At 56.0% G+C, this 53,075-nt stretch carries 46 protein-coding genes and 3 tRNA genes (1 of these 49 running past the window's edge); 13 read left to right on the top strand and 36 right to left on the bottom strand.

Features of this window, described 5'->3' with window-relative positions:
- Positions 1-244: 244 nt before the first annotated feature.
- The 12 genes from lysS to ffh form a co-directional block, all read right to left on the bottom strand.
- Positions 245-1,747, bottom strand: coding sequence for a lysine--tRNA ligase (lysS, locus tag HCU74_RS05760; RefSeq protein WP_168449463.1), 1,503 nt, complete (start codon positions 1,745-1,747; stop codon positions 245-247).
- Between the two features lie 75 nt (positions 1,748-1,822).
- Positions 1,823-2,921 (bottom strand): peptide chain release factor 2 gene (prfB, locus tag HCU74_RS05755; RefSeq protein WP_168449462.1). Its coding sequence is split into 2 segments (ribosomal slippage): positions 1,823-2,845 and positions 2,847-2,921, totalling 1,098 coding nucleotides; the frame shifts between segments, so codons are not numbered across the junction.
- Between the two features lie 79 nt (positions 2,922-3,000).
- Positions 3,001-4,722 carry a single-stranded-DNA-specific exonuclease RecJ gene (gene recJ / locus HCU74_RS05750; protein WP_345889657.1) on the bottom strand — a complete coding sequence of 574 codons (1,722 nt, stop codon included), beginning with the start codon at positions 4,720-4,722 and terminating at the stop codon, positions 3,001-3,003.
- Positions 4,723-4,725: 3 nt separating this feature from the next.
- The gene (thrC, locus tag HCU74_RS05745) at positions 4,726-6,123 is read right to left on the bottom strand and encodes a threonine synthase (RefSeq protein ID WP_168449461.1); all 1,398 of its coding nucleotides are present in this window, start codon (positions 6,121-6,123) and stop codon (positions 4,726-4,728) included.
- A 111-nt stretch (positions 6,124-6,234) separates the two neighbouring features.
- Positions 6,235-7,542, bottom strand: coding sequence for a homoserine dehydrogenase (locus tag HCU74_RS05740; RefSeq protein WP_168449460.1), 1,308 nt, complete (start codon positions 7,540-7,542; stop codon positions 6,235-6,237).
- 162 nt (positions 7,543-7,704) lie between these two features.
- Positions 7,705-8,469, bottom strand: a complete 765-nt coding sequence (locus HCU74_RS05735) for a DsbC family protein (RefSeq protein WP_168449459.1) — start codon at positions 8,467-8,469, stop codon at positions 7,705-7,707.
- Positions 8,470-8,539: 70 nt separating this feature from the next.
- Positions 8,540-9,448: a site-specific tyrosine recombinase XerD gene (xerD, locus tag HCU74_RS05730; protein ID WP_168449458.1), complete on the bottom strand. Its 909-nt coding sequence runs from the start codon at positions 9,446-9,448 to the stop codon at positions 8,540-8,542.
- A 137-nt stretch (positions 9,449-9,585) separates the two neighbouring features.
- The gene (gene rplS / locus HCU74_RS05725; RefSeq protein WP_168449457.1) at positions 9,586-9,948 is read right to left on the bottom strand and encodes a 50S ribosomal protein L19; all 363 of its coding nucleotides are present in this window, start codon (positions 9,946-9,948) and stop codon (positions 9,586-9,588) included.
- 47 nt (positions 9,949-9,995) lie between these two features.
- A complete protein-coding gene (trmD, locus tag HCU74_RS05720) occupies positions 9,996-10,736 on the bottom strand; it encodes a tRNA (guanosine(37)-N1)-methyltransferase TrmD (protein WP_168449456.1) in 741 nt (246 codons plus the stop codon).
- Positions 10,737-10,801: 65 nt separating this feature from the next.
- Complete coding sequence (rimM, locus tag HCU74_RS05715) at positions 10,802-11,335, bottom strand: ribosome maturation factor RimM (RefSeq protein WP_168449455.1); 534 nt, start codon at positions 11,333-11,335, stop codon at positions 10,802-10,804.
- Between the two features lie 6 nt (positions 11,336-11,341).
- Positions 11,342-11,590: a 30S ribosomal protein S16 gene (gene rpsP / locus HCU74_RS05710; RefSeq protein WP_168449454.1), complete on the bottom strand. Its 249-nt coding sequence runs from the start codon at positions 11,588-11,590 to the stop codon at positions 11,342-11,344.
- Between the two features lie 313 nt (positions 11,591-11,903).
- Positions 11,904-13,277, bottom strand: a complete 1,374-nt coding sequence (gene ffh / locus HCU74_RS05705; RefSeq protein WP_168449453.1) for a signal recognition particle protein — start codon at positions 13,275-13,277, stop codon at positions 11,904-11,906.
- A gap of 185 nt (positions 13,278-13,462) precedes the next feature.
- On the opposite strand from ffh, the gene HCU74_RS05700 reads away from it, so the two are divergent.
- Entirely contained in the window at positions 13,463-14,269 is an 807-nt protein-coding gene (locus tag HCU74_RS05700; protein ID WP_168449452.1) for a cytochrome C assembly family protein, read from the top strand.
- Between the two features lie 106 nt (positions 14,270-14,375).
- Complete coding sequence (locus HCU74_RS05695) at positions 14,376-15,656, top strand: HlyC/CorC family transporter (protein ID WP_168449451.1); 1,281 nt, start codon at positions 14,376-14,378, stop codon at positions 15,654-15,656.
- Between the two features lie 25 nt (positions 15,657-15,681).
- Here the strand turns inward: HCU74_RS05695 and HCU74_RS05690 are convergent, their stop codons facing one another.
- From HCU74_RS05690 to queA, 5 genes are all read right to left on the bottom strand, one after another.
- Positions 15,682-15,873: a DUF1289 domain-containing protein gene (locus HCU74_RS05690; RefSeq protein ID WP_168449450.1), complete on the bottom strand. Its 192-nt coding sequence runs from the start codon at positions 15,871-15,873 to the stop codon at positions 15,682-15,684.
- On the bottom strand, positions 15,870-16,394 hold the full coding sequence (locus HCU74_RS05685) for a gamma carbonic anhydrase family protein (protein ID WP_168449449.1): 525 nt from the start codon (positions 16,392-16,394) through the stop codon (positions 15,870-15,872). The genes HCU74_RS05690 and HCU74_RS05685 overlap by 4 nt, the downstream gene beginning before the upstream one ends.
- A 24-nt stretch (positions 16,395-16,418) precedes the next feature.
- Positions 16,419-16,736 (bottom strand): YqfO family protein, encoded by a 318-nt coding sequence (locus tag HCU74_RS05680; protein ID WP_168449448.1) that lies wholly within the window; start codon positions 16,734-16,736, stop codon positions 16,419-16,421.
- Positions 16,729-17,838, bottom strand: a complete 1,110-nt coding sequence (gene tgt / locus HCU74_RS05675) for a tRNA guanosine(34) transglycosylase Tgt (protein WP_168450031.1) — start codon at positions 17,836-17,838, stop codon at positions 16,729-16,731. Before tgt ends, HCU74_RS05680 begins: the two co-directional genes overlap by 8 nt.
- 83 nt (positions 17,839-17,921) lie before the next feature.
- The gene (queA, locus tag HCU74_RS05670) at positions 17,922-18,965 is read right to left on the bottom strand and encodes a tRNA preQ1(34) S-adenosylmethionine ribosyltransferase-isomerase QueA (protein WP_168449447.1); all 1,044 of its coding nucleotides are present in this window, start codon (positions 18,963-18,965) and stop codon (positions 17,922-17,924) included.
- Between the two features lie 153 nt (positions 18,966-19,118).
- Here queA and HCU74_RS05665 point away from each other — a divergent pair.
- The 3 genes from HCU74_RS05665 (at position 19,119) to HCU74_RS05655 (ending at position 22,317) form a co-directional block, all read left to right on the top strand.
- A tRNA-Leu gene (locus HCU74_RS05665) sits at positions 19,119-19,205 on the top strand.
- A gap of 419 nt (positions 19,206-19,624) precedes the next feature.
- Positions 19,625-21,694, top strand: a complete 2,070-nt coding sequence (locus HCU74_RS05660; RefSeq protein ID WP_168449446.1) for a TonB-dependent receptor — start codon at positions 19,625-19,627, stop codon at positions 21,692-21,694.
- Positions 21,695-22,032: 338 nt separating this feature from the next.
- Positions 22,033-22,317, top strand: a complete 285-nt coding sequence (locus HCU74_RS05655; protein WP_168449445.1) for a hypothetical protein — start codon at positions 22,033-22,035, stop codon at positions 22,315-22,317.
- Positions 22,318-22,361: 44 nt separating this feature from the next.
- Here HCU74_RS05655 and HCU74_RS05650 read toward each other — a convergent pair whose 3' ends face one another.
- Both HCU74_RS05650 and HCU74_RS05645 read right to left on the bottom strand, forming a co-directional pair.
- Complete coding sequence (locus HCU74_RS05650; protein WP_168450030.1) at positions 22,362-23,369, bottom strand: tryptophan--tRNA ligase; 1,008 nt, start codon at positions 23,367-23,369, stop codon at positions 22,362-22,364.
- A 79-nt stretch (positions 23,370-23,448) separates the two neighbouring features.
- A complete protein-coding gene (locus HCU74_RS05645) occupies positions 23,449-24,564 on the bottom strand; it encodes a tRNA-queuosine alpha-mannosyltransferase domain-containing protein (RefSeq protein WP_210425130.1) in 1,116 nt (371 codons plus the stop codon).
- 112 nt (positions 24,565-24,676) lie between these two features.
- On the opposite strand from HCU74_RS05645, the gene HCU74_RS05640 reads away from it, so the two are divergent.
- The gene (locus HCU74_RS05640; RefSeq protein ID WP_168449444.1) at positions 24,677-25,465 is read left to right on the top strand and encodes an enoyl-CoA hydratase/isomerase family protein; all 789 of its coding nucleotides are present in this window, start codon (positions 24,677-24,679) and stop codon (positions 25,463-25,465) included.
- A gap of 574 nt (positions 25,466-26,039) precedes the next feature.
- On the opposite strand, the gene HCU74_RS05635 is transcribed toward HCU74_RS05640, so the two are convergent.
- The 4 genes from HCU74_RS05635 to tsaB form a co-directional block, all read right to left on the bottom strand.
- The gene (locus HCU74_RS05635) at positions 26,040-27,320 is read right to left on the bottom strand and encodes a M18 family aminopeptidase (protein WP_168449443.1); all 1,281 of its coding nucleotides are present in this window, start codon (positions 27,318-27,320) and stop codon (positions 26,040-26,042) included.
- Positions 27,321-27,445: 125 nt separating this feature from the next.
- Positions 27,446-28,324, bottom strand: coding sequence for an NAD(P)-dependent oxidoreductase (locus HCU74_RS05630; protein ID WP_168449442.1), 879 nt, complete (start codon positions 28,322-28,324; stop codon positions 27,446-27,448).
- Between the two features lie 31 nt (positions 28,325-28,355).
- Complete coding sequence (locus HCU74_RS05625; RefSeq protein ID WP_168449441.1) at positions 28,356-29,156, bottom strand: undecaprenyl-diphosphate phosphatase; 801 nt, start codon at positions 29,154-29,156, stop codon at positions 28,356-28,358.
- Positions 29,157-29,171: 15 nt separating this feature from the next.
- Positions 29,172-29,861, bottom strand: coding sequence for a tRNA (adenosine(37)-N6)-threonylcarbamoyltransferase complex dimerization subunit type 1 TsaB (gene tsaB / locus HCU74_RS05620; protein WP_168449440.1), 690 nt, complete (start codon positions 29,859-29,861; stop codon positions 29,172-29,174).
- Between the two features lie 124 nt (positions 29,862-29,985).
- Between tsaB and mobA the strand changes: the two genes are divergently transcribed.
- A complete protein-coding gene (gene mobA, locus HCU74_RS05615; RefSeq protein WP_168449439.1) occupies positions 29,986-30,573 on the top strand; it encodes a molybdenum cofactor guanylyltransferase MobA in 588 nt (195 codons plus the stop codon).
- 109 nt (positions 30,574-30,682) lie between these two features.
- On the opposite strand, the gene HCU74_RS05610 is transcribed toward mobA, so the two are convergent.
- Positions 30,683-30,759: transfer RNA gene (locus tag HCU74_RS05610), tRNA-Val, on the bottom strand.
- Between the two features lie 87 nt (positions 30,760-30,846).
- On the bottom strand, positions 30,847-32,880 hold the full coding sequence (gene uvrB / locus HCU74_RS05605; RefSeq protein ID WP_168449438.1) for an excinuclease ABC subunit UvrB: 2,034 nt from the start codon (positions 32,878-32,880) through the stop codon (positions 30,847-30,849).
- Positions 32,881-33,110: 230 nt separating this feature from the next.
- Here uvrB and HCU74_RS05600 point away from each other — a divergent pair.
- Positions 33,111-33,186 (top strand) — tRNA-Asn (locus tag HCU74_RS05600).
- A gap of 353 nt (positions 33,187-33,539) precedes the next feature.
- Here the strand turns inward: HCU74_RS05600 and HCU74_RS05595 are convergent.
- The 10 genes from HCU74_RS05595 to HCU74_RS05550 all read right to left on the bottom strand — a co-directional run bounded on the left by HCU74_RS05595 (position 33,540) and on the right by HCU74_RS05550 (position 45,424).
- The gene (locus HCU74_RS05595; protein WP_168449437.1) at positions 33,540-36,695 is read right to left on the bottom strand and encodes a type I restriction endonuclease subunit R; all 3,156 of its coding nucleotides are present in this window, start codon (positions 36,693-36,695) and stop codon (positions 33,540-33,542) included.
- Positions 36,696-37,082 (bottom strand): hypothetical protein, encoded by a 387-nt coding sequence (locus HCU74_RS05590; protein WP_168449436.1) that lies wholly within the window; start codon positions 37,080-37,082, stop codon positions 36,696-36,698.
- Between the two features lie 29 nt (positions 37,083-37,111).
- A complete protein-coding gene (locus HCU74_RS05585) occupies positions 37,112-38,413 on the bottom strand; it encodes a restriction endonuclease subunit S (RefSeq protein WP_168449435.1) in 1,302 nt (433 codons plus the stop codon).
- The gene (locus HCU74_RS05580; protein WP_168449434.1) at positions 38,413-40,392 is read right to left on the bottom strand and encodes a type I restriction-modification system subunit M; all 1,980 of its coding nucleotides are present in this window, start codon (positions 40,390-40,392) and stop codon (positions 38,413-38,415) included. The genes HCU74_RS05585 and HCU74_RS05580 overlap by 1 nt, the downstream gene beginning before the upstream one ends.
- 64 nt (positions 40,393-40,456) lie before the next feature.
- Positions 40,457-40,759 carry a hypothetical protein gene (locus tag HCU74_RS05575; protein WP_168449433.1) on the bottom strand — a complete coding sequence of 101 codons (303 nt, stop codon included), beginning with the start codon at positions 40,757-40,759 and terminating at the stop codon, positions 40,457-40,459.
- Positions 40,760-41,096: 337 nt separating this feature from the next.
- Complete coding sequence (locus tag HCU74_RS05570) at positions 41,097-41,510, bottom strand: hypothetical protein (protein ID WP_168449432.1); 414 nt, start codon at positions 41,508-41,510, stop codon at positions 41,097-41,099.
- 48 nt (positions 41,511-41,558) lie between these two features.
- Positions 41,559-41,885: a hypothetical protein gene (locus tag HCU74_RS05565; protein ID WP_168449431.1), complete on the bottom strand. Its 327-nt coding sequence runs from the start codon at positions 41,883-41,885 to the stop codon at positions 41,559-41,561.
- A gap of 412 nt (positions 41,886-42,297) precedes the next feature.
- Complete coding sequence (locus HCU74_RS05560; protein ID WP_168449430.1) at positions 42,298-43,029, bottom strand: hypothetical protein; 732 nt, start codon at positions 43,027-43,029, stop codon at positions 42,298-42,300.
- Positions 43,030-43,045: 16 nt separating this feature from the next.
- Positions 43,046-44,356, bottom strand: coding sequence for a tyrosine-type recombinase/integrase (locus tag HCU74_RS05555; protein ID WP_168449429.1), 1,311 nt, complete (start codon positions 44,354-44,356; stop codon positions 43,046-43,048).
- Between the two features lie 282 nt (positions 44,357-44,638).
- On the bottom strand, positions 44,639-45,424 hold the full coding sequence (locus HCU74_RS05550; RefSeq protein WP_168449428.1) for a hypothetical protein: 786 nt from the start codon (positions 45,422-45,424) through the stop codon (positions 44,639-44,641).
- A 501-nt stretch (positions 45,425-45,925) separates the two neighbouring features.
- On the opposite strand from HCU74_RS05550, the gene HCU74_RS05545 reads away from it, so the two are divergent.
- Entirely contained in the window at positions 45,926-46,699 is a 774-nt protein-coding gene (locus HCU74_RS05545; protein WP_168449427.1) for an SDR family NAD(P)-dependent oxidoreductase, read from the top strand.
- Positions 46,700-46,722: 23 nt separating this feature from the next.
- Here the strand turns inward: HCU74_RS05545 and HCU74_RS05540 are convergent, their stop codons facing one another.
- Complete coding sequence (locus tag HCU74_RS05540) at positions 46,723-47,556, bottom strand: helix-turn-helix domain-containing protein (RefSeq protein WP_168449426.1); 834 nt, start codon at positions 47,554-47,556, stop codon at positions 46,723-46,725.
- Positions 47,557-47,811: 255 nt separating this feature from the next.
- On the opposite strand from HCU74_RS05540, the gene HCU74_RS05535 reads away from it, so the two are divergent.
- The 4 genes in view from HCU74_RS05535 to HCU74_RS05520 are tightly spaced (at most 11 nt apart) and all read left to right on the top strand, a layout consistent with a single transcriptional unit that may run on beyond the window.
- Positions 47,812-50,211, top strand: coding sequence for a TonB-dependent receptor (locus HCU74_RS05535; protein ID WP_168449425.1), 2,400 nt, complete (start codon positions 47,812-47,814; stop codon positions 50,209-50,211).
- An 11-nt stretch (positions 50,212-50,222) separates the two neighbouring features.
- The gene (locus tag HCU74_RS05530) at positions 50,223-51,032 is read left to right on the top strand and encodes an acetoacetate decarboxylase family protein (RefSeq protein ID WP_246864473.1); all 810 of its coding nucleotides are present in this window, start codon (positions 50,223-50,225) and stop codon (positions 51,030-51,032) included.
- The gene (locus tag HCU74_RS05525) at positions 51,029-52,105 is read left to right on the top strand and encodes a 3-hydroxyacyl-CoA dehydrogenase NAD-binding domain-containing protein (protein WP_168449424.1); all 1,077 of its coding nucleotides are present in this window, start codon (positions 51,029-51,031) and stop codon (positions 52,103-52,105) included. The genes HCU74_RS05530 and HCU74_RS05525 overlap by 4 nt, the downstream gene beginning before the upstream one ends.
- Positions 52,102-53,075, top strand: partial view of an MFS transporter gene (locus tag HCU74_RS05520; protein WP_168449423.1) — the 5' portion only. Its footprint extends 427 nt past the window's final position; the window shows 974 of its 1,401 coding nt (coding positions 1-974); it begins with the start codon at positions 52,102-52,104; its stop codon lies beyond the right edge, outside the window. The genes HCU74_RS05525 and HCU74_RS05520 overlap by 4 nt, the downstream gene beginning before the upstream one ends.

Here is a 53,075-nt window from a genome sequence, read left to right as displayed (position 1 = left end):
GCGAGACGCGAGACGCGAGACGCGAGACGCGAGACGCGAGACGCGAGACGCGAGACGCGAGACGCGAGACGCGAGACGCGAGACGCGAGACGCGAGACGCGAGACGCGAGACGCGAGACGCGAGACAGTGTTTTGCCTCCTGGACCTTTCAGTCAAACAGAATCTATAGAATTACGATAAATTCCGCATCCGCTCGGGCCGCCTTTTCCTTAGCGTCTTGCGTCTTGCATCTCGCGTCTAGCCCTTAGCCTTCAGGACGCATATGGGGAAACAGCAACACATCGCGAATGGACGGCGAGTCGGTGAAGAGCATCACCAGACGGTCGATACCAATACCCTCTCCCGCTGTCGGGGGCAGGCCGTATTCCAGGGCGGCGATGTAATCGGCGTCGTAGTGCATGGCCTCATCGTCACCGGCGTCTTTCTCTGCCACCTGAGCCATAAAGCGCTCGGCCTGGTCTTCGGCATCGTTAAGCTCGGAGAAGCCATTGGCCAGTTCGCGACCGCCGACAAAGAATTCAAAGCGGTCGGTCACAAAGGGGTTGTTGTCGCTGCGACGGGCCAGCGGCGATACCTCTGTGGGGTACTCGGTGATAAACGTCGGCTGGTCGAGTTTGTGTTCGACGGTTTCCTCAAAGATTTCGATCTGGATCTTGCCAAGGCCCCAGCTGTCTTTCACCTGCACGCCCAGTTTTTTGGCGATAGCAGTAGCCTGCTCAATATCGCTCAGCTGTTCGGCGGTAATATCGCTGTTGTACTTCAGCACCGAGTCGAAGACCGACAAGCGGGTAAACGGCTTGCCAAAGTCGTATTCACTGCCCTGGTATTGCAAGGTCGTGGTGCCGAGGACTTCCTGTGCCACATGGCGCAGCATGTTTTCGGTCAGGTCCATCAGGTCCTTGTAATCGGCATAGGCCTGGTAGAATTCGATCATAGTGAATTCGGGGTTGTGCCGGGTCGACAGACCCTCGTTGCGGAAATTGCGGTTTATTTCAAACACCCGCTCCATTCCACCGACCACCAGACGCTTGAGGTACAGCTCCGGCGCGATACGCAGGTACATATCCATATCCAGCGCGTTGTGGTGAGTCACGAAGGGACGCGCACTGGCGCCGCCGGGAATCACCTGCATCATCGGGGTTTCGACTTCCACAAAGTCCTTTTGCTGGAGGAAGTTGCGGATTGAGCTAATCATCTTCGAGCGGATCGCAAAAGTCTTGCGCGACTGCTCGTTCATAATCAGATCAACGTAGCGCTGGCGGTAACGCATTTCCTGATCTTGCAGGCCGTGGAATTTATCCGGCAACGGGCGCAGGGATTTGGTCAGCAGACCACCCTCTTTCATATACACGTACAGGTCGCCCTTGCCAGACTTGTGCACCGGGCCCTTGGCAAAAATGATGTCGCCGATGTCCCAGGTTTTGATTTCTTCGGTCAATTCCGCAGGCAATTGCTTCTTGTCGATATAGGTCTGAATGCGACCGGTCATGTCCTGCAACACCATAAATGGCCCACGTTTGGCCATGATGCGACCGGCAACACTCGCCTGACGATCCAATGTCTCAAGGCTTTCCTTGTCCTGCTCCCCCAGCTCCTCCTGCAACTGCTGCGCATAGGCATCGCGACGAAAGTCATTGGGGAAAGGGTTGCGCTTGTCACGAATGGCCGCGAGCTTGGCACGGCGCTCCGCGATCAGACGATTCTCTTCCTGTACGGCTTCCTGTGGGTCGTTGTGTTGTTCTGACATGGTTAAATCCTTGAGGCGGATGCTGCAACAGGCGGCATCGGGTAATTCAATTCAGTGGCCCGGCGAGGCGCCAACTTACAGACCAAATTTCAGGCTGGCTTCGATAAACATATCCAGGTCGCCGTCGAGCACCGCGCCGCAATTGCTGGTTTGCACATTGGTACGCAGGTCTTTGATGCGCTGATCGTCCAACACATAGGAGCGAATCTGGCTGCCCCAGCCAATATCCGACTTGCTGTCTTCCAGTGCCTGGGCGGCGCTGTTGCGCTTTTGCATTTCCAGCTCGTAGAGGCGCGCCTTCAGCATTTTCCAGGCGTTGTCGCGGTTCTGGTGCTGGGAGCGTTCGCTCTGACACTGCACCACAGTGTTGGTGGGCACGTGGGTCAAACGCACAGCGGAGTCGGTTTTGTTGACGTGCTGACCACCGGCACCGCTGGCCCGGTAGGTATCGGTACGCACATCCGAGGGGTCGATATCAATTTCAATATCGTCGTCGATTTCCGGTGACACGAAGATCGAGCAAAACGAGGTGTGGCGACGATTGCCTGAATCGAATGGCGACTTGCGTACCAGACGGTGCACACCGGTTTCCGTGCGCAACCAACCGAAGGCATATTCACCCTGCACATGGATAGTCGCGCTTTTAATACCCGCCACCTCCCCTTCCGAGGCTTCTACCAGCTCAGCCTTGAAGCCCTTGTCTTCACACCAGCGCAGGTACATGCGCAGCACCATATTGGCCCAATCCTGGGCTTCGGTACCGCCAGAGCCAGACTGAATATCCACGTAGCAGTTGTTGGCGTCCATTTCACCGGAAAACATGCGGCGAAACTCCAGCTTGGCCAAGGTTTCCTCGAGACGGGCAATTTCCTCTTCTACCGCTGCCAAGGTCTCTTCGTCGTCTTCTTCAGCGGCCATTTCCAGCAGTTCGGCGTTATCCGCAAGGCCCGCATCCATTTCGTCGATGGTGGCGACCACCGCTTCAAGGCTGGCCCGTTCACGGCCCAGCTCCTGTGCGCGGGCGGGGTCTTCCCACACAGTGGGGTCGCCCAGTTCCAGCTCAACCTCGGTTAGACGCTCTTTCTTGTTAGCGTAGTCAAAGATACCCCCTAAGCGTGTCGGTACGCTCAGTCATGCTTTTCAGGGCGTTGCGCAAAGGGTTGATTTCTAACATGGGTTTCGCTTCCAGACCACAGGGGGAAAAGGCGGGCATTTTACCTGATGCCGCCCCCCGCGGAAAGCGGCGACAGTCCTCACAATGGCCGGATGTGGTCCACCAGCAGTTGCAGGGACAGGCGCTCGCGCCAGAGATTGGTATCGAGTTTGTACACCAGTTCAACCTCGGTAACCGCCGGCGCAGGCCACTGGGCGACATCGACATTAAAGGCGATGGCGTCGATCAGGTGGCTGTCTTGGCCGATGGGGCTGAGCACCATTTTCAGGTGGCGCTCGCCGACAATGCGTTGCTGCTGCAGGCGAAAACGGCCGTGGAACAGCGGTTCCGGAAAGGCCTGTCCCCAGGGCCCGGCATTGCGCAGTAATTCGGCATTGTCCAGAGACAGCGCCTCGGCGTCCAACTCGCCGTCGCTGAGCACGACGGCTTCCAGCTGGTCTTCACTCAACTGTTCGCTGACCGCACTAACAAAAGCCTCTGTAAAGGCGTCAAAATCTGCCTTGGCCAGGCTCAGCCCCGCCGCCATCGCATGACCACCAAATTTACTGAGCATTTTGGGATGGCGCTTGGCAACAATATCGAGAGTGTCGCGCATATGCAGGCCGGGAATCGACCGCGCGGAACCTTTGATTTCGTCGTTGTCGGCTTCGGCGAAAGCGATGACCGGGCGGTGAAACTGATCCTTGATACGTGAGGCCAGGATCCCAACCACCCCCTGGTGCCAGCTGGCCTCAAACAGGCACAGCGCAGCGGGAACCCGGCTGCGATCGATATGTAAATGGGACAGCGCACGCATGGCGTCGTCCTTCATACTCTGCTCTATCGCCCTGCGCTCGCGGTTGAGATCATCCAGTTCCGCCGCCATTGCCAGTGCCGTGGCCGGATTGTCCTCCAGCAGGCAGCGTATACCAACGGTCATATCATCCAGGCGACCGGCAGCGTTTAAGCGCGGCCCCACCGCAAAGCCGAGGTCGCTGGCCACAAGGCGGGAGGGCTCCCGCCCGGCGACCTTCAACAGGGCACTGATACCCGGCCGACACTGGCCCGCACGGATTCGCCGCAGGCCCTGCTCTACCAGAATACGGTTGGCATGACTCAGTGGCACCACATCGGCCACGGTGCCCAGGGCAACCAGATCCAACAAGCTGGCCAAATTAACCGCGCCACCAGGCAGTTGCAGCGCCCGCAAGCGGGCGCGCAGCGCCAGCAGCACGTAAAACATCACCCCTACACCGGCCAGAGATTTGTCCGGAAAGGGGCACTGGGGCTGATTGGGATTAACGATCGCCGCAGCGGCAGGAAGGGTATCGCCGGGCAGGTGGTGGTCGGTGACCAACACCGGTATGCCGAAGTTCGCCGCGGCCGCCACCCCGTCGATACTGGAAATGCCATTATCGACGGTAATAATCAAATCGGGCTGGCGTTCGGCGGCAACCGCGACAATTTCAGTGCTTAAACCGTAACCGTACTCGAAGCGATTAGGCACCAGAAAATCGACGTGTTGTGCCCCCAAAGCGCGCAGACCAAGCATCGCCACACTGGTGCTGGTCGCACCGTCGCAATCAAAATCGCCCACAATCAGCAGGCGCTTGCCCTGCACAATGGCATCGCTCAACAGTTCAGCGGCCTGCTCCAGCCCCTTCATTTCCGGCGCTGGCAACGCGGCCAAACCCAGCTCCAGCTCGGCCTCGCTGGCAATATTGCGCGCTCGGTAAAGCTGCGACAGCAGCGGCGGCACGGCGCTGAAGGCCGCCGCATCCTGCGCGGCCTCTCGTACAACTATGCGGGGAAACTCCGCCACCAATCAGGCGCGAGTGTTAGCGCGAATAAAGCTCTGAACAGCGGATATATCGTTGTCCAATACTTCGTAACGCTCATCCAGATCAAACAGGTCGGCCATATGGTGCGGCAGTGGCGGCGCCGAGGGATAACCTGCCTTCATCACCGCTTCGGGGAATTTGGCCGGGTGGGCCGTGGCCAGCGTTACCATAGGGATATCGCGGTTCTGCCAGCACTGACGGGCCGCCTCTACACCAATCGCCGAATGGGGGTCGAGCAGGTATTCGCTGTCTTCATATACCTTGGCAATGGTGGCCACAGTGGCATCGTCATCAACGCTGTAACTGCTGAACAACTCCCGTACCCGGTCAAAGGCGGCAGCGGGAATCGACGTCGTTTCAGTGTTCATTCGCGTCATCAAATCATCGATTGCCGCACCATCGCGATCGAAGCAATCGAACAACATCCGCTCGAAGTTACTGGACACTACTATGTCCATGCTAGGCGACAGGGTGTGCTGCAACTCGTGTTTTTCAAATTGGTTGTTGCTGATGAAACGATGCAGAATATCGTTGCGGTTGGTCGCCACCACCAGTTGCTCAATGGGCAGACCCATTTGCTTGGCCAGGTAGCCCGCATAGATATCACCGAAGTTGCCGGTGGGCACCGAGAAACTGACCTTGCGGTCCGGCGCGCCCAAGGCATAGGCCGCATAGAAGTAGTAAACAATCTGGGCCATGATCCGCGCCCAGTTAATCGAGTTTACCGCTACCAGCTGACGTCCTTCGGGCAAAAAGCCCTGATCGGCAAAGCTCGCCTTGACCATCGCCTGGCAGTGGTCGAAATGCCCCTTCAGCGCAATATTGTGAATATTCTCACCCTGCACCGTGGTCATCTGACGGCGCTGAACCTCGGACACCCGCTGGTAGGGATGCAGAATAAAGATATCGACGTTCTTGCAGCGCTTAACACCCTGAATAGCCGCTGATCCGGTATCACCGGAGGTGGCACCCATCACGACCACTTTCTGCTGGCGCTTTTCCAGCACGTAGTCCAACAAACGACCCAGCATTTGCAGGGCGAAATCCTTGAAGGCCAATGTCGGCCCCTGGAATAGCTCCAGCAGCCACTCGTTGTGACCCAATTGCACCAGCGGCGCGATGGCCGGGTGACGGAAGTCGGTGTAGCTGTCGTCGATAATGGCCTTCAGGTCGGCATCGGGGATTGAACCCGCAACGAAAGGCTGAACAATCTCAAAGGCCAGCTCGGTGTAGGACAGTGAAGACCACGCCGCGATCTGCTCCTTCGAGTAGCTCGGCAGGCTTTCCGGAACATAGAGCCCGCCGTCCGGTGCCAGACCGGTCAGCAGAACATCTTCAAAATTCAGTGCGGGCGCCTTGCCCCGGGTGCTTATGTATTTCACGTATTCGTTCTCTTCAATTCTTGATCAACGCAGATGGCCGGGCGGAACACCGGGTGCCCGGAGCCTTGCCGGCTTACTGCAATTTAGCCAGCGCCGCCGGTCAGGATTGCTTTATCCCGCCAGGCTTTCAACGCGAATGCGCGTTACTTCACCAACGATCCCTTCCAGCCCTTCGATACGACTCACCGCCGCGGAAAGGCGTCCTTCAATAGTGCGATTGGTGAGGATAATCATCGGCACCAGATTCGCACCCTCGGGCGGCTCTTTCTGGATCAGTGCCTCGATGCTGATGCCATCATCGCTGAGGATTTGTGCCACCCGTGACAGAACACCGGGCTTATCCAGCGCTGACATGCGGAGGTAGTAGGCGGTTTCCACTTCGGAAATCGGCAGTACCGGATGACTGCTCAACGACCCGCTATGGAAGGACAGATAGGGCACTCGATGCTCCGGCTGCGCCGTCAAGGTCCGCGCCACGTCGACCACATCGGCCACAACCGCCGATGCGGTGGGCTCACTGCCGGCACCTGCGCCGTAGTAAAGCGTTGGACCGACCGCATCCGACTGCACCAGCACAGCATTCATCACGCCATTTACATTGGCGATCAGGCGTTTTTCCGGGATCAACGTGGGGTGTACCCGCAGCTCGATACCCTGCTCGGTATCGCGCGCAATCCCCAGGTGTTTGATACGATAACCCAGCTGTTCAGCATAGGTGACGTCTTCCTGGGCAATACGGCTGATGCCTTCGGTGTAGACCTTGTCGAATTGCAGGGGGATACCGAAGGCCAGCGAGGCCAGAATGACCAGCTTGTGAGCGGCATCGATGCCTTCCACGTCGAAGGTCGGGTCGGCCTCTGCGTATCCCAGTGCCTGAGCCTCGGCCAGCACGTCATTGAAGTCGCGGCCCTTCTCGCGCATTTCGCTGAGAATAAAGTTGCCGGTGCCGTTGATGATGCCCGCCAGCCATTGAATTTTGTTACCTGCCAGACCTTCACGCAGGGCTTTGATAATGGGGATACCGCCAGCAACCGCCGCCTCGAAGGCGACCGTTACGCCCTGCTCCGCCGCCGCCGCAAAAATTTCGTTGCCGTGCTCTGCGATCAAAGCCTTGTTGGCGGTAACCACGTGCTTGCCATTGGCGATGGCCTTGAGCACCAGCTCTTTGGCCACGGTGGTGCCACCGATCAATTCGACGACAATGTCGATGTCGGGGTTTTCTGCTACCGCAAACACATCACGGCTCACCGGTGTGTTGCCGATATCACAATTGGGATTATCGCGACGGGCGCCGATCTGACTCACAGTAATCTCTGCACCGACACGCGCTGCAATTTCAGCCGCGTTGCGGGTCAATACGGCATAGGTGCCGCTACCTACTGTTCCCAGACCACATATTCCTACTCTGACCGGATTCACCGCCGCTCCTCATTTTAGCCAATACACAAGACCGCTCCGTTCGAGACCGGAGCCAATGGGGCATTTTATGCTATCAGAGGGGGGTAAGGCCATGCTGCGGCCAAAAGAAGCTCGCCGCTGGTGTGGATTTATTTCAGCGGCGAGGGAGCAACGACGGGCGACTTACTGCAAAACGATGGCCGTCAGCTCATCGGCGGGCTTGTAACCGGGAATCAGGAAACCATCTTCGGTGATAATCGCCGGCGTTCCGGTCACACCCAGCTTGCCACCCAGTTTGTACTGCTCGGCGACCGGATTAGCACATTCTCTGGGCTTGATCTCCTGGCGGGATTTCAGCGCCGTCATCGCAGCTTTGCGATCGTCGGCACACCAGGCGGAAACCATCTTTTTGGAGGTTGCCGCATGCAGCCCCTGACGCGGATAGGCAAGATAACGCACCTCAATGCCGTTAGCGTTGAGCTGGGGCACCTCGGCGTGCAGCTTCTGGCAATAGCCGCAATCCACGTCAGTGAACACGTAAATGGCACCCTTGGCTTTACCCTTCGGACTAAAAATAATCATATCTTCGCGTTTTTGCGCGGCCAGCAAGGCTTCGCGCATAGGCTGCATCCGTTTCACCGCCACATTTTCAATGCCGCTTTCACCCATTTCATACAGGTCGCCAACAATAAAAAATTGACCGTTGGCACTGGAGTAAAGTGTCGGACCGTTCTCCATTTCGACTCGGTAAACACCGGACATTTCACTGGGCACCACCTCTTCGATGATTAAATCGGGGCGACTCTTCTGAAAGGCCTTGCGAATAGCGGTATCGGCCGCCTTATCGACAAAGGTTTCAGCCGAGGCGGACAGGGGCGCAGTCAGGGCGACACAGACTGCGAGTCCGCGCAGGGCGGCATGTAACACGGTACTAACAGGGATATTCAACGAACTTCTCCATTCTCATCGGGGCAAACGGCGGGGGACATAATGTATGAACGCAATCTTCCGCTCAAGTTCATCCCCGCGGATGATGCCGACTGTGCAAGGTTTTCATGCGCTCGCGCGCTACATGGGTATAAATCTGGGTCGTGCTCAGATCGCTATGCCCCAGCAATAATTGCACAACACGCAGATCAGCTCCATGATTAATCAGATGTGTTGCAAAGGCATGGCGCAATGTGTGCGGTGAAATCGTGTTTTGAATCCCTGCACGGGTCACGTAGATTTTAATTCGATACCAGAAGGTCTGACGGGTCATGACACGCCCCCGGCGACTGGGAAACACCACATCGGACTCGCCATCGGCCAACAGTGCCGGGCGCGCCTCACGCAGATAGCGTTGCAAGTAATGCAGAGCTTCTTCGCCAATGGGCACCAGTCGCTCTTTATTGCCCTTGCCAGTCACCCTCACCACGCCCTGGGACAGGGCAATTTGCACGAAGCGCAGACTGACAAGTTCGGTAATACGCAAGCCGGCCGCATAGAGCATCTCCAGCATCGCGCGATCGCGCAGCTCCAGTGGGTCGTCAAGATCAGGCGCCGCCAACAGCGCCTCAACATCGCTTTCGCTCAGGGATTTGGGCAGTGGACGACCCTGCACAGGTGAATCGACATTGGCCACAGGGTCATCACTCAGACGCCCCTCGCGAAGCTGATAGCGATAAAACCCCCGCAAGCAGGACAGCTGGCGGGCCATGCTGCGGGCCGACTTTCCGGACTCCCGCTGTGCACCGAGGAATTCCATCACATCCGCCTGGGTCACCGTCAACACATTGCGCTGTCGCGCCGCCAGCCAGGCCGACCACTGACTCAAATCCCGGCGGTAAGACTCCAGGCTGTTCGCACTCAGCCCTCGCTCCAACCACAGGGAGTCAATATAACGGTCTATAACCGGGCGATCTTCGTCGCTGGCGTGCAGCGCCATGATGTCTGTCCAAAGCAAAAAAAACAGTGTAGCCCGCAACACCGCCCGCGACCAAACTGCCCTGGCAGAACGCAAAAAAGGCAGCCTGAGCTGCCTTTTTGAAATGCTGCGGCCGATTACCGACCGACCAAAGAGCCTTAGCCCTTGGTTGACAGCTTCTCTTTGATACGCGCTGAACGACCGCTGCGCTCACGCAGGTAGTACAGTTTAGCCTGACGAACGTCGCCGCGACGCTTGACCTGAATGCTGTCAATAAGCGTGCTGTATGCCTGGAAAGTACGCTCTACGCCAACACCGTGGGAAATCTTGCGCACAGTGAAAGAAGAGTTCAGACCGCGGTTGCGCTTGGCAATCACGACGCCTTCGAAAGCCTGAAGACGCTCACGCGTTCCTTCTTTAACTTTAACCTGAACGACAACGGTGTCACCGGGGCTGAATTCCGGCAGCTCTTTGGCGGTCTGCTCCGCTTCCAGTTCGGCGATAATTTTGTTGGTGCTCATGGCGTGCTCCTAGATTTAGTGTTGGTAGCTTCACAGCTAGCTGTCTGTTAAGTGTTGCGCTCGCGAATATATTCCGCCAGCAGTGTCTTTTCTTCGTCACCCAGTTCCCGCTGTTCCAGCAGATCCGGGCGCCGCTGCCAGGTTCGACCCAGTGCCTGCTTCAGGCGCCAGCGTCGTATTGCCTCGTGATTGCCGCTGAGCAGTACCTCGGGAACCTGCTCACCGCCATACACCTCTGGTCGAGTGTAGTGCGGGCAATCCAGCAGCCCCTCCGCAAAGGAGTCCTGCTCCGCCGACTGTTTGTGCCCGAGAACGCCGGGCAGCAATCGACTAATTCCGTCAATCATCACCATCGCAGCCAGCTCACCGCCGCTGATGACATAATCTCCAATCGACCATTCTTCGTCGATTTCCCGTTGAATCAGGCGTTCATCAACACCCTCATAACGGCCCGCCAACAACACCAGCGACTCATTCTGCGCCAGTTCAGCCAGTCCCGCTTGCGTAAGCGGCCGGCCCTGTGGTGACAGATATACCGTCCTGGCTTTACCGGGCAGCCCGCGTCGGGCTTCGGCAATTGCCTGGGACAGGGGTTCGGCCATCATCACCATGCCAGGACCACCGCCGTAGGGCCGATCATCCACTGTTTGGTGACGATCACTGGTGTACTGCCGCGGGTTGATGCACTGCAAACCCAGTAAACCCTTTTGAACTGCTCGCCCGGTAACGCCGTAATCGCTTACCGCCGCGAACATTTCAGGAAACAGCGTCACTATTGCTATATCCATGACACCGCCTCAATACTTGTCTTCGTAAAGCCAGCAATCCTGCTGGACTGCCGCTTCAATCCGCCCTAGAACTCCGGGTCCCAATCGACGGTCATTTTGCCATTCGGCACATCTATCTTCCGCACAAACTGATCCGGCACATAGGGAATCAGTCGCTCTCGGCTGTCGATACTGCCCTCACAAGCCTTAAGTACCAACACATCGTTAGCACCGGTTTCCATCAGATGATCCACCTGACCGAGCAACTGTTCCGGACTATCGTGCTGATATACCTTCAGGCCAATCAGCTCGTGCCAGTAGTACTCGCCTTCGTCCAGCGCTGGCAAGGTCTCAGCGACAATTCCCAGCTCCAGACCGCAGTATTCCCGGGCCAACTCACGATCATCGACGCCCTGCAGGTGAGCAACAATGCCCTTGCCGTGCATACGACTCTCGTCTATTTCGATTGGCTGCCAGCGCCCCTTCTTGCGAATAACGAAGCCGGAGTAATCGAAAAAATTACTTATCGGGTCGGTAAAAGCATGTACTTTCACCCACCCTTTCACCCCGTAGACGGTGGTGATTTTGCCAATCACCACAAAATCAGCCGAGGTAGACACCTGCGCTTACTCTGCTGCGGGCGCTTCTTTAACCAGCTTGGCAACACGATCAGACAAACGTGCGCCCTGGGCTACCCAATGCTCAACACGGGCAGTGTCAATGCGAAGGCGCTCTTCGTTACCACGGGCAACGGGGTTAAAGAAACCAACGCGCTCGATAAAACGACCGTCACGTGAAGTGCGGCTGTCTGTAACTGTCAGGTGGTAAAATGGGCGCTTCTTAGAGCCGCCACGTGCCAAACGAATAGTGACCATTCTTGTTCCAGTTCCTAGCTTTTGGGCAGATTGTTGCCAACCCGCTGCGAAAATTCGAGCCTGTTTATCGACCCGGAGCCGTAAAGGCGCGGAATTATAAGGGAAAGTAGCGCTGGATGAAACTGTTTTTTCGGTCGATTCACCACTGATCGAAGCAACCCGGCACTGAGTGTATATCGCCAGATGCGGGAGAGGCTGGACGGGGGACGGGAGACGCAAATGACGCCTTTGCAAGCACCTCGTCAAGCGGCCCGCTCAAACCAACGCCAGTGGACTGCTTTTGCGCCCCCATACACCACCTCCCGTCCCTACGTCACATTCCGGGGAAACGCCCACCACCGGGAGGCATCATTCCTCCCATGCCGCGCATCATGTTCTGCATCCCGCCCTTCTGACCCATTTTCTTCATCATCTTGGCCATTTGCTTGTGCTGTTTCAGCAGACGGTTGAGATCCTGAATCTGGGTGCCGGAACCGGCGACGATACGCTTTTTACGCGAGCCGTTAAGCAGGTCGGGATTGCGGCGCTCGGCGGGGGTCATGGAATTGATAATGGCTTCCATCCGGGTAAACATCTTGGTGTCCAGCTGGCTTTGCGCCGCCTGAGCCATATTGCCCATCCCCGGCAATTTGTCGAGCATACCGGTGATGCCACCCATGTTTTGCATTTGTTGCAGCTGATCACGCAGATCTTCCAGATCGAATTTCTTGCCTTTTTTCAGCTTCTTGGCGAGTTTTTCTGCCTTGGACTTGTCGAGTTTGGCTTCCGCCTCGTCGATCAACGACAGAATATCCCCCATTCCCAGAATACGAGAGGCCACCCGGTCGGGGTAGAAGGGGTCGAGAGCGTCGGTTTTTTCACCCACCCCAAGGAATTTAATCGGCTTGCCGGTGATATGGCGCACCGACAGAGCCGCACCACCACGGCTGTCGGCATCGGCCTTAGTCAGTATGACCCCGGTCAGCGGCAGCGCCTCGCCAAAGGCCTTGGCGGTGTTTGCCGCGTCCTGCCCGGTCATGGCATCGACCACAAACAGGGTTTCCACCGGCGTGATGGCCGCGTGCAAGCCCTTGATCTCCTCCATCATATCGGTATCGATATGCAGGCGACCCGCGGTATCGACGATGACGACGTCATAGAAGCGCAATTTGGCTTCTGCAATGGCCGCCCGACCGATGTCGATGGGGTTTTGCTCTGTGGTGCTGGGAAAGAAATGCACACCAACGTCGTTAGCCAGAGTTTCCAGCTGTTTGATGGCCGCGGGCCGGTATATATCAGCACTGACCACCAACACTTTCTTTTTTTCTTTTTCTTTCAGGTATTTAGCCAGCTTCCCCACGGAAGTGGTCTTACCCGCACCCTGCAGGCCTGCCATCAGGATTACCGCTGGCGGCTGGGTGGAAAAATTCAGCACTTCATTCTTGTCGCCCATGATATGTTCCAGCTCCTGCTGGACTATCTTGACGAACATTTGCCCCGGGCTCAGGCTTTTGCTTACCTCCTGCCCCACCGCGCGCTGGCGCACGGCCTCGACAAAGTCCTTGACTACTGGCAGTGCAACATCGGCTTCCAGCAGTGCCATACGCACATCGCGCATGGCATCCTTGATATTGTCGTCGCTGAGCCGTGCCTGCCCGGTAACATGGCGCAGGGTTTGCGATAAACGTTCGGTAAGGTTTTCAAACATACTTTTCGCTCTATATTTCCGGAATTTCGGCTCGTTTTCATCGCCGTATCGACAGGCTGCGGCGAAGACGCTTACAATCAGCCTCACAAAAACGCGCGCGTTGGGCAGTTTCAAAGAGGGCGAAGTATACCCGAGTCGGGAGCCAAGCCCAACGCGAAGAAAAGGAATCCGGCAAAGCCGTTTGCATGAATACAGCCAGCAGTCTTATAGCCATCGCTCTTTACTTGCTCGCAACCCTCTTGCAGGTTCGGCGATTACAGTCAGACAGTCCGTCTGGCAGCCAGCATTTAAGCCGCGGCAGCATGGCCAGCGGCCTGTTCGCCGTGGTTAGTCACGGCGTTGCCGCCGTCACCGCCATCGCCACCCCCCAAGGGGCCGATCTGGGACTGGCTCAGGTGCTGTCCCTGCTCAGTGGGCTGATCTGTCTTATTATCCTGCTCACCAGCTTCCGCCGCCCCCTGCATAATCTGTTGCTGGCGATGTTCCCCCTCGCGGCGCTCACCCTGCTGATCGAAGTAATCCTACCCGGCAACCCAGACAAGGGTGAGCAGTATTCGATCGGCATGTACAGCCATATTTTGCTGTCGATTCTCGCCTACAGCACCATCACTGTGGCGGCGGTACAGGCGATTGTTCTGGCCGGACAGGACCGCATGCTGCGCCAGCATCAACTGCGCGGCCTGCCGAGCTTGCTGCCGCCACTGCAAACCATGGAAGCCATGCTGTTTGAGCTGATCACCGCCGGCGTGCTCCTGCTGACCCTCGCCATTTTGACCGGCGCCCTGTACGTCGAAAACCTGCTCGCCCAGCACCTTCTGCACAAGACAGTGTTCTCGGTTATTGCCTGGATACTGCTGAGCACTCTGCTGTGTGGCCGTGTCGCCCTGGGCTGGCGCGGCCGCACCGCCATACGCTGGACGCTGTGGGCCTTTGCCAGCCTGCTACTGGGCTATATAGGCACCAAAATTGCGCTACTACTGATCAGTCCGTGACAGAAAATGCCACAGGATATTACCGATTGACCGCGCTTTTGCTTGTGCCGCTGGCTATTTTTCTTCAAGATTGGCGCAATCTTTCTTCTCTGGAGTTTAGGGCTTTTTGAACGAAGCACCGCTGGGTCTGTTATTTGGAATATTGGCCGCACTAATCCTGTTATCCGGCTTTTTTTCCGGCTCTGAAACCGGGATGATGTCACTGAACCGCTACCGCCTGCGTCACAAGGCCAAAAGCGGGCATCGGGGTGCCAAGCGCGCAGCGCGCTTGCTCGAGCAACCCGACAGCCTCATCAGCACCATTCTTATCGGCAACAACCTGATTAATAATCTGGCCGCTGCCCTGGCGACGGTTATGGCGATTCGCCTCTATGGCGACAACGCCGTCGTACCCGCCTCTATTCTGCTGACACTGGTGTTTTTGATTTTTGCGGAGATCATCCCTAAAACCATTGCCGCCTATAAATCAGAAACCGTTGCCTACGCCGTCAGCCACGCCCTGCTGCCCCTGCGCAAACTGCTGTTTCCGGTGATCTGGCTGGTCAGCCATATCACCCATCTGGTGTTGCGGATTACCGGCGTAGAGCGCAATGACAGCGGCGAGCATATCGGCCTGGAAGAATTGCGCACCATTGTCGGTGACGCCGGTCATCTGATCCCCAAGCACCACCGGGGGATGTTGCTGAATATCCTCGATTTGGAAACCATCACCGTCGATGACATTATGATTCCGCGCAACGAGGTCTTCGGCATCGACATTGACGCTGACACCTCAACCATTATCGAAAAACTGCGGGACGCCGAATTCACCCGGATTCCGGTATTCCAAAGCGATATCGACAATATTGTTGGCATTCTGCACCAGCGCGACATTATCAACAGCGTCGATGACCACGGTCGAGTACAGCGGGACAAGCTGCTACAGGCCCTGCGTTCTCCTTACTTCATCCCGGAAGGCACGCCACTGCACACGCAACTGTTCAACTTCCAGAAGAAAAAGCGCCGCATGGGCATTGTGGTGGATGAATACGGCGTTATGCAGGGCATCGTGACCCTGGAAGACCTGCTCGAAGAGATCGTCGGCGAGTTCACCTCCAACCTGAGCACCGACACCGATGACATTACCCACCAGAGCGACGGCAGCTTCGTGATCGACGGCACCACAACGGTTCGGGACATCAACAAGACACTGAAGTGGGACCTGCCCACCGACGGCCCCAAGACCCTGAATGGCCTGCTACTGGAGCACCTGGAGTCCTTCCCGGAAGCTATGGTCGGGGTCAGCATCGACCGCTACCGCTTTGAAATTCTGGAGATGAAGGGCAATCTGATTCAGTTGGTCAGAGCCTACTCCCGCACACCCAGCAAACGCCAGCGCCAGTCGTAAACACCCGGTTGCAGACGGTGGCCGATCAGCCGTAGTAAGCCTTGCAGCGCTGATGGGCCAGCAGGATGACCTCGCGCCGCTGGGCATTGCTCATTGCCGACCAGTCACTGATTTCCCGCAAGTTGCGGTAGCAGCCGGTACACACATCGTTGTTATCCAGCGCACACACCGAAATACAGGGAGAGCTGACCGGCTTTTCCTGTTCTACCGCACTCATAGCTGGGGCTTCAACGCCGCACGAAAGTGCGCCGCATTCTCCACATAGTGATGTGCTGACCCGATAAGAGCCTCCTGCTCCTCGGCACTTAGCTGGCGGCGCACCTTGGCTGGACTACCCAGCACCATCGAGCCGTCAGGAATTTCCATGCCCTCGGTCACCAGTGCATTGGCACCGATCAGACAGCCCTTGCCGATTTTCGCGCCGTTGAGCACCACCGCATTGATGCCGATCAGTGAGCCCTCACCGATCGTACAGCCGTGGAGCATCACCTTATGACCAATGGTGACATCGGGGCCAACCGTCAGGGGAAAACCGGGGTCACTGTGCAGAATCGAGCCATCCTGAATATTGCTGCCCTCGCCGATGGTGATCAGCTCGTTGTCGCCGCGAATCACCACATTGAACCAGATATTGGCACGGGCCTTCAGCAGCACATTGCCGATGACCGTGGCGTTGTCGGCCACGAAATGCCCGTCGCCTTCCTGTTGAACCTTTCGTTCACCCAGTTGATATAGCATATTCACACCTTGCGTTGACGGCCCCTACAGACCTGTTGTCACAGTTTGAAGAATATCAAATGCCGGTTCTTCATAGGGGTGCGCCCGCCGCAGCGCGTGCACCACATTTTTTATCGCTGCTTCCTCACACAGCATTTCAACCCGATACTCCGGCACGACCTCTACCCTGTCTTGCGCACCAATAAAAGGGGAGCTGCCCTCCAGCGGCCGAAATTGACCATAGCCCAGCGTCTGCCAACAACAGTGGTCATAGTGGCCCTGCCGCCCGGCCCCGGCGGCAAATACCGCCTCCTTCACCGTTTCCAGGTGAGAGGCCGGCACAAAGAACACCAGTTTATACATCTGACTTGCCACCCTGAGTTGCATAGAACTCTTCGGCAAAGGCCGCCAAACGGCCCTGTTCGATCGCCTGACGAATCGCCGCCATATGATTCTGATAGTAGCGCAGGTTGTGGATGGTATTCAGCTGGGCGCCGAGAATTTCGCGACACTTGTCCAGGTGGTGCAGGTAGGCCCGGGAAAAATTCTGACAGGTATAGCAGTCGCAGTTGGCGTCCAGTGGCTGATTACTATGGCGATGCACGGCGTTGCGGATTTTGATTACACCCGTGGAGGTAAACAGATGACCATTACGTGCATTCCGGGTGGGCATGACACAATCGAACATATCGACGCCGCGCATCACCGCCTCCAGGATATCACCGGGCTTCCCCACCCCCATCAAATAGCGGGGACGCTCCTCCGGCAGATCATGGGCAAGGCCGTCCAGTACCTTGAGCATCTCATCCTTCGGTTCACCCACTGACAGACCGCCAATCGCATAGCCGTCAAAGCCGATTTCCCGCAAACCGTCCAGGGACTCCTGGCGCAGATTGGGGTACATCCCCCCCTGAATGATGCCGAACAGCGCGGCGTCGGAATCACCGTGGGCGGCCTTGCTGCGGGCTGCCCAGCGCAGTGACAACTCCATCGACTTGCGCGCCTCCTGCTCACCGGCGGGATAGGGGGTACACTCGTCGAAGATCATCACAATGTCCGCACCCAGATCGCGCTGCACCTCCATCGAACGCTCGGGGTCCATATACACCTTACTGCCATCGACCGGCGACTGAAAGGACACCCCTTCTTCACTGATCTTGCGCAGTTTGCCCAGGCTCCACACCTGAAAGCCGCCTGAGTCTGTCAAAATAGGCCCCTGCCAGCCGATAAAATCGTGCAGGTCACCATGGGCCTTGACCACTTCGGTGCCGGGGCGCAGCATCAAATGAAAGGTATTGCCAAGAATGATCTGCGCACCAATACCGACAATATCCCGCGGCAACATGCCCTTCACTGTGCCGTAAGTGCCCACCGGCATAAACGCCGGGGTTTCCACCACCCCGCGGGGGAATTGCAGCTGCCCCCGTCGCGCGAGGCCATCCTGCCCCGAGCGGGAAAAGCTCATCCGGCAGGTGCGGCCAGCATTCGCGGCATTGGCGTGATCAGCCGGAGACTCAGACATAACAATTCACTCCTGAAAAGCAGCGGCTAACCCGCCGCAGGAAAGACTAACATGGCATCGCCATAGCTGAAAAAGCGGTAGCGCTGCGCCACCGCCTCATTGTAGGCATTCAACACCTGCTCCCGCCCAGCCATCGCGCTGACCAGCATAATCAATGTCGATTCGGGCAGGTGGAAATTGGTGAACAACACATCGACACTTTTGAACTGGTAACCGGGGTAAATAAATATCTGACTGTCGCCCTGAAATTCCGCGATTTCCCCCGAGGCAGAAGCACTTTCCAGGCTGCGTACACTGGTGGTACCCACCGCGACAACACGCCCTCCCCTGGCACGGGTAGTACGCACTTTCTCCGCCACCTCAGCGGAGACTTCAATATACTCCGAGTGCATTTCGTGGTCGCGAATATCATCCGCGCGCACCGGCTGGAAAGTACCCGCCCCAACATGGAGGGTGACAAAGGCGCGCTCCACCCCTTTGCGCTCACAGGCCGCGAGAAACTCCTCGGTGAAATGCAGACCCGCCGTTGGCGCCGCCACGGCACCGTCGCGCTGGGCGTACACGGTTTGATAACGCTCCTTGTCTGCCTGCTCGTCGGCGCGATCAATATAGGGAGGCAAGGGCATATGGCCAAACTGCTCCAGTCGTTCCAGCACGCTGGTATCAAAGGTCAGCTCAAACAGCGCCCCGCGACGGCCCTGCACCTGAACGCTGGCATCACTCACCGCAGCCTCCTCCGTAGCACTCAACCACAGTTTGGCCCCAGCCTTGGGAGATTTGCTCGCACGGATATGAGCAAGCACATTGCGCTCATCCAGCACCCGCTCAATCAGAATTTCAATGCGACCACCGCTTTCCTTGGCGCCGAATAAACGCGCCGGAATCACTCGCGTGTCATTGAACACCAGGAGATCGCCGGGCTGTAAATACTCCAGCAGATCGGTAAATTGCCGGTGGGCAACACCGCCCTCGGCGTCCAGCACCAGCAAGCGGCTGCCATCGCGCTGCTCTGCGGGATAGCGCGCTATTAATTCATCGGGCAAATCGAAATGGAAATCGCGGCGTTGCATGATCGGCTACTGGCTGGTCAAAATGGGAGCGCGCAAGATTAACGGAAAATGACAAACGACTCCACCGCCACCCGAGCGAGGCACATATTCCTAAAATAATCCGTCGGACAATTGACCCGCCATGCGAGGCTGTTATAATCCCGCCTCGCTTATGCCAGAGTGGTGAAATTGGTAGACACAGGGGATTCAAAATCCCCCGCCCTTAAAAGCGTGCCGGTTCGAGTCCGGCCTCTGGTACCATCTCTTTCGACGTTACCTCGTCACTATTCCTTCCTGAATCTTCACAATGCTCAGCCGCCGAAAGGCCGGAGGAGAAGCGAAACGTTCGACCGGAAGCATCGCTTTTGGAACAGGCGGCAAGAATCCGACGGGGTCTGTCCCCGTTTCTCTGGGGACAGACCCCTATTATCGAGCTCGCGCCCCCGCAGCTGACTCCCAGACCCAATATCTCACCCATTACGTAGAGGGCATCGTCCAGCTATCTGCGGTAGGATGACCGGCCCTGGCACGCACGCTCAAAGATTTACGTTTTTGCACGTGGCTTGCACCGGCTGGAACGCGTAGTATTTTGGCACCTTTACCAACACTGCCTGCGGTGTTGAAGTGACGACAACAGAGTCCGTTTTATACACTCGCGACATTATAAAGAGACTGGAACCATGAAAAATCTGGGGAGGCAATTCGGCGCTATCGCTCTGGCGGTGGTAGCGGGGCAAGTTACGGCCGAAGACAGCGATACGGGCTCGCCCGCACTGGAGACGGTGTCGGTAACCGCCAGCCGAATCGCCCGCGACCACGCCGACCTCGGTTTGTCCTTGAGCATTATTCCCGGTGAGGAAATCGAAGAGGTCTCGCACACCCACATCAGTGAGCTGCTCAGCCGCGTCCCCGGGGTGTGGATCAGCCGCGGCAACGGACAGGAGCACCTCACCGCCATTCGCTCGGGAGTATTGACCGGCGCGGGAAGTTGCGGTGCGTTTTATATGGCGGAAGATGGCATCCCCCTGCGCGCACCCGGCTTTTGCAACGTCAATCAGTTATTCGACGCCAACACTGAACAGGCGGGTCGTATAGAGGTGATTCGCGGCGCCGGTACTGCAGTGCACGGTTCCAATGCCCTGAACGGCGTTGTCAATGTGATCAGCGCCGCGCCGTCTGAACAGGCGGAAACCCGCATTGCCGCCGAGGCAGGCGCCAATGATTACAGCCGCCTAAAACTCACCACCAGCAATACCCTCGGCGCTCACGGCTTCCGCATCAGTGCCCATGGCGAGCACGATGGTGGCTATAAGGACGACTCCGGCTACGACCAGCAAAAACTGTCTTTGCGCCACGACTATGCCGGCAGCGTGTGGACAGTGCAATCACTGCTCAGTGGTGCCCACCTCGAGCAGGAAACCGCAGGCTATGTGTTGGGCGAAGACGCTTATAAAGACTCCACACGCAAGCGCGAAAATCCCAACCCGGAAGCCTATCGCAACAGCGATAGCGTGCGCGCCTATAGCCGCTTTAGCCGCGACGGCACCCAGGACAGCCATTTCGTGGTGACGCCTTACCTCCGCTATACCGACATGGCATTTTTGCAGCACTTCCTCCGCGGGACTCCCACGGAGGAAAATGGCGAGCGCAGTGTCGGGGTGCAGTCCGCCTTCTACCAACAAAACAGCGACGCCTTAACCCTGCACAACGGCTTCGATATGGAGCTGACCCAAGCCTACTTGAAGGAAACCCAAAGCAACCCCGATCTCGGCGTATTCCCCACTGGCAAGCACTATGACTACGAAGTGGATGCCAAGTACTTTGCCTGGTTTGTTGGCGCAGACTACCAAATCAACCGTAAAACCAGCTTCAGTTTTGGTGCCCGCTACGACATCCAGTTTTACGACTACGACAACAGAATGATTAGCGGCAACACACGGGACGACGGCACACCGTGCACAACCGGCACCCCGGCCACCGCTACGCCCTGCCGCTACGCCCGCCCCGAAGATGGTTCTGCACGATTCAGAAACTGGTCATTCCAGACCGGGTTGCAGAGGCAGATGAATGAACATCACGCCCTGAACCTCAAACTGGCCCACGGCTTCCGTGCCCCCCAGGCCAGCGAGCTGTATCGGCTGCAATCCCAGCAGCTGAGCTCCGATGTTGAAGAGGAGGCGATGAACTCCGCGGAGCTAGGTTTAGTGGGTGAATGGCGTCGGTTCAGCTACGACGCGGCCCTCTATTGGTTGCACAAGGACGACGTGATTATTCAGGACAGCCAGCGTCGCTATATCAACGGCAGCCAGACTATCAGCCGCGGTGCTGAACTGGCCATTGTCTGGTCGCTCCACGAAAAACTGCTATGGCGTATGCAGGGTAGCTACGCCAAGCATCAGTTCGGTAACGACGCCGTAAGCAACGAGGGCAATGAATTGGACACCGCCCCCCGCCTGCTCGCCGCAACACAACTGGAATGGCGCCCCTTCAGCGCCACCAAACTGGTGCTTGAGGCCAGCCATCAAGACGAGTATTACCTGGAGGCAAGCAACAGCTTCACCTACCCGGGCCACACTCTGGTGAATCTTCGCTGGCATCAGGACTATGGCGACCAGGTTTACAGCGTTGTTCGTGTGCACAATGCCGCAGACATCGACTACGCCGACCGGGCCGACTACGCCTTTGGCAACTACCGCTACTTTATTGGTACGCCGCGCAGCATACTTGTCGAGCTGGGCGTCAAGTTTTAGCTTTATTACAGAGTACACAGGCGGGGCCAAGGCCCGGCCTGTTACTCTCAGCCGCCAGAGCCGCCACGCACCTCCTTCTGCCCAACCACCTGCACTGCCGCCTCTCACTCTTCAGCAGAAACGCCGCTGAGGCAGCTCGTTTTATCCCAACAAGACGACGGCGGCAAGCGCGCAACTCCACCTGGCACAGCGCAAAACAGTAGGTATAAATACGTAGATAAAGGGACTTTTCAGCGATATTGCGTGACCGCCATCGCGTTTGCAGACAACGGCGGTTTTGCCGCTAACTTTTTTCGTTATAGTTATTCCAAGCCAACGGGACATGCGGGGCAACTATAATGAAAATCGTCACCCTCATCATCGGATTACTGACCACCGTTACCTCTTTGAGCAGCTTTGCGCAATCCGGCAATGACTTTTCCGGCACAGCGCTGGCAGCGCCCCACCAAACCGTTCTGGGCCACGGCATTGATCTCCGCCTGCCTGTCGCCGAGAACGACCATCTGGCGACCCCTTCAACACTGAAAGCAGGCGCGACCACCTTAAGACTGCAACTGGGCAAACAACGCCGTTTGAATATCACATTGGATGTCAGCGGCCTGTCGCTGAGCGCGAACTTCTAACTATTCGCCGTCACCAATATGCAGCGAAACACACCTTTGACTAGTTAACCAAATTTCGCCAAGCCCACCGCAGAACGTACCTTGGCCAGCATGGGTGCCGCATGGGCACGAGCCTTCTCCGCTCCCTTTTTCAGCTCGGCATCCAGATAAGCGCCGTCTTCGAGAATTTCGTTATAACGCGTGCGCGCCTCGGCCACTTCGCTGTTTATCAGTTCAAACAATGCCTTCTTGGCTTCGCCCCAGGCAATACCCTGTTCAAACTGCGACCGCATATCGGCGGTTTGCTCGGGAGTGGCAAAGGCCGTCCAGATCTGGAATACCGTTGAGGTATCCGGGTCCTTCGGCTCGCCCGGCTCCAACAGATTGGTTTTGATTTTGTTGATATGTTTTTTGAGCTGTTTTTCACCCAGAAACAGCGGAATCGTGTTGCCATAGCTCTTGCTCATCTTGCGGCCGTCAAGACCATTGAGCAGTGCAATATTCTCATCAACCACCGCCTCTGGCAGGCTGAAAGTATCACCGTAGATATGATTGAAGCGCTGAGCCATATCCCGCGCCATCTCAATATGCTGAATCTGATCACGCCCCACCGGCACACGCTGGGCGTTGAACATCAGGATGTCCGCCGCCATCAGTACCGGGTAGGAAAAAAGTCCCATTGTCACGCCAAAATCGGCATCTTCAGACTTCTCCTCGTTGTCCTGCACCGCCGCCTTGTAAGCGTGGGAGCGATTCATCAGTCCCTTCGCGCAGATACAGTTGAGCACCCAGGTCAGCTCGGTGATTTCCGGCACATCTGACTGGCGATAAAAGGTGCAGCGATCGGTATCCAGCCCCAGGGCCAGCCAGGTGGCGGCAATTTCCCGCGCGGACTGATGTACCGCAGCAGGGTCCTGACACTTGATTAAGGCGTGGTAGTCCGCCAGAAAGAAAAAACTGTCCTGGTCATTGGAAAGGCTCTCGGCGATTGCCGGACGAATGGCACCGACGTAGTTGCCCAGGTGGGGGGTGCCGGTGGTAGTGATGCCCGTAAGCACGCGGGGTTTTGCCAAAGTGTCCGTCACGGTAATGTCCTGTCCAGCGGGTATTCAAGGGCGCTTATGATACTGACTCACCCCGAGGCTGTCACCGTTACTGTCGCGCCTCGGCAAGTCGCCGCGAAAACATCTCGCTGTACCGGGGTGCCAGCGACGACCACGCCAGTTTACCAATGTCGGGAACAACCAGTTCACCTTGCCGCTTCAGCCGTATCAAACGCTGCACCTCGGCAGCAACTGCCCGACCTTCACCCTCGATATCGCTGCCCTTATCAGCGTAAAAGTAGTCACCGCTAAACCACTCGGGATAACATAAACGCCTCGGCACCAGAGGGCGACAGCCCGCCGCCACCGCCTCCAGCACCGCCAACCCCTGAAAATCATGTATTGCGGTAGACAGCACTACATCCGCACTGGCAAGCAGATTTCTGTAGTCATCACCACTTTCGACAAACCCCCAATGGCGGAGCGCAAGACAGGCACTGCCTGCCAGCACCCTTTCAATCTCCGCAAATTCTCGAGGTTGTTGACGAAACTGCTGGCCAACAATACTCAGGTCAAGCTCCACCCCCGCCGCATCGCAAGCCGACACTATAGCCAACAGGCGCTCCGGGCCTTTGTCGTATTCCCAGCGGTGATTCCACACTATGTGCAGCCGCCCGCTACTGCTCCGCGGCTCCGGTGCCGGCCATAAGTCGATGCCCACCGGCAGCAAACTCGACGAGGAGAAGCATCGCATCACCGCTTCCACCGGGCAAAAATCCGGCATCTTCTTCAGCAGCTTTTCAGCGCCCGCAAGAAAGGTTGTGCGATTGTATTCACTGTTGAACACCAGCTGGTCCGCGGCCAACGCGCTGTATACCGACAGCATCTGCGGTTCCACACTGTCAAACTGGCGACCGCTGTCGGGATAGGCGAACTGGTTTTCGTGGAAGTACAACACCGTGGGTAAAGCGCACAGGGCCGGGCACAGGCCCCGCAAAGCCGATAGGTCCGTCATCGATGTTGCCAACAGCAGGTCGTAATCCGCCTCAAGGGTCGCTTTTTCCATCAGTGCCCAACTCAGGCTGTTGCCACGTACACGCCAGCGAAAATAGCGCGGCGGCAAGGTGAGCAGCGTCCAGTCGTGCTCAGGCAAGGCCCTTATCAGGCCCTCGGCCCACAGAGCGTGGCTGGCCGCATGATAGGCCGACAACAGCAAAATACGCACACACCCTCCGTTTACACGACCTGGCTCGGCAGCCCCCTGCATTGACCCCGGCACAGGCCTGCTCTACTCTCTCGACCACCAAAAACAACGTATTGAACAGGCCCGGGGACTCATGAGTCAATTTGAAAGTATCAGTTTTGAAAAAAGTAACGGCATCGCCACTATCACCCTGAATCGTCCGGATGCGGCACACAGCGTTGACCTGCAAATGGCTCAGGAGCTGATGAAAGCCGCCATTATCTGTGATACCGACAAGGACATTCGCGCGGTAGTGCTCACCGCCAGCGGAAAAATGTTCTGCGCCGGCGGCGATGTCGCCAGTTTCCACAGCGCGGGCGCCGGCATTGACGTGCTGCTCAAGGAAATCACCGGCAACCTCCACGCCGCCAACAGCCGCTTTGCGCGCATGCGGGCACCGTTGATCGTCGCAGTGAACGGCACCTGCGCCGGCGCCGGATTCAGCCTGGCCATCAGCGGCGATGTTGTGCTGTGTTCCGACAAGGCCAAGTTCACCTCTGCTTATACCGCGCTGGGCGTCAGCCCGGATGGCAGCTCCACGCACCTACTACCCAAGTTAGTTGGCTTGCGCCGCGCCCAGGAGCTGTATTACACCAACCGCGTGCTCAGCGCCCAGGAAGCGCTGGACTGGGGACTGGTAACGCGAGTCGTACCCGCCGATGAATTGACCGTGGAAGCTGAAAAACTGGCCGCCCAGATGGCCGCTGGCCCCACCGAGGCCTATGGTCGGACCAAGGAATTGCTGCTGACCACCTACTCCAACAGCCTTGAAACCCAGCTGGAACTGGAAAGCCGCGGCATCGCCTACTGCGGAGCGACCCGCGACGGGCAAGAGGGAATTAGCGCCTTCGCCGAAAAACGCAAGCCCACCTTCAAGGGCTGAGAAAGGGTTCGCGGGCAGGGCCCGCTCCCACAGGGGATGAACACAAATGTGGGAGTGGGGCCTGTCCGCGAGCTGTTAGGCCGCTCATCCAACCCGTGGTGTTTTCGCGAGGAAGCCTCGCTCCCACAGAGAGTGAACACTGGTGTGGGAGCGGGCCCCGCCCGTGAGCTGTTAGGCCACTCATCCAACCCGCAGTGTTTTCGCGAGGAAGCCTCGCTCCCACAAAGGGTGAACACTGGTGTGGGAGCGGGCCCTGCCCGCGAGCTGTTAGGCCACTCATCCAACCCGTGGTGTTTTCGCGAGGAAGACTCACTCCGACAGAGGGTGAACACTGGTGTGGGAGCGGACCCTGTCCGCGAGCTGTTAGGCTACTCATCCAGCCCGCGGTGTTTTCGCGAGGAAGCCTCGCTCCCACAGAGGGTGAACACTGGTGTGGGAGCGGGCCCTGCTCGCGAGCTGTTAGGCTACTCATCCAGCCCGCGGTGTTTTCGCGAGGAAGCCTCGCTCCCACAAAGGGTGAGCACTGGTGTGGGAGCGGGCCCTGCCCGCGAACGGTTCAGCCAACTCCGCCCAGCTAATCCCGCCGATAAAATACCGACAGCACACGACTCAAGCCGTAGGCGTCGTCACGACCGGCCAATTCGCGAATGGAGTGCATGGCAAAGGTCGGCACGCCGACATCCAGCGTGGGGACACCCAGCGCCGATGCGGTAATCGGGCCGATGGTGCTGCCACAGGCCATATCACTGCGCACCACGAAACTTTGCACCGGCTGCCCTGCCCGAGCGCACAGATCGCGAAACATAGCACTGGTTTCGCTGTTGGTGGCATAGCGTTGGTTCACGTTGATTTTGATCACCGCACCTTGATTCAACAGGGGGCCGTGATTGGCATCGTGGCGGTCGCTGAAATTCGGGTGGACGCCGTGAGCGTTGTCTGCGGAGATCATCAACGAGCGGGAGATTGCCCGCTGCCAGGTAGTTTCACTCCCCGCTATTCGGCGTAGCACGGACTCCAGCATTGGCCCCTGGGCGCCACTGGAGGACATGCTTCCCACTTCCTCGTGATCGTTGCACACCAGCACGGAGTGCTCGTCAGCGGGCGCCTCCAACAACGCCTGCAGACCAATATAACAGGACAGTAGATTATCAAGGCGGGCGCTGGCGATAAACTCACCGTGCAAACCGATCAAGGCGGCGCACTGGCAATCGTAAAAGCTGAGTTCGTAATCCAGTACCGCATCGACATCGTCAACACCCTCCTCGGAGAGCATGTCGACAAGCAGCGCAGTGAAGTCCGGTGTATTTTCTGCACAGCCCAACAACACCGGCAAATCCGTTTGCGGGTTTACCGTGCGATTATTATTGGCTTCGCGATCCAAATGAATGGCCAGGCTCGGAATGCTGGCAATCGCGCGACCGCTGTCTACCAGCGCGCTGACCACCCGGCCTGCCGTATTGCGATAGCTGACCCGCCCCGCCATACCCAAATCGCGATCGAACCAGGGGTTAAGCAATGCGCCGCCGTAGACCTCCACACCGAGCTGAAAATAGCCCTTGCGGTGCAATACCGGATTGGGATTGACCTTCAAACAGGGGCTATCGGTATGGGCTCCGGCCATGCGCCAGCCGCTCTCAGCCACGTCCACATCGCCGCAACGAAAGGCCACTATCGATGAATCATTGCGGGTCACGAAATAGCCTTCGCCGGGCACCAGCGACCATTCCTCACCCTCACTAAGCGACTGAAAACCTGCCGCGGTCAACGCTTTAACCATAGCGGCGGTGGCATGGAAGGGGGTAGGACTGCTATCCAGAAAATCCAGCAGTCCGTTATTAAATTCCTCAACTTTCATAGTGATGTCACAACACCTTTATTTAACAACGGCTGGTTTATAACGGCGCGTTCACCGTCTCGGCAGCGCGTGGTAGACGGTCTGGCTATGCTCAGTTCCATTCGAGAACATCCATTAGGCAGACTTTATTTTTTACCCTGCGATGCCTGCAACGCCAACAGCAGACTTGAGGTATCCTTGCGCCCACCCCCGAGGGCCTGCACCTGGGCATAGTACTGATCGACCAGGGCGGTCACTGGCAAGCTACTGCCCTGCCGGCGCGCCTCATCAAGCACGTAGGACAAATCCTTGCGCATCCAGTCCACGGCGAAGCCAAAATCAAACTCGCCCTTCAACATGGTGCCAGCGCGATTTTCCATTTGCCATGACTGGGCGGCACCGGCGCTGATCACATCCACCACCGCATCCATATCCAGACCGGCTTGCTGGCCAAAGTTCAGCCCCTCTGCCAACCCCTGCAGCAGCCCGGCAATACAGATCTGGTTGACCATTTTGGCCAACTGTCCGTCACCGCTATCGCCCAGGCGACGAAAGCGTGCGGCGTAACAGGCCAGTACAGGCTCGACCGCGGCGCAGGCCGCCGCATCGCCGCCCATCATCACCGTTAATTTTCCGGCTTCGGCACCGGCCTGGCCACCGGACACCGGCGCGTCAATAAAATGCAGGCCGCATTCCTTTGCTGCAGCCGCCATGTCCCGGGCGAGTTCGGCAGAGGTAGTTGAATGGTCTATGACAATGCCACCCGCTGGCATCGCGGCAAATACACCATCGGGGCCGGTGAGCACCGTCCGCACATCTTCGTCGGCCCCTAAACACAGCGCCACACAATCGCGATCCACAACCGCCTCTTTAACACTCGCCTCGGCGAGCTCAGCAAATTCACCCTGCCAACGATTCGCCTTCGCCGCGCTGCGGTTATATACCTTTACGTCCAGACCGGCGTTATAGAGGTGACCCGCCATGGGATAGCCCATAACACCCAGCCCCAGAAATGCCACCTTCATTTGCGCCCCCCCGAAATGACGACAAGCGCCGTCAACTCAACACCACAGCGTAAATAATCAGGGCCAGCACAACCCGGTAAATGGCAAAAGGCAGCATACCGATTCGCTCGACCCAGCCCATAAACCAGTGAATACAGGCGTAGGCCGTCACCGCAGACACCAGAATACCAATGCCCAGCGGCAGCCATTCACCGGTGCTACCGCCTTGCAACAGCTCAAGCAGTTTATAACCACCTGCAGCCGCAATAATCGGCATGGACAAGTAGAAGGAGAAGCGTGCGGCGTCGCTGCGACCCAGGCCAAGTAACAGCGCCACGGTAATGGTAATCCCCGAGCGCGAGGTGCCAGGCACCAACGCAAGCGCCTGGGCCAGCCCCACCAGCAAGGCAATGCGCAGGCCGATGTCTTCAATACGGCGATGTGGGTTCGATACCCTGTCGGCAATGCCCAGAATCACACCGAACACCAGTGTTGTGGTCGCCAACACCATACCGTTGCGCAGGTGCAATTCGATAAAATCGTTAAACAACAGCCCAGCGACAATTGCCGGAATGGTGGCCACAATGACCATCCAGGCAATGCGGCTGTCGGCGGTTTTCTGTCCGCGAAACACACTCATCGACCAGGCCGTCACCAGGTTTTCGACATCGCGACGGAAGTACCAAAGCACCGCCATCAACGACCCCACATGTACCGCAACATCGAAGGCCAAGCCCTGATCTTCCCAACCCAGCAATGCCTGAGGCAGCACCAGGTGCCCGGAGCTGGACACCGGCAAAAACTCGGTCAGCCCCTGAATCGCAGCGAGAATGACAGCCTGCAATATATCCATTTGACTCACTTCCTTTTACTTTTGGTTTTCTGTTTTTTGCCAGGCGACGCTGTCCCGCAAATACACCGGCTGCGCCAGCGCAGCGTCTATCGCTGCCCCTTGTTTAAATCTCTGCTCAGCCAACCGCAGCGCCGCACCGGCGTGGGGTAAATGGTCGAGCACAACGGTTTCAAGTAATTCACCATCAGAAAAGCGGTCGCGATAGCCCCAACCATCGCCCAGGCCAATGCCCTGGGAAGGCAGTTCAGCAACCTCCTCCGGCTTGAACAGGCCATCTTCAACCACCGGCACCACCTGCCCGGACTCTACGCGATAGCGCCCAAAATAGACTTCATCCATGCGAGCATCCAGCGCCGGCAGCAACATACTGCCCTCAGCCAACGTGTGTTGCTGGGTGTAGTGCATTGCCATCGACGCCAGGGTAGACACTGGCACCACAGGAATATCAGCAGCAAAGGCCAGGCCCTGCACTGTGGCGATAGCCACCCGCAAACCGGTAAAGGATCCCGGGCCAGCAGTGAAGGCGATACCATCGAGATCCGCCACCCGCAGACCGCGCTGCTGCAGCATCTCATCGACCATGGGCAGTAAAAACCGTGTATGAGCGCGGGGTAACATGCGAAAATCGACGCTGATTTCACCGGCATGCAAGACAGCCACCGAACAGGCTTCGGTTGCAGCGTCGATGGCTAATAATGTGGTCATAAACAGCTCAGGCCAGACAGGTTCATTGCGCAGGCATAATAGCACAGCCAATGACGATCACCGATAATAGCACCGGTTGGCGAAAGCCCCGGTGAATACACCGCCCTTCAGAACAAGGTAAACCATGCCCAGCAGCTCAGACAACGACACCGTACTCTCTGTATTGATTCTCGCCGGTGGTGCGGGTCGTCGTATGGGTGGCCGCGATAAAGGCCTGATAAACTGGCGGGGAAAACCATTGATTGAGCATGTTCTCGCCAGAGCCCCCAACGGCGCTGAGCGCTTGATTAGCTGTAACCGCCACCTCGATGATTACGCCAAATATGGCCGCCCGATCATCGACGCACCCTCCGAAAAAGCCGAAGACTACCCCGGCCCCCTGGCTGGCATACTTGCGGGACTGAGCCACTGCACCGGACAAAACCTGTTACTTCTGCCCTGCGACAGCCCCAATCCACCCATCGACCTTTACCCACGACTGGCCCGAGCGCAGCCGCCACAGGGCATCAGCTATGCCCACGATGGCGGGCGCGACCAATATCTCTTTGCACTGATCTCCCCTGCGGCTGCACCAAGCCTGGCAAACTACCTGGCAGGCGGCGCACGCAGTGTGAAGGGCTGGTATCAGCAAGAGCAGGCAGTGGCGGTGGATTTTTCTGAATGTCCCGAATACTTTGTAAACTTTAATACCGTTGCGGATATGGACGTATAACAAACGTGGCGATCGGGGTCTGTCCCCGCTTTATGAGGGGACAGACCCCACAGAACCATACCGGCAATTGAAAACGGAATAGCAAAAACAGAAACAGTAAACAAGGAGTTGGTAGGACCAGGCGGATTCGAACCGCCGACCTCTACCATGTCAAGGTAGCGCTCTAACCAACTGAGCTATGGTCCTGGGGAGATCGTTGGGGTTTGTCGCCCCAAGAAGCCGCGCATTATAGGCAGCCTTTGTATTAAAAACAAGGGTCTACGCCCACAGCGCCTACTCCGCCGAGATAAACATTTTCTGCTTGATTTCGGTCAGCCGGTCGCGCAGCTGGGCAGCAGCCTCGAACTCCAGATTTTTCGCGTGGTGCTGCATTTGCTGCTCCATGGTTTTCAGCAGCTTGGCCAGTTCAGCGGGCGCCATCGCCGCCGCATCGGCCAGGTAGTCGGCCCCGGGCTCAGCCACCTTGCGCGCATCCCGCCGTCGATTGGTCTTATTGGCGCCGGGAGCCGGCCCCGCTTCCAGAATATCCTCGACGGACTTCTTCACCCCCTTGGGTACAATGCCGTGCTTCTCGTTGTGGGCCACCTGCTTCTCACGCCGGCGGTTGGTTTCCCCTATTGCCCGCTCCATCGAGCCGGTAATGCGGTCACCATAGAGAATCGCCTTGCCATTCAGGTTTCTCGCCGCCCGGCCAATGGTCTGAATCAGCGAGCGCTCGGAGCGCAAAAAGCCTTCCTTGTCAGCGTCGAGAATCGCTACCAGCGACACCTCGGGCATATCCAGCCCCTCCCGCAACAGATTGATTCCCACCAGCACATCAAATTTACCCAGCCTCAGGTCGCGGATAATTTCCACCCGCTCCACCGTATCGATATCCGAGTGGAGGTAGCGGCAGCGCACGTCGTGCTCATCAAGATACTCCGACAAGTCCTCTGCCATTCGCTTGGTCAGGGTAGTCACCAGTACCCGCTCCCCCACGTCGACCCGCAGGCGAATTTCCGACAGCAGATCATCGACCTGAGTCGTCGCCGGACGCACCTCCACCTCGGGGTCAATCAGCCCGGTGGGACGCACCACCTGCTCGACGGTACGCGCCGCATGCTCCGTCTCATAGGGCCCCGGCGTAGCCGACACCAGTATCAACTGCGGCACCAGTCGCTCCCACTCCTCAAAACGCATCGGACGATTGTCCAGCGCCGAGGGCAAGCGGAAGCCGTATTGCACCAGCGTCTCTTTACGGGAGCGGTCGCCCTTGTACATGGCGCCGATCTGGGGAATGGTCACATGGGACTCATCAATTACTACCAGCGCGTTTTCCGGCAGGTAGTCAAACAGTGTGGGTGGCGGCGCACCGGGCTCCCGCCCGGATAAATAGCGGGAGTAGTTTTCAATGCCGTTGCAATAACCCAGCTCGCGAATCATCTCAAGATCGTAGCGGGTGCGCTGTTCCAGCCGCTGGGCCTCCACCAGTAAATCATTGGCCCTCATATGCTCCAGCCGCTCGACCAATTCTTCTTCGATACGATCAACCGCCTTCAACAGGGTGTCCCTGGGGGTTACGTAATGGCTTTTGGGATAAATTGTCACCCGGGGCATTTTGCCAAAGGACTCGCCGGTCAGTGGGTCAAAACCACTTAAGCTATCAATCTCGTCGTCGAACAACTCGACCCGCACCGCATTTTTTTCGCTCTCGGCGGGGAAAATATCAATCACATCGCCGCGTACGCGGTAAGTACCCCGCTGGAAGGCCATATCATTGCGGGTGTACTGCAACTCTGCCAGACGGCGCAGTAACTGGCGCTGGTCGATGCGCTCACCCCGCACCAGGTGCAATACCATTTTAAAATACAGTTCAGGATCACCCAGACCATAAATCGACGACACCGACGACACAATAATCGCGTCGGAGCGTTCCATCAGTGCCTTGGTGGCGGACAAGCGCATCTGCTCAATATGGTCATTGATCGACGCATCTTTCTCGATAAAGGTGTCCGACGACGGCACATAGGCTTCCGGCTGATAGTAGTCGTAGTAAGACACGAAGTACTCTACCGCGTTGTCCGGGAAGAACTCCTTGAACTCACCGTAAAGCTGGGCCGCCAGGGTTTTATTCGGCGCCATCACAATAGTTGGACGCTGCAACTGCTGCACGACATTGGCAATGGTGAAAGTCTTGCCCGAACCGGTCACACCTAACAGTGTCTGGGCGTGTAACCCTGCCTTAACCCCCTCCACCAGCCCGGCGATGGCCGCAGGCTGATCTCCCGCTGGCGCAAACTTAGACACCACCTTGAATGGCTTGGACATGACAGACCTCTATTACCGGTAAAACACCACCAAGCCCACAGCCCTGAGAATTCGCGGCAAGCTCAGCCAATCGCCAAGTCTACTACTCCACCCCCTCGGCAGAAAGCCAAGAGACGAAAGCTAAGCAAAGGAAAAGCCTAGAGAAATTCCTTTAAAAAATCTGCCACAAAGGCTTGACGCCCCCCGGAATCCTCTTTAATATGCGCGACCTCAGCTGTTGAGACAGCTATTCCGCCTTAGCTCAGTTGGTAGAGCAAATGACTGTTAATCATTGGGTCGCTGGTTCGAGCCCAGCAGGCGGAGCCATACAAATCAAGGGGTTACGTGAAAGCGTAGCCCCTTTTTGTTTTCCGGAATAGAAAGGTGTAAGCAAGGGTGTAAGCACATTTTCCGAATATTCTTCAACAATTGGCCGTTCGCGCACGCGAAAAGCCAGCCTCTCGAAGAAATTTCATGTTGGAATCACACAAACAAACACGGAAGTGACCACCCTTTACACTACCTCAAGGGGCCGGTGCCGCCAGCTCGGGGAATGATGCACTGACGGATTCTGCACTCACCCGATACGCAGTGGAAGTGGCCAGCAAATGTTAGCCCCCACGAAGTGCCCACAACAAGACTCACCCAGGAAGTTTCGGCAAGTCGAGGCGGCCAAATGGTCACTGTGCACCCCGCAACTCCGATTGCAAACCCTTCTTCAGCACTTCCAGCAGCAGCTCAGCCACTCCTCTCGCCACACGCTCATCAGCCAAAAACTGCATTGACAGGTCGTTGTGTGCCTCCATGCTGGCTATAACTGCCGTCTGCACTGCCGTGGGGTAATCGCCCAGCATCGCTTGCTCGGTCGTATTGTTGCGAATCTGCGACATGACGGCATGATCTTCCGCCACCTTAGTGGCCAGGGTGTTCACAAAGCTCACCATATCGCCGTCCGTCATTTCACCGGCGAACAGGTCGTTCAGCCGCTCGATTATCTGAGACAGCCTTTCGTACTCTTGCTCTCTGGGAGTATGCCCCCCGATAGCCGTCACCCCGGTCACATAGCCCTTATTGTCGGGTTCGAGCACGATACGCTGCTGCCGGACCTCGTTCAGCTTGAAGTGCGTCATCACGACTTCACTCAGGTCGATGTCGTCTTTCAACTGTTCTTCACGGAGCAGTGGTAGCAAGTGGGCGCCGTAAACCGACAAACGCTCGAGGTCGCTATCTCCGAAGTCCACCACTTGGGAAATAAACTCATAGTACCGACAAAATGACTTCAGGTTTTTCTTGAAGGTATCGAGGACATCCTTGGCTTCTTTAGCTGAGGTCAACGCATATTCCGCGCTCTTAACACCAGAAGCATTGCCGTTGGCCTGCGCCACCTCCAGAGCCTCCTGGGCACCTTTGACTGCCAACATCACTTCGGTATATCTCGCCCCGTAGCGCTCCACAGCGGGCCTGCAGGCAGCTACCAGTGCAGACTGTTTTGCCTTCGGGTTAAAGTACGCTTCAGCGAACTGCTCAACCTCTGACCACTGAAAGATTCGCTCGTCTTTCAGGCTCTCCATCAGGTCGTACACAAGGTTCGGCTCAGAGACAGCGGCAATCTCTGCGGTCTGATAATACTTCTGGAACTCGTCGAGGACGTCCTGCGGGTCGTTCACGAAGTCGAGAATAAAAGTCCTGTCCTTGCCGGGATAGGTTCGGTTCAGGCGCGACAGAGTTTGAATGCAGTCCACCCCCGCCAACTTCTTATCGACATACATTGCCACCAATTTTGGCTGGTCGAAGCCGGTCTGGAACTTGTTGGCGACAATCATGACCTGGTAGTCCGGGGTATCAAAAGCGTCCCGTAGGTCACGCCCCTTGAGACCCGGGTTCATATTGCGCTCGGTAAATGGCTCAGGGCCTGAGTCTGGGTCGTTCACATCACCCGAGAAGGCGACCATCGCACTGATGCCTGCATAGCCTTTTTCAGCGACATACTTCTCCATCGCCAGCTTGTAGCGCACCGCTTCCTTGCGGCTACCCGTGACCACCATCGCCTTGGCTTCACCGTTGAGCAAATGGGCAACACGGGTTCTGAAGTGCTCGACAATCACCTCAACCTTCTGGGAGATATTGTGCGGGTGTAAGCGCACCCATTTGGCTATCTCTGTCGCGGCCTTCTTCTTGTCTACGTCCCTGTCGCCCTCAGGGTTTGCATGAGCGAGCTTGTACGCGGTGTTGTAGGTGGTGTAGTTCTGGAGCACATCGAGGATGAAGCCCTCTTCAATCGCCTGCCGCATACTGTACACATGGAAGGCCTCAGGCTTGTTGTCGTCTGAGAGCGGCTTGTCTGGCTCAGGAGGCCGACCAAAGAGCTCCAAGGTCTTACCCTTGGGTGTCGCTGTGAAAGCGTAGTAACTGATGTTCTCGGAGCCCTTACGGGCCTCTAAGGTGGCATCCAGAATATCCTCGCCGGTCAGCTCTTCATCGTCTCCAAAGGCCTCGGCCATCAGTACTTCTCTGAGCTTTCTGGCGGTCGAACCGGTCTGTGAGCTGTGCGCCTCGTCAGCGATTACCGCAAAGCGTTTACCCTTGAGCCCTGAGGATTCCTGAATCGCTTGAAGCACAAAAGGAAAGGTCTGAATGGTGACAATGATGATACGAGTTGCGCCGGTCAGTGCTGCGGCAAGCTGTTCTGACTTGCTGCCCTCACCTTCCTCACGGTTGATACGACAGACCACCCCGTCCTGATGCTCGAACTGATAGATGGTGTCCTGAAGTTGTGAGTCGAGCACGGTTCTGTCAGTAATGACGATGACGGAATCAAACAGCTCAGTTCCATCAACATTGTGAAGGGCCGACAACTGATGTGAGAGCCACGCGATAGAGTTTGATTTACCCGACCCCGCCGAGTGCTGAATCAAATACTTCTGCCCAGTGCCCTCGGTGACCGTAGCCGACAACAGACTCCGCACGGCATCCCACTGGTGATACCGGGGGAAAATCATGGTCTCCTTCCTAACCTTGTTGCCGTGAACGTCTTCCTTGATGGTCTCCTCCAGGTGCAAATAGCGCCCGAGAATGTTCAGCCAGTTATCCCGCTGGAGTATCTCTTCCCATAGGTAGGCCGTGGGGTAACCGTGTTCAGGTACATCATTGCCTGAACCACCGTCCTCAGTGCCCTTGTTGAACGGTAGAAAGAAGGTGCTCTTGCCAGCGAGCTTGGTGGTCATTGCCACTTCGGTTTGGCTCACCGCGAAATGCACCAGCGCACCACGTTTGAAAGTCAGTAGCGGTTCGGGTTTGTTGGTCTTCTTGTCCTTCGGAAGCCGGTCAAACATGTACTGTTTCTTGGCATTGTCGAGGGCTTGTTTGAAGTCAGACTTGAGCTCCATCGTCGCCACAGGAAGGCCGTTGACGAATAGCGTAATGTCGAGGCGACCTTGAGAGCCATTGGGGCTGTAGACGAGCTCAGGAACGACTCTGAACCGATTCTTGGTGTAGCGCTGGGACAGCTCAGGGTTCAGGCGGTGGTCGGGCTTGAAGCTGCACAGACGCAGTCGAGCGCCCCTGTCCTTCACTTCATTGCGGAGCACCCAAAGGGTTCCCTTTTTGTCGAGCTGGCTGGCAACGCTTTTGAGGAGGGCCGCTTCAGTGCCGGTCGTGTAGTGCTTGGTAAAGCGCTCCCACTGGTCAGGCTGGGTTTCCTGTATGTAGCCAACAACATCCTCGGGGTACAGGGCCAACTCCCGGTTGTAGTGCTCTGAGGAGCCTAACAGCCAGCCTGATGCGACCAGATTTTGTACGATGTCATTCTGAAACTCGACCTCTCTGGCATCTGCCATTTACCGACTCCTTTTCCCGTGCCCAAAACTGCCTGAGATTCGATAGTCCAAAGCATCTTCAGACTTTCCCTTCCTATCTGAATCCGCTAACGGAAGCTTTCTATACACCTTGGCGGTAGGTTTCTTCTCCTGCTGGCGATTCTCGCTTTTAATTTTTTCTGCCTGCTTCAACTGAAATTTCTTAAATGGCTTTTTCTTTCTAGGTTTAGGTGTACTTTCTTTAGGTGGCTCCGAATTAGCATCAGCTAAAATCTGGGCGGCAATTGCTTTACGAACCACAGTCAGCTCGTACTGGATTGGAAGATTATTTTCCTTCGCCCAGACACGCATTTTATGAAGCGAATTCAACCACCCTTGAGCCTCACTATTTTTGTTATTTCTCGGCATTTAAAAAGACTCCCTGTCATTTCACTCAATTATTCAGATTGCCAGCCCCTGACGTCTATCTTGCCAGTTACGGCGGCTGAGATTAAGGCTGTGCGGCGTTCTTTAGAGAGATGAATCAATCGCTCTGCATTACCAGAAAGACTGTCCATCAATTCCAACTTTTCGCGTAGCTCAGAAACAATGCTGTATTGCTCTGACAACGGCGGAAGCATCAATGGAATATTACGGATGTCTGACATATTGAAATGTGCGACAGTACTTCCTTGAGAAAGTTGAGCAATGAACTCGTCGGCTAGACCTGCATGTAACGAGAAAACTAGAAAGTCTTCATTGATAATATCTCGAAACAGTTTGAATAAGACCATTCTCTGCCCGAGACAAAGTCTTGGCTCACTAGGAACGACACATGCCTCCCCCGCCGGAGCCTCCCGAGTGAACAATACGTCACCAGGTTCCGGGATACCCCGCGCCGTCCAGCGCTTGTAAGTCTCTTCATTTGTGTACTTTGCTCCATCTAAGCGAAGTACTCCATCCCGCACATTTGTCGTCCTACAAACAAGAAACGGGCCATCATCAATGAAATCGGCTGTTTTATGTTCTGCGTCAATAATCTTAGCTACGACATGTTTTAACTTCTTGGCTTCCCAATGCTCAGGCACCTCCCCAAGCCACTCGACACCTGAGTCCTTCATCGGCACATCAGGATTCAGCCCCTTTGTCACCGCATGTGAAATCACCGCCTGACGCTTTTCCTTCAGCAACTCGATGAGTCGCTCCTGTTTGGCGATGAGCTCGTCTATCTTGCCGGTCTCGTGGTCGAGGAAGCGAGCGATGGTCTTTTGTTCTTCTCGGCTGGGCAATGCCAACCGAATGTTCTTCATATCGGAATACTTAGTACTCCATAGGTCCGCAACGATACCCTTGCCATACCGATAAAACTCTTCTTGGAAGGGCTGGCTTCTCATGAGATGGTGGACAAAGCGGGCTTCAATGTTCTTTGGCTCAAGAACGATACTAATAAGCGAAACAGAGCCGTCCCTGTCGGCAACCCCCGAAGAACCCTTGCGGTCTGAGCGAGAGTTAATTACAAAATCGCCTTCCACAACCTTTTTTCGGTTGTCTCCCGCATCAGACTTTGCTGCCGTCTCGACCTGAGGAACAATACCTTGCATCGTAACTGAGAGTGGCGCGTAGTCTTTGTCGCTAACCGTTTCCCTTCGCTCAGAAAACCACTTTCCAAGCCGAGTAAGCTCCCAAGTCGTCGGCACCTCTTGCAGCCAATCAACGCCACTGGATTGATATTCCTTATAGGACTGATACCGCCCCGTCATCAGGAATGCACCTCCTGAAGCAACTCCAATATCTCCGCACTTACCTTGTCGAGGTCTGCATCAATCTCTTCCAGTGACCTTGGCGGCACGTATTTGTAGAAGTGGCGGTTGAAGGGAATCTCGTAGCCGACAATACCTACCTGTCCGTCCCTGTCGTCCTTCTTGCTTTCATCAATCCATGCATCGGGCACATGGGGCAGCACTTCGCGTTGAAAGTAGTCGTCGATGGATTCGCTGAGGGGGACGTTCTCGTAGTCCCTGAGGTCACTTGAGGGCTCTGGTTTTCCCTTGGCCTTGCATACCTCTGCCTCTTCGTCCTGCTCGCCCAAATGCTTGTGAAGGAGCTTCAGAACGGTTGCTGGCAGCTTCACGCCTTCGAGATTCGCCTTGAGCTGTTTGTCGAACTTCGAGCGCGACAGGAGCTTCTCATCGTCGATAGCATCAAGCGCTTTCAGGATGTCTTGTTGCAGGCTCTCGTCCAGCTTCAACCAAGCCTTGTCAGCAGCCAGAGCTTCCCGCTTAAGGTCGTCCTTGGGATACAGAGCCAGCTTCAATGGGCGTTCGACGGTAATCCTGCGATAACCGAAGTCTGTACTGTTGAATATCTTGCTGGTCTCGGACTCCTCAAAATTGCCGTAGAGCCGCACAATGTCTTCTATTTGCTCTTCGGTAAGGTATTTGCGCTTGGAGCCGAGAGACTTCCGCATCTTCTCGAAGCTGTCGGTCGCGTTGATGAGCTGAACCTTACCCTTGCGCTCCTCGGGCTTGTGGTTGCTCAGCGCCCATACATAGGTCGCAATGCCGGTGTTGTAGAACATGTCAGTCGGCAAGGCGATGATGGCTTCCAACAGGTCGTTCTCGAGGATGTATCTGCGGATTTCACTTTCGCCGCTACCTGCGCCCCCGGTAAACAAAGGGGAGCCATTCAGGATAATGCCGATTCGTGAGCCGCCCTCGTCAGGCCTGCGCATCTTGCTGATAAGGTGCATCAGGAACAGCAGGGAACCATCGGAGACTCGGGGCAACCCCGGCCCGAAGCGACCACCGAAGCCCTTCTGCTTGTGCTCATCGACAACAGCCTTCTGAACCTTCTTCCACTCAACCCCGAACGGGGGATTGCTAAGCATGTAGTCGAAGGTGTTGGTCGGGAGCTGGTCATCCGACAGGGTATTGCCCTGCTTGATGTTAGAGACCTCCTGCCCCTTGATGAGCATGTCGGCTTTACAGATGGCGTAGGATTCCTTGTTGAGCTCCTGCCCGAAGGTCGCCAGTCGCGCACCCTCGTTAATCTCATGCAGGTACTCCATGCCAGAGGACAGGAAGCCACCCGTCCCCGCCGTTGGGTCGTAGATAGAGCGAACCACCCCTGGCTTGCTGAGGGCGTCGTCGTCGCCACAGAACGTCAGAGACGTTGTCAGACGAACAATATCCCGTGGGGTAAAGTGCTCCCCCGCTGTTTCATTGGAGGATTCCGCAAAACGCCGAATCAACTCCTCAAACACCAAGCCCATGTCGTGGTTGCTGAGCACTTGGGGATGCAAGTCCATCCCCGCAAACTTGCCTGCCACCCGGTACAGTAGATTGGCCTCGTTGAGCTGGACCAAAAATTCCGTGAACGAGAAATAATCGAAGATTTCCCGCGCATCCGGGCTGAAGGAGTGGATATAGCTCTCCAGATTCTCCAGCACCTGATTTTGCCCGAGCTTGCCCAGGTCCATTTGGGAGGTGTTGTAAAACGGTTGTCCGGCAGCATGCAGCAAGAGCTTGCGGGCGGCCTCCTCAGGCATTTCCTTCACAACAGTGTCTTGAGCCAGCACTGCCTCTTTAGTCGGCTCCAATACGCACTCGAGGCGGCGCAGTAGCGTGAAGGGTAGGATTATCCGACCGTATTGCGACTGTTTGAAGTCGCCGCGAAGCAGGTCAGCCACTGACCAGATGAAGGCGGCCGTCGCACTAAAATTACCTTGAGAAGCATTCATTTACAGCGTTGTTCCTGAAGTACCGCCAGCTCGTTGGCCAGCGCTGTTGGTGTTATGGGGGCGATTAAAGGCCTTTTCGCATAAAGGACGGCGAGTCGTACTGGCTATAGTCAAGCATCTCAACGCCAAGCGCCGCAGAGGACGCACCTTCGCCGTCGCGCAGCGGCTTGCCAAAAACCGTTAAGTAGGTGTTCTCGAGCAGGGATTTGGTTTCCGTATTCGATGTGATACCGAGAAAGACACCCGCCTGAATGAAGCCCTCCAGGCGATGCCGCTCAACAGCAGAAGATTTGTAGCCTTCTTTAGAGGCTCTGCACAAGCGCTCAATTCTGCGCGCCAACTCATCCATATAGTGCTTTCTATCCATTCCTTCGTACCTGACTGGCAATTCAACAGCGTAAGCGGCGAGCGCTCTGGCAATAGGCTCGCAAATCCCCGATGATTTCCCTACCTTTTATAAGGGTTTATTTGCTCCGATTCCGACTCACCGCAAGCAAAACAAGTAAAAACCTGTCTCATAGATTGCGCAACAGCTTGGTATATCTCTATAAAGGGGGGCCATATTTACCCCATAAAAACCTGTTGCGGACGGGGTTTATGGTAGCTTAAAGCCCCCATAAAACCATCCCCAGTGGCATTTATGGGGTATCTTAGCCCCCATTACAGCAATTTAAGGGGGCGATTTTACCCCTTAGAATATTGAATTACGCCCGCAACCTTCGCCGAGGCACCTTATCTGCCCCTGGGTCCAAGTAAGGCTTTCCCGACCATACATCAACATCGAGCCAAGAAAACCGGTACAGCACAGGCTCTTTCCTGGCTCGAGGATAACGCGTCACCACAATCCAACCCCGCGCCTCTAGCTCCTTGCGGCACCGCAACGCCGTTTTCTTATCCCAGCCCATACGCTCCATGATTGCGGGTGCCGCACTGATGTTACCATTGTTATATCCATTGTACTGGCGACTCATATCCCAAAGAAAAGCTCTCGACGACTTGGACAGGGCAATGTAATCGGGATGGTCGAATATCGCATGCAATGCCCGAAAGAACTGCCCCTTGCCACTTCCTCGGCCATTCGCTTTCATTCCGCGACTGTTCATACCGCCCTTAGCCATTCGCGCAACCCCGCTCCCTGGGGCGCCTTCCGAATTGCACCATCATGGCTACGTCCAACCAAGGTCTCGCCGGTCGATGGCGTTGACGAAATAGACCTTCGTCCCCCTGCTGTTGACTTTGTACGAATCAATCGACCAGCCATGGAGTTTTTTCAAATCACAAACCATTGAAGCCAGCCGCCAGCTTCCATCACTGTCGATGACGTCCTTGTGGTCGAGTTTTTTCCCTTCACGGAACTTCTCGGCCACGGCGCGGATAGTTGTCCCCTCCCTGGGCATACGCGGCACAGGAACCGGCAAGTTGTCATAGAGGGGCAACTGCGCGCACATTACACAGCCAGGTGTTCTGGAAACGATATTGCACTTACAGTCCATCAGCACACCCCCAGGAGCTCACGCAGCTCAGCCACGCTCCAGTGGAGGCGGCCATTGATACGGCGGGGGCGAATCGGGCCCGATTCTTTACTGGCCCAGACACGTAAAGTCTGGGGTCTACGGTGTAAATAGTGTGCTGCAGCCTCGGTGCTGACCGTGGGGGTCAAGATTTTTTCCAAAGGTGCGAAACTTATCGGCTTGGAGCACATGGTGTCTCCAGCATCGGCCACAATGGGCTTACTTACTTTTGGCTCTAACATCATTGAAAACCTCGTAACGGAATAGAGGTTTAATCATCTGATGTAAGGTTTGTTGACCCGCCGAGTATGCTGAGATTTCCTGACTTTTCCTGACTTTTCCTGACTTTTCCTGAGATTTCCTGAGATTTCCTGAGATTTCCTGACTTTCCCCTTTAGAAATTGGAATCTTCACCCAAATAATGGACATGGTTGTTGATAGTTCTCTGTAAAGCTTCGTAGTCCACCCATCTCTCCCCTTGAGTATTGGTCAGACAAAACCTGTTATCTGACACATCGGTTATACCTATGGGCGGATTACGCTTCCACTCGTTCAAGACCTGCAGGGCTGACGGAACCCCCTTGTTCTCGTCACACCAATTTTGAAGCTCGATGCAAAGCTCTCTGGTGTAGTTTATGAGCCGAGAGGGCCAGACAACCTCCCAGCGCCCGCCTCGTACTCCCGGAATCGCCTCTAGTCGATTCTGCGGCGCATCATCTGTCAGCCACAGTTCAATAACGGTGAGTGATTGAATAAGCCGCTCTCTATCTGGCAAAACGAGGCTTTCGGAGGAGTTATCTCTATCCTCGCGAATCATGGCCATCAATCTCTCTTTTTCCGCCAACAAGACCTGCCGCCTCTCATATAGATTCATACAAAACTCGACATACACACGCTCCCAGGAATCCACATCAGACATATCGACCGAACCACCTTCTTTCGAAGATGACCGCAACGCTCGATATAGCGCAACCGCCTCCCCCCAAGGCACCTCATAGCCGTAAATTTCTTCTGGCGTCAGGCCCGCAACCAAGCCCCAGCGCTCACGAAGGTAGCGCGCGTGAGCCAAGCCTCGCAAACGGCGCATCTCGAATTTTTGTTTATCTCCATTTTTTCCTTCTGCCACGAGGTTCTCCCTAGTGCTATCGCTGCGATACCGCTTTCAAAGTAGGTTTTTCATTGTTCGGCTCAAACTCGACACCTGCATTATTAAGCACCCATGATTCAAACGCAGTGTGATGAACTCTGAGTAAGTCTACTGGCCGCACGGTATAATGTTTTTCTGCTGTAGCGCTGGGCTTGTGCCCCATAATCTGAGCAGTGACGCCAGCCGGAATATCGAGCCACTCCGCGAGACTTTTGAATGAACGCCGGAGCCCATGAATAGTGAGCGATACACCTGCTCGAGCGCAGGCGGTTTGATGGGCTTTTTTCGGGTCTACTATGCGACCAGACCGACTGGTCGGGCTGCTGAACACCCACTCGTTTCTGCGGGGCAAACTCAGAAGAATACTTTCTACATAGGGCGTCAGAGGAATTTCCTTACCGAATTCATCAACCTTGTCTGAGAAGTGGATAGTGTGCCAACGGAAATCAACATCAGACCATTTCAGTTTCGCCATCTCTTCTCGACGTACTCCCGTCAGCAGCAAACATTGTAAGTAACCACTAACAACAGGGTTTTGAATTTCCCGTACATGATTAAACCACTCAGCTAACTGCTCACGTCGAAGAGCATCCCGCCGAGCTGGCGCACTCCCAACAATTTCATTTATACGCTTTCCGCTGGCCGCCTCGGCATCAACTTTACCTCGGTAGCCCTCTTGCTCTGCACACCACCTCAGGAACGCTTTAAAGACCCTCAATGCGAGTCTCGAACTGCTCGGGCGCACCTTTGCCTCTTGCGCTGCCCACGTTTTTAAGGACCCACTGTCAACATCAACCAACTTTAACCCGAGCAAAGGATAGAGGGGCCCCTGGCGAGTCAACTCTTTCGAGCGCTTTCGTCGAGCTCCTCCCGCCTGCGACAATGCTAAATGCGAGTTGTAGTGTGACTCACTCCAAAATGGTCGACGCTCCTCCAAGTATGTCTGCCACGCCTCACCTACGGTCATACCTTCGAGCTTGGAAAGAGCTCGGGCTTGAATATCATTCGTAATAGTTTCAGCTTTGACCACCCTGGGGTCGCGACCAAGGTCTATCAGGCTTTGGAGCTCGCGTGCTCGTCTGCGCGCCTCAGGGATAGTCCACGTATCTATCGTTCCTATCGCCATCCTTAATGACCGCTTTTGGAAACGGCTTTGGAAAACATAAGTGGGCCTACCCTTGCCCCTGATGCGAACCCCCAATCCTGGGGCCTTTGGGTCAGCATCCCAGAAAATCTCTTGGAATTTACCGGGTGGACAAGAAAACTCCGAAACTCTCTTCGCTGTGAAGTTAACAATTTTTTCCAACAGTCTGACCTCTTCAATGCTCAAAGGTGTAAGCAAGGGTGTAAGCACATTTGGCGAAAAAACATCAATCCTAATGAATTTAAGTCAATACTTGGCCACCGAGAATAGCTTTTAACATATTGATTTTTATTGATTAAATCAACATAAATACACATTTCAAAACATTCTGATTTCGAGACTGTTAATCATTGGGTCGCTGGTTCGAGCCCAGCAGGCGGAGCCATACAAATGAACGGGTTACATCGCAAGGTGTAACCCGTTTTTGTTTTCCGATTTACTGAACTACTCAGCAATTTTGTTGCTAAGAATGCGTATTGCCTCAGTAATAGCCCCCGAAGGCATCTTTTGTTTTTCCCAAAAACAAGTCGCTCTATGTAACATACCTATCAAATCATCGTCTCCGATAGGGCTTGGGATAAGCGGGCTATCACCGCGCGCAAACGAATATAATTTATTGCACGTAGCTTCTATCTCAGCGACAGACAAGATGTCGTCAACGATCTTGCTACGCGATTTATACATTATCGATTCGTTAATCCCCATTACCCTTGAGTTAATCACCTGTACCCGCGAAAGGATATGAGAAAGATATTTCGCTATGTCAGGAGAAGCGTGGGTAATACAATCTCGAAAGACCGTCCTATGGGAAACCGGTAGTTCGGGAAGCGCGACATCAGGAACATAAGAGTTATCATCGCTAAAGCTCCCATCGACAGGGAGTTCTTCATATAGCTCTGAGTAAGCGATATAGACATCTCGCAAATAGTCCTGCAATTCTGCTAGCGCAGCTGAAAGAAATGCTCTCGCCGCGACGAACTCTCTTTCCCGTTGATCTTCAATCAATTTTTTTTGCAGTGAAGCCTGCCGTTGCGAGGCCCAAAGTGCAACAAGACTGGCACAGAGGGCAATCATCGCGGCATTTAGTGTTTGCCACCTATCCCATACTCTCTGCAAGTATTCCCAATCAAAGCCCGCACTCAGCAAGGGGCTGAACACCATTGCACATAGATATGAAGCAATCACACAAAACACAAAAACAGGAATACACGCCTTTTTCAAGCGTTCCACACTAACCCCCTCTCTACTCGCGACCCTCTACGGAAAAAGTACAGAACCGTTCACACACCCCAATTCTACACTTCAGTGCGCTAGTGACCGTACACCAAACACTGAGTATTTGTTCAGGGTAGCAGTTTCCGTCCATCACTAATGAATCAAACTCCAAGCTCCTCCATAGCCAAGTGCTATTACGCGATAGGGATTTGATCGTATTCATCGACAATTTTTCCGCGTTAAGAGCACTCTCTCGAAAAAAGCAATTGCAGGAGCCTTTAGAACAAAAAACACCTAAACCGAAAAACTCCTGACTGGCACTGCCGAACTGGCTGAAAATATTAGTCTCGGCACCCCTAAAGTTATTCTATAACGTTACTCCCCGCCTCCGTCGGACGTGCCACGTCCTGTCCATTCGAAGAATCCGACCGTACTCTGTACCTCACATTGGTCAAATCACGTTCGATGCTGGCCGCTACACTTATTTTCATACCTACAATGCCTATGGTGAGTCCTATGAAAAACCTGTTTTCCATTGCCGACAAGACGGTTGTGATTACCGGCGGTTCCCGGGGGCTCGGCGCGATGATGGCTCGCGGTTTTCTTGAGAACGGTGCCAGGGTTTATATCAGCGCGCGTAAGGAAGGGGAGCTGATGGCCTGCGCAGAGGAGCTTTCGGCTTACGGGGAGTGCATTCCGTTGGTGGCCGACCTGGGTTCACAGGCAGGCACCGAGGCTTTTGCCAAAGCCCTTCAACAGCGGGAGGCGAAGATCGATGTATTGATTAATAACGCCGGTGCAAGTTGGGGCGCGCCGCTGGGAGAGTTCCCGGAAAATGGCTGGGACAAGATTATGCAGGTGAATGTGAAGTCGATGTTTTTCCTGACCCAGATGTTGCTACCTCAGCTCAAGGCGGCGGGCAGCAAAGCAGACCCTGCACGGGTCATTAATATCGCCTCAATCAACGGCATCACCCATCCCAAACTGGAGAACTACTCCTACTCTGCCAGCAAGGCCGCGGTGATCCAGCTTACCCGGCATATGGCGGCCGATCTGGCCAAGGATAATGTGAATATAAACGGCATTGCACCAGGCTTTTTCGCCAGCAAGTTGACCGCGTATATTGTCGATGAGGAATCCGTTACCGCGCCGACGCACATCCCCCGTGGACGTTTAGGTCAAGCAGAGGATATCGCCGGTACCGCTATCTATCTCGCCTCCCGGGCATCGGCGTGGATGTGCGGGCATACCCTGGTGCTCGACGGCGGCTCAGTGGCCCATGCGGGCTAGGCGCAGCGGCCAGAGACGACAAGTCAATAGAACAGCAAGGGGTGACGGGCGTCCTCCCTTAGCACAGCTGTCAGATCGAGGTCTTCGTCTTCCGGGTAGAGGATATTAATGGTCAATCGAGGCTCAGACAGAAAGGCCGCAGGTCCCAGTGCCCCCACGGTAGTGCTGACATTAAAAAAGTTTTCTTCCTGACCATTCACCTTTAGCTGCACCCGAAAGCTCGCCATAGGCTCCATACCCGCCGCTCGCTGCTTCCAGTCCGATGGCACTGCGGGGTGCTTTTCCATTTCGACAATATGCTGCAGGTCTTCGGCGTTGTTGCTGAACAAGGCCGCCTGCTGACTGGCCATAAGAATGGCCGACAAGGTGTCGGCACGTCCCTCCTCATGTTCGGGATCGGCGTTGGCAAAGACAAAGTCGAAGTTATTATCCAGCTTCGCCAGCAATTCTTCCGACACCTGCTGGGTAAAAAGGCTGACAAACCCCCGATTGACCATAAGTATGTTGGAGCGACTATCGAGCAGTGTGGCCGGCAGTGGATCGAGGGCTCGCAATGTGCGCAACATCGCCTTGCGCAGCCAGTTCATCTCGCGACTGTTGAAGTCCAGCCCCGGTTCATCCGGCGCAAAACCTGCGGCTATGCGCAAATGGTTATGATCGCGCTTGCCCAGCCCCAAGGTATCGGCAACCTGCTGAATCAGGGTTTCGCTCGGCCGACATTCGCCGGTCTCAAGACGGCTCACATGTCGCGGTGAGCAACCCAGCTGAAAGGCCAGCTCCTCCTGACTAACTTTAAACACCCCCCGCCAGAACTTGAGGAACCGGGGAAAGGCAAATTCATCTTTTACAAACTTCATTCGCTGTACTCAATCAGGAACCGAAGCCCACGTGCAACGGGCATTTGAACAACGTAAGACCTTGTATACTAAGTATAAATAAATGCCAATTGAAAGCAGGCCTGAGATTTATCCACGCACCGACACGCTACGTCGTGGCCGCCACTCGCAGCCAGGAGCATACTCGACCTGACTATAGCGCAACCCACCGTGCGCACAATAAAAACATGATTCCCCAAAGAGCTTGTTAAAGCGGGGAAAAGCGGAGTATTTGCAATGTTACGAAACTTTTTTCCCGGTACAGGCCTGCTTTTAGCGATGATCTCCCTGTCCGCATTCGGGCAAAACCGGGTTATCGAGGAAGTTATCGTTACGGCCCAGAAAAAAGCGCAAAACCTGCAGGATGTGCCAATTTCCGTGGCCAGCTTCGAAAGCGAGTTTTTTAACGACAAAGCCATTTCCGATGTCGGCGAGCTTGTTCAGTATACCCCTAACGTTAAGTTCAACAATTCACAGGGACACTCCCCGGTTCTAACCATTCGGGGCTTTGGCACGCCGCCACTGGGGCGGGGACTGGAGCCGTCGGTTGGTGTGTCGATTGACGATGTTTTTTACGGTCGGGCGAGTTATATCAACGACACGGCATTCGATATGGCACGGGTGGAGGTGCTGCGCGGCCCCCAGGGGACACTTTTCGGCAAGAATACTATCGCGGGGGTATTCAGTTTTACCACCACCGACCCGAGCTTTGACCGGTCGGCCTATATCAACGTGGGTACTGCCAAATATGACGAGGTGAAGGCCGAGGGTGCGATATCCCTCCCTCTGATCGACGACAAGCTCGCGATGCGCATCGCCCTGCGCTACCGCTATCGCGACAGCCATCTCTACAATACTGCCCGCGATGAGCAAAATTACATGGTAGACCGTGGCGGCCGGGTCAAGATCAAGTGGCTGATCGACGACAGTTCGGAACTGCTGTTGAACCTCTGGGCCTCGGAGCACCGGGAAGTGGGGCTTATCACTCAGATCGCCAAAGCCAGCGAGCGCTCCCGGGACCAGTTCCGCAGCGAGGAAAATGGCGACCCCGAGTTCGAGGATGACCCCTGGAATAACACGACCTCGATGGACAGCGAAACCTTTTCCAACCGGGATACCACCTCCGCCAACCTCAAGTACACCAAGGATTTCGGTGAAGTCGGGCTGGCCAACACCCTGGCTATGACGTTTATCGCCGGCACATCGGAGTTCGAAGGTCCCTACGCCATTGACGGCGACTTTTCACCCATCGACTTTATCAATTTCGGCACCCGTGACGGCGAACCTAATTTCTACCAGCAGGACCAGGTGGAACTGCGCTTTGCCGGATCATTACCGGCCCTGTTCGGTATTGGTCACGGGGTTGATTTTGTCGCCGGAGTATTCGCCGCGCAAACCGATCACGGCTCGTCGATATCCCAGACCAACGGCGCCGGGTTCGCGGCCTACATCGCGGGGGCCGGCGGTGCCTATGACCCCCAGTCCGACTTTGGCTTCTTCCCCTCCGTCCCCGTTCCCGTGGAGACCGTGGAGGATGACGGGCAAGCTGAAACCCTGTACGCCATCACCCGGGTTGAAACCGACAGTGTGGCCTATTTCACCCAGTTTGATTGGCTGGTAGCCGACGCCCTGACCCTGACCCTCGGCCTGCGTTACGGCGAAGACAAGCGAACCGGCAATATTCTGTCCCAGCGTGAAGGTTTACCGGGAGCAGGTCCTATTACCACCGGCCAGGAAAATTTCGACGTCACTCTGGATGCCTCCGACTACGACTTCACCCCAAAATTTACCGTCACCTGGGAAGTCGCCAAGGAAATCACCCTGTTCGCAACCTATACCCAGGGCTTCAAAAGCGGCGGCTTCGCCGCAGCGGTATTTTCCGACGACAACCTCACCTTTGAACCAGAGCGGGCCAACGCCTATGAAATTGGTATAAAGAGCAAGCTGTTTGGCGGCTCGCTGATACTCAATGGAGCGATCTACTACACCCAGTACCAGGATCTGCAGGTGCGTAATTTCGATGGCACCCAGATCTTTGTCACCAATGCCGCCGACGCCACCACCCAGGGGCTGGAGTTCGACTTCTTCTGGCTGCCACCGGTGCCCTATCTGTCTATTGGCGGCAGCGCCGGCCTGGTAGATGCAACCTACGATGAGTACCTTTGTGCAGTGCCCCAGGCCGGCACCGAATCGGGCACAGGTGACCCCTCCTGCTACAACGAAAAAACCGGTCCCCAAAGTGATCCCACTGCGCCGTCGTTCCAGGATCTTTCAGGTGAGCCCCTCGCCTTTGCGCCGGAGGTCAGCGCCAGCCTGTATACCTCGCTGGATATCCCCCTGTTCAACAGCGGCATAAACCTGCTGGCCGGCGTTGACGCCCTCCACCAGGGCGAGCACTTCACGGACACAGACAACGACCCATTCTCCTTGCAGGAGGCGACGACCAAGATTAATGCTCGACTGGGTCTGAAGGAGGAAAGCGGCCGCTGGTCACTGGTACTTAACGCCAAGAACCTGACCGAGGAGCGGGAAAACGTACTGACACTGGATCAACCGCTGATCTCGGGCAACTACGTGTACGCATCGCTTCCCGACGAAACCTCCTACCATCTCGACTTCCGTTACACCCTGCAGTGAGGCTGGAAAACATGTTCAAACCTAACCCCAATGCCAGCTATCAAATGCCGGCGCACTTCGGCCCACGCTACATTGGCCCCGGCACCTCAGGCTGGTACCACGACGTGACCATGATGATCGTGTCCTACGAAACCGAGCGCGAGGCACTTCAGCAGTATTTGCCCGAGCCCCTGGAGGTGGCGGAAACGCCTTTGGTAACCGTGACCTACGCCTGTAATAAGCAGGTTGACTGGCTGGCCGGTCGCGGCTACAACCTGATTGGCGTTAGTGCCGCCGTGCGCTACGCCGGTGAAACCGAGCAGTTGGAAGGCGACTATACCCTGGTAATGTGGGAAAACCTCACCGACGCGATCCTCAGTGGCCGGGAGCTGCAGGGTATACCCAAGATCTACGCAGACATTCCCGAGCACCGCATATCCAGTGGCCGTTGGGACTGTTCGGCCCAGCACTTCGGCAGCCCCATTGTGGCGATGAGTATCGACGAACTTCGCGCGCCAACAGCGGAAGAAATTGCCGCCAGCGCGGCGGAAAAGGCCGGCCGCGACAACCCCATTGGCTGGCGCTATCTGCCCGCGGTTGGCGGCTATGGCCAACCCCGCCATGAAATCACTACCTTCCCCTCTGCGACCACTATCCACGAGGCGCAGGTCGGCAGCGGTAGCGTCAACTGGGCAAGCCTTACCTGGGAACAAAACCCCACCCAGTTCCATATTGTCAACGCGCTGGCTGGCCTACCTGTTGTAGCCTATCGGCCCGCCATTGTCGCCCGGGGCAGCACCAACCTGGTACTGCCGGAGCGACCAACGCGAGCGCTGAAATGACCGTGGCAGAGTTCAACCGAGTCGCCTTTGTCGGCGGTGGCACAATGGGCTGTTTCAATTCACTGCTGGCTGCACTGTCCGGCTACGAGGTAGTCGTACACGACCTGCAACACGGCGTTCTGGAAGCCGTTCCCCTGGTGCAACAGGCTATCGGCGCGCATCTGGTTGAGATCGGCTACTGCGGTGCAGACGACCTGAGTGCTGCCTATGATAGAGTCACCGTTGAGAGCAACCTGGCCAAGGCGGTGCGTGGTGTCGGCCTGGTGAGTGAGTCCATTCCCGAACGCATGGCACTGAAACGGACGCTATTCACCGAGCTGGATGCCCTCTGTTCTGCCGACACACTGCTGACCTCCAACACCTCGGCCCTGCTGGTATCTGACATGGACAGCGCCCTCGTTTACGGCGAGCGCTTCGCAGCCCTGCACTCGCACTTCGGCGCGCTATTGTTCGATATTGTCGCCGGACCGCGCTGTACCAAGGCAAATGTAGACCTGCTGGAACGCTATGTGCACAGCCTGGCTGCGGAGCCCCTGGTATTGAAAAAGGAATACCCTGGCTACGTGTTCAATGCCCTCCTCGGCCCGGTACTCCAGGCGGCCAAGTGGGAAGTGATTAACGGGCGGGCCAGTGTGGAAGACATTGATAGTGCATGGATGGCACGGTTTTCCGTTCCCCTCGGCCCCTTTGCACTTATGGACCTGTTCGGCCTTGATGTCGTCGCCGACAGTTGGCGGGAACCGCGGGAAGACCCCGTAAGGGCCGCCAGGCAGCCCGATATCAGCGCCTTCCTGCAGCGCTACCTGGACGATGGGCGTCTGGGCCGCAAGACCGGTGCGGGCTTCTACGACTACCCCGACGCTTCCTTTCTCGCTACGGGTTTTGTCAACCATGCCAACCCACACGTGGTTACGCCACTGGTTAGCGCCCTGGTGGATGCGGCCATCGCCATTGAAAGCCACGGCGTTGCCAGTTCCAGCGATATCGATCGCGCCTGGTGCACTGCACTGAGTATGAAACAGGGGCCCTTCGCCTTACTTGCCGACAGCAACCCGGAGCATATTCGCCAATGAAAGCGACCAGCAAAATCGGTTACGGCGTCGGCCAACTTGCCGACGGCGTTAAACAGGGCGCCTTCGTCACCTTTCTGTTTTTTTACTACAACCAGGTGCTGGGTTTGTCCGGCTCCCTCGCCGGCACCGCCTCGCTCATTGCACTCATGATCGACGCCATTACCGATCCTATGATAGGGCAAATTTCCGACAACTGGCGCTCCCGCTGGGGCCGTCGCCACCCCTTTATGATTGCCGGGAGTGTGCCCTTCGGAATCGCCGTGTTTATGCTGTTCAGCCCTCCTGAGGGGCTGGGCCAGATGGGTCTGTTCTGGTGGCTGTTGGGCGGTGCAATGGCCGTGCGCCTGATGTTAACCCTGTTCTTCGTGCCCCATTTGTCCCTCGGAGCGGAAATGGTGCGGGACTATCATGAACGAACCTCGCTGATCGGTTATCGGGTGTTTTTCTCCTACTTCGGTACCCTGGTGGTGTCTGTTGTCGGTTTCGCGGTATTTTTCCCCGCCACTGAGGCCTTCAGCAACGGCATGCTGAACCCTGATAATTACGGTGGATTCGGGCTGTTTGCCGGTGTGCTCGGCAGCGTCGCCATGCTGTGGTGTATCGCCACCACCTTTCACTTTATTCCCATGCTGAAAGCGCCTGCACAACAACACCGAAACCGCCACCCGGTGTTTGCAGTTCTCGATGTGTTTACCACCCTGCGTGAACACGCTTTTCGAATTCTGTTTTTTGGAACGCTGATGTTCAATGTCCTCGCTGGCATCAGCCTGACCCTGCTGGTTTATGTGGCAACCTACGTATTCGGCTTTGACTCCAACCAGCTCGCATTGCTGGCAACCTCGCCCCTGCTTGGGATTTTACTGGCGTCAACCATCGCCCAAAGCCTGTCCAAAAAGCTCGATAAACGACTGGCCTCGGGATTGTGTGCCCTGCTGGGTGCGCTATTGTCATCGGTGCCCATACTGTTGTT

The organism is Spongiibacter thalassae (genome assembly GCF_012272835.1).
Lineage (GTDB): Bacteria > Pseudomonadota > Gammaproteobacteria > Pseudomonadales > Spongiibacteraceae > Spongiibacter > Spongiibacter thalassae.
The sequence above is the reverse complement of the archived record's forward strand: the minus strand, read 5'-3'. Positions and strand labels throughout refer to the sequence as shown.

Coding starts and splice junctions, on each gene's coding strand:
- lysS (WP_168449463.1), bottom strand. CDS start 1,747: ATGTCAGAACAACACAACGACCCACAGGAAGCCGTACAGGAAGAGAAT.
- xerD (WP_168449458.1), bottom strand. CDS start 9,448: ATGGCGCTGCACGCCAGCGACGAAGATCGCCCGGTTATAGACCGTTAT.
- rplS (WP_168449457.1), bottom strand. CDS start 9,948: ATGAGCACCAACAAAATTATCGCCGAACTGGAAGCGGAGCAGACCGCC.
- trmD (WP_168449456.1), bottom strand. CDS start 10,736: ATGGATATAGCAATAGTGACGCTGTTTCCTGAAATGTTCGCGGCGGTA.
- rpsP (WP_168449454.1), bottom strand. CDS start 11,590: ATGGTCACTATTCGTTTGGCACGTGGCGGCTCTAAGAAGCGCCCATTT.
- ffh (WP_168449453.1), bottom strand. CDS start 13,277: ATGTTTGAAAACCTTACCGAACGTTTATCGCAAACCCTGCGCCATGTT.
- HCU74_RS05700 (WP_168449452.1), top strand. CDS start 13,463: ATGAATACAGCCAGCAGTCTTATAGCCATCGCTCTTTACTTGCTCGCA.
- HCU74_RS05690 (WP_168449450.1), bottom strand. CDS start 15,873: ATGAGTGCGGTAGAACAGGAAAAGCCGGTCAGCTCTCCCTGTATTTCG.
- HCU74_RS05685 (WP_168449449.1), bottom strand. CDS start 16,394: ATGCTATATCAACTGGGTGAACGAAAGGTTCAACAGGAAGGCGACGGG.
- HCU74_RS05680 (WP_168449448.1), bottom strand. CDS start 16,736: ATGTATAAACTGGTGTTCTTTGTGCCGGCCTCTCACCTGGAAACGGTG.
- tgt (WP_168450031.1), bottom strand. CDS start 17,838: ATGAGCTTTTCCCGCTCGGGGCAGGATGGCCTCGCGCGACGGGGGCAG.
- queA (WP_168449447.1), bottom strand. CDS start 18,965: ATGCAACGCCGCGATTTCCATTTCGATTTGCCCGATGAATTAATAGCG.
- HCU74_RS05660 (WP_168449446.1), top strand. CDS start 19,625: ATGAAAAATCTGGGGAGGCAATTCGGCGCTATCGCTCTGGCGGTGGTA.
- HCU74_RS05655 (WP_168449445.1), top strand. CDS start 22,033: ATGAAAATCGTCACCCTCATCATCGGATTACTGACCACCGTTACCTCT.
- HCU74_RS05640 (WP_168449444.1), top strand. CDS start 24,677: ATGAGTCAATTTGAAAGTATCAGTTTTGAAAAAAGTAACGGCATCGCC.
- HCU74_RS05635 (WP_168449443.1), bottom strand. CDS start 27,320: ATGAAAGTTGAGGAATTTAATAACGGACTGCTGGATTTTCTGGATAGC.
- HCU74_RS05630 (WP_168449442.1), bottom strand. CDS start 28,324: ATGAAGGTGGCATTTCTGGGGCTGGGTGTTATGGGCTATCCCATGGCG.
- HCU74_RS05625 (WP_168449441.1), bottom strand. CDS start 29,156: ATGGATATATTGCAGGCTGTCATTCTCGCTGCGATTCAGGGGCTGACC.
- tsaB (WP_168449440.1), bottom strand. CDS start 29,861: ATGACCACATTATTAGCCATCGACGCTGCAACCGAAGCCTGTTCGGTG.
- mobA (WP_168449439.1), top strand. CDS start 29,986: ATGCCCAGCAGCTCAGACAACGACACCGTACTCTCTGTATTGATTCTC.
- uvrB (WP_168449438.1), bottom strand. CDS start 32,880: ATGTCCAAGCCATTCAAGGTGGTGTCTAAGTTTGCGCCAGCGGGAGAT.
- HCU74_RS05595 (WP_168449437.1), bottom strand. CDS start 36,695: ATGGCAGATGCCAGAGAGGTCGAGTTTCAGAATGACATCGTACAAAAT.
- HCU74_RS05590 (WP_168449436.1), bottom strand. CDS start 37,082: ATGCCGAGAAATAACAAAAATAGTGAGGCTCAAGGGTGGTTGAATTCG.
- HCU74_RS05585 (WP_168449435.1), bottom strand. CDS start 38,413: ATGACGGGGCGGTATCAGTCCTATAAGGAATATCAATCCAGTGGCGTT.
- HCU74_RS05580 (WP_168449434.1), bottom strand. CDS start 40,392: ATGAATGCTTCTCAAGGTAATTTTAGTGCGACGGCCGCCTTCATCTGG.
- HCU74_RS05575 (WP_168449433.1), bottom strand. CDS start 40,759: ATGGATAGAAAGCACTATATGGATGAGTTGGCGCGCAGAATTGAGCGC.
- HCU74_RS05570 (WP_168449432.1), bottom strand. CDS start 41,510: ATGGCTAAGGGCGGTATGAACAGTCGCGGAATGAAAGCGAATGGCCGA.
- HCU74_RS05565 (WP_168449431.1), bottom strand. CDS start 41,885: ATGGACTGTAAGTGCAATATCGTTTCCAGAACACCTGGCTGTGTAATG.
- HCU74_RS05545 (WP_168449427.1), top strand. CDS start 45,926: ATGAAAAACCTGTTTTCCATTGCCGACAAGACGGTTGTGATTACCGGC.
- HCU74_RS05540 (WP_168449426.1), bottom strand. CDS start 47,556: ATGAAGTTTGTAAAAGATGAATTTGCCTTTCCCCGGTTCCTCAAGTTC.
- HCU74_RS05535 (WP_168449425.1), top strand. CDS start 47,812: ATGTTACGAAACTTTTTTCCCGGTACAGGCCTGCTTTTAGCGATGATC.
- HCU74_RS05530 (WP_246864473.1), top strand. CDS start 50,223: ATGTTCAAACCTAACCCCAATGCCAGCTATCAAATGCCGGCGCACTTC.
- HCU74_RS05525 (WP_168449424.1), top strand. CDS start 51,029: ATGACCGTGGCAGAGTTCAACCGAGTCGCCTTTGTCGGCGGTGGCACA.